At 67.1% G+C, this 53,032-nt stretch carries 34 protein-coding genes; 15 read left to right on the forward strand and 19 right to left on the reverse strand.

Annotated elements, in window-relative coordinates; translation table 11 throughout:
• Window positions 1–28: 28 nt before the first annotated feature.
• Both Pma05_RS39705 and Pma05_RS39710 read right to left on the reverse strand, forming a co-directional pair.
• Window positions 29–1,063, reverse strand: coding sequence for a tyrosine-type recombinase/integrase (locus Pma05_RS39705; RefSeq protein ID WP_239314115.1), 1,035 nt, complete (start codon window positions 1,061–1,063; stop codon window positions 29–31).
• Window positions 1,053–1,355 carry a hypothetical protein gene (locus Pma05_RS39710; RefSeq protein WP_203862701.1) on the reverse strand — a complete coding sequence of 101 codons (303 nt, stop codon included), beginning with the start codon at window positions 1,353–1,355 and terminating at the stop codon, window positions 1,053–1,055. Before Pma05_RS39710 ends, Pma05_RS39705 begins: the two co-directional genes overlap by 11 nt.
• Before the next feature lie 1,041 nt (window positions 1,356–2,396).
• Here Pma05_RS39710 and Pma05_RS39715 point away from each other — a divergent pair.
• Window positions 2,397–3,638 carry a hypothetical protein gene (locus Pma05_RS39715; protein WP_203862702.1) on the forward strand — a complete coding sequence of 414 codons (1,242 nt, stop codon included), beginning with the start codon at window positions 2,397–2,399 and terminating at the stop codon, window positions 3,636–3,638.
• Window positions 3,639–3,661: 23 nt separating this feature from the next.
• Complete coding sequence (locus Pma05_RS43210) at window positions 3,662–4,552, forward strand: hypothetical protein (protein WP_239314109.1); 891 nt, start codon at window positions 3,662–3,664, stop codon at window positions 4,550–4,552.
• 160 nt (window positions 4,553–4,712) lie between these two features.
• Here the strand turns inward: Pma05_RS43210 and Pma05_RS39725 are convergent, their stop codons facing one another.
• The 5 genes from Pma05_RS39725 to Pma05_RS39745 form a co-directional block, all read right to left on the reverse strand.
• Window positions 4,713–5,183, reverse strand: a complete 471-nt coding sequence (locus Pma05_RS39725; protein ID WP_203862703.1) for a hypothetical protein — start codon at window positions 5,181–5,183, stop codon at window positions 4,713–4,715.
• Between the two features lie 209 nt (window positions 5,184–5,392).
• Window positions 5,393–5,635: a hypothetical protein gene (locus tag Pma05_RS39730; protein ID WP_203862704.1), complete on the reverse strand. Its 243-nt coding sequence runs from the start codon at window positions 5,633–5,635 to the stop codon at window positions 5,393–5,395.
• Between the two features lie 388 nt (window positions 5,636–6,023).
• A complete protein-coding gene (locus tag Pma05_RS39735) occupies window positions 6,024–6,347 on the reverse strand; it encodes a hypothetical protein (RefSeq protein ID WP_203862705.1) in 324 nt (107 codons plus the stop codon).
• 314 nt (window positions 6,348–6,661) lie between these two features.
• The gene (locus Pma05_RS39740; protein ID WP_203862706.1) at window positions 6,662–7,876 is read right to left on the reverse strand and encodes an urease accessory protein UreH domain-containing protein; all 1,215 of its coding nucleotides are present in this window, start codon (window positions 7,874–7,876) and stop codon (window positions 6,662–6,664) included.
• 177 nt (window positions 7,877–8,053) lie between these two features.
• Window positions 8,054–9,394 (reverse strand): golvesin C-terminal-like domain-containing protein, encoded by a 1,341-nt coding sequence (locus Pma05_RS39745; RefSeq protein ID WP_203862707.1) that lies wholly within the window; start codon window positions 9,392–9,394, stop codon window positions 8,054–8,056.
• A 693-nt stretch (window positions 9,395–10,087) separates the two neighbouring features.
• Between Pma05_RS39745 and Pma05_RS39750 the strand changes: the two genes are divergently transcribed.
• Window positions 10,088–11,737, forward strand: a complete 1,650-nt coding sequence (locus Pma05_RS39750) for a DUF2399 domain-containing protein (protein ID WP_203862708.1) — start codon at window positions 10,088–10,090, stop codon at window positions 11,735–11,737.
• 469 nt (window positions 11,738–12,206) lie between these two features.
• Complete coding sequence (locus tag Pma05_RS39755; RefSeq protein ID WP_239314110.1) at window positions 12,207–13,493, forward strand: recombinase family protein; 1,287 nt, start codon at window positions 12,207–12,209, stop codon at window positions 13,491–13,493.
• 472 nt (window positions 13,494–13,965) lie between these two features.
• Here Pma05_RS39755 and Pma05_RS39760 read toward each other — a convergent pair whose 3' ends face one another.
• The 4 genes from Pma05_RS39760 to Pma05_RS39775 form a co-directional block, all read right to left on the reverse strand.
• Window positions 13,966–15,237, reverse strand: coding sequence for a hypothetical protein (locus Pma05_RS39760; protein ID WP_203862709.1), 1,272 nt, complete (start codon window positions 15,235–15,237; stop codon window positions 13,966–13,968).
• A 67-nt stretch (window positions 15,238–15,304) separates the two neighbouring features.
• Window positions 15,305–16,237, reverse strand: a complete 933-nt coding sequence (locus tag Pma05_RS39765) for a phosphorothioated DNA-binding restriction endonuclease (RefSeq protein ID WP_344922408.1) — start codon at window positions 16,235–16,237, stop codon at window positions 15,305–15,307.
• Window positions 16,238–16,631: 394 nt separating this feature from the next.
• Complete coding sequence (locus Pma05_RS39770) at window positions 16,632–19,223, reverse strand: tetratricopeptide repeat protein (RefSeq protein WP_203862711.1); 2,592 nt, start codon at window positions 19,221–19,223, stop codon at window positions 16,632–16,634.
• A 113-nt stretch (window positions 19,224–19,336) separates the two neighbouring features.
• A complete protein-coding gene (locus tag Pma05_RS39775) occupies window positions 19,337–19,624 on the reverse strand; it encodes a hypothetical protein (RefSeq protein WP_203862712.1) in 288 nt (95 codons plus the stop codon).
• 105 nt (window positions 19,625–19,729) lie between these two features.
• Between Pma05_RS39775 and Pma05_RS39780 the strand changes: the two genes are divergently transcribed.
• Window positions 19,730–20,338, forward strand: a complete 609-nt coding sequence (locus Pma05_RS39780; protein WP_203862713.1) for a response regulator transcription factor — start codon at window positions 19,730–19,732, stop codon at window positions 20,336–20,338.
• A gap of 664 nt (window positions 20,339–21,002) precedes the next feature.
• Here Pma05_RS39780 and Pma05_RS39785 read toward each other — a convergent pair.
• From Pma05_RS39785 to Pma05_RS39810, 6 genes are all read right to left on the reverse strand, one after another.
• Window positions 21,003–22,484, reverse strand: coding sequence for an SAVED domain-containing protein (locus Pma05_RS39785; protein ID WP_203862714.1), 1,482 nt, complete (start codon window positions 22,482–22,484; stop codon window positions 21,003–21,005).
• On the reverse strand, window positions 22,481–22,993 hold the full coding sequence (locus Pma05_RS39790) for a Mov34/MPN/PAD-1 family protein (RefSeq protein ID WP_203862715.1): 513 nt from the start codon (window positions 22,991–22,993) through the stop codon (window positions 22,481–22,483). Before Pma05_RS39790 ends, Pma05_RS39785 begins: the two co-directional genes overlap by 4 nt.
• Entirely contained in the window at window positions 22,990–24,273 is a 1,284-nt protein-coding gene (locus Pma05_RS39795; RefSeq protein ID WP_203862716.1) for a ThiF family adenylyltransferase, read from the reverse strand. Before Pma05_RS39795 ends, Pma05_RS39790 begins: the two co-directional genes overlap by 4 nt.
• The gene (locus tag Pma05_RS39800; protein ID WP_203862717.1) at window positions 24,270–24,833 is read right to left on the reverse strand and encodes a hypothetical protein; all 564 of its coding nucleotides are present in this window, start codon (window positions 24,831–24,833) and stop codon (window positions 24,270–24,272) included. Before Pma05_RS39800 ends, Pma05_RS39795 begins: the two co-directional genes overlap by 4 nt.
• 3 nt (window positions 24,834–24,836) lie before the next feature.
• Entirely contained in the window at window positions 24,837–25,826 is a 990-nt protein-coding gene (locus tag Pma05_RS39805; RefSeq protein ID WP_203862718.1) for a hypothetical protein, read from the reverse strand.
• A gap of 381 nt (window positions 25,827–26,207) precedes the next feature.
• The gene (locus Pma05_RS39810) at window positions 26,208–27,134 is read right to left on the reverse strand and encodes a Shedu anti-phage system protein SduA domain-containing protein (RefSeq protein ID WP_203862719.1); all 927 of its coding nucleotides are present in this window, start codon (window positions 27,132–27,134) and stop codon (window positions 26,208–26,210) included.
• Window positions 27,135–27,957: 823 nt separating this feature from the next.
• Here Pma05_RS39810 and Pma05_RS39815 point away from each other — a divergent pair.
• The 5 genes from Pma05_RS39815 to Pma05_RS39835 all read left to right on the forward strand — a co-directional run bounded on the left by Pma05_RS39815 (window position 27,958) and on the right by Pma05_RS39835 (window position 34,108).
• Window positions 27,958–29,436, forward strand: a complete 1,479-nt coding sequence (locus Pma05_RS39815) for a recombinase family protein (protein WP_203862720.1) — start codon at window positions 27,958–27,960, stop codon at window positions 29,434–29,436.
• A gap of 69 nt (window positions 29,437–29,505) precedes the next feature.
• Window positions 29,506–29,811 (forward strand): transposase, encoded by a 306-nt coding sequence (locus tag Pma05_RS39820; protein WP_239314111.1) that lies wholly within the window; start codon window positions 29,506–29,508, stop codon window positions 29,809–29,811.
• 42 nt (window positions 29,812–29,853) lie between these two features.
• A complete protein-coding gene (locus tag Pma05_RS39825) occupies window positions 29,854–31,632 on the forward strand; it encodes an ATP-dependent nuclease (RefSeq protein WP_203862722.1) in 1,779 nt (592 codons plus the stop codon).
• Window positions 31,595–33,136: a UvrD-helicase domain-containing protein gene (locus tag Pma05_RS39830; RefSeq protein ID WP_275414822.1), complete on the forward strand. Its 1,542-nt coding sequence runs from the start codon at window positions 31,595–31,597 to the stop codon at window positions 33,134–33,136. The genes Pma05_RS39825 and Pma05_RS39830 overlap by 38 nt, the downstream gene beginning before the upstream one ends.
• A 105-nt stretch (window positions 33,137–33,241) precedes the next feature.
• On the forward strand, window positions 33,242–34,108 hold the full coding sequence (locus tag Pma05_RS39835) for a methionyl-tRNA formyltransferase (RefSeq protein WP_203862724.1): 867 nt from the start codon (window positions 33,242–33,244) through the stop codon (window positions 34,106–34,108).
• Here Pma05_RS39835 and Pma05_RS39840 read toward each other — a convergent pair.
• Window positions 34,095–36,512 (reverse strand): ATP-binding protein, encoded by a 2,418-nt coding sequence (locus Pma05_RS39840; protein WP_203862725.1) that lies wholly within the window; start codon window positions 36,510–36,512, stop codon window positions 34,095–34,097. The two genes, Pma05_RS39835 and Pma05_RS39840, sit on opposite strands and share 14 nt — an antisense overlap.
• 30 nt (window positions 36,513–36,542) lie before the next feature.
• Window positions 36,543–37,154 (reverse strand): DUF6879 family protein, encoded by a 612-nt coding sequence (locus tag Pma05_RS39845; RefSeq protein ID WP_203862726.1) that lies wholly within the window; start codon window positions 37,152–37,154, stop codon window positions 36,543–36,545.
• A 657-nt stretch (window positions 37,155–37,811) separates the two neighbouring features.
• Between Pma05_RS39845 and Pma05_RS39850 the strand changes: the two genes are divergently transcribed.
• The 5 genes from Pma05_RS39850 to Pma05_RS39870 form a co-directional block, all read left to right on the forward strand.
• Complete coding sequence (locus Pma05_RS39850) at window positions 37,812–38,234, forward strand: hypothetical protein (RefSeq protein WP_203862727.1); 423 nt, start codon at window positions 37,812–37,814, stop codon at window positions 38,232–38,234.
• A gap of 373 nt (window positions 38,235–38,607) precedes the next feature.
• Window positions 38,608–43,761, forward strand: a complete 5,154-nt coding sequence (locus Pma05_RS39855; protein WP_239314121.1) for a DEAD/DEAH box helicase family protein — start codon at window positions 38,608–38,610, stop codon at window positions 43,759–43,761.
• Complete coding sequence (locus Pma05_RS39860) at window positions 43,758–46,649, forward strand: DUF8741 domain-containing protein (protein ID WP_203862729.1); 2,892 nt, start codon at window positions 43,758–43,760, stop codon at window positions 46,647–46,649. The genes Pma05_RS39855 and Pma05_RS39860 overlap by 4 nt, the downstream gene beginning before the upstream one ends.
• Window positions 46,646–50,779, forward strand: a complete 4,134-nt coding sequence (locus Pma05_RS39865) for an Eco57I restriction-modification methylase domain-containing protein (RefSeq protein WP_203862730.1) — start codon at window positions 46,646–46,648, stop codon at window positions 50,777–50,779. Before Pma05_RS39860 ends, Pma05_RS39865 begins: the two co-directional genes overlap by 4 nt.
• The coding region (locus tag Pma05_RS39870) for an McrB family protein (RefSeq protein WP_203862731.1) at window positions 50,776–53,032 on the forward strand (2,257 nt) is incomplete at its 3' end. The genes Pma05_RS39865 and Pma05_RS39870, both read left to right, overlap by 4 nt.

The raw sequence follows: 53,032 nt of genomic DNA on the forward strand, positions 1-53,032 counted from the left end.
CCCCCTGCCCCGGTGCAGCCTTGTACGTTTAGCCGTATCTGGTTCTGGGCTCCGAGCCGTGCCCGGACAGTGGGTGTGGTTGGCCGGTCATGGCGGCGAGTGCGGTGGCGACGGCTTGTAGGTCGGCATTGATGTACGTGGTGGTGGCTGGGCCGGTGGAGTCGGTGTGTCCGGCGTAGGCGCGGGCGACGCCGTAGCCGAAGTGGCGCTCGACCCAGGTCAGGGTGGTGTGGCGTAGCCAGTGAGTGGAGATGCCCTGGGCTGCCACCCACGGTAACTGTTCGCCGATGCGTTTCCACAGGTGGTCGTAGCGGCGGCTGGTGATCGGCCGGCCGTTGCGGTAGCGCAGCAGCCGGTCGGTGGGCAGCGCCGCGCCACGGGCGCGGGCGTGTTCGTCGAGGTGGGCGGCCAGGTCGAGGGTGATCGGTTGCCAGCGCAGGGTGGCACCCTTCTCAGTCAGTCGCACCAGCCCGCGGTCGGTGTTCAGGTCGTTCAGCCGTAGCCCGAGCGCGCCGCCGCGGCGGCAGGCGGTCTCGGTGTGCAGACGCAGCACCAGGGCGTCAAGGATGACGTCGTTGCCGCTGGTACGAGCAGCAAGGTTGATCGCCTCCAGTTCATCGGGGGTCAGGGCACGGCGGGTGCTCGGTAGTCGGCGGGGCTTGATCACCCGGTGGGCGGGGCTGGCAGCGGGATCGATGAGCCTGTCGGCGATGGCCCGGTTGTAGATGGCGCGGGCGGCGGCGATCACGTGCTCGCCGGCGTGGCGGCCGTTGCGGCTGTTGCGCCGTGACCGGGCGGTCGCGGCGATCTGTCGCTGCATGGCCTCGATGTCGCTGGCTGCGACAGCGTCCAAGGGACGGTCGCCCCACGCGGCGGCCATCCGCTGCCAGTAGGTGCCATAGGTACGGCGGGCACCCGGCCCGGCCGCGGCGACGACCTGGGGCAGGTACTCGGCCAGTGTCGGCAGGCCCGGACCGGGCTCGGCCTGCAGATCGGCGACGGTGACGCCCAGATGGGCCAGCATTTGCCGCGCAGCAGCGACACGAGCGGGATTAGCCGACATGATGACCACTGATCGCCTGCGCGTGAAGGTCGGCCAGCAGCCGTACGACGGTATTGGCCGGATGGATCACCAGCAGATCGTGGGCGACCAGGGCGGCGAGCAGCAGTGGCTGCCCCGGCACGATCGCGCACATCTGCCGTGCGCTGGCCGGTAACGGCAGTTCCCCTCGGCTGCCCACCACGTGTTGTCCGGCTGGCGCTGACGCGAGCACCAGCATCTCCCGCTGTGGGTGGATGTCGATGCGGTGGCCCGCCGGCCAGCGCAACGCTCCCAGCAGGCTGCGTTCTGTCACCCGACCGGACCGGTCCGGACGCGCCATACCGATCAAGACCTCGTCCAGTGAGGTGGCCCTTGGCGGACGTGGTGCGGGCAACGCCGGCATCGGCGCCGGACCGGGGCGCGGTCTGTCGGGAAGCGGGGCCGGAATGAGCACGCCGATGAGTCGCTCGCGGTCGCGGCGGCGGGTTGGTGTCATGACCGGCCCAACCGCGGAACCGGCGCGACGCGCCGACGGCGACACACAACCCGCCGACGCACAGAATCATGTGTTATTGCAGGTATGCAGGGCAGATGCCGGCACGGAATTGAATCTGGTTCATGTCTGGTGAAGCTCCACCAGGACTGGTGTCCGAGGATCGACACGAACCGATTCCCAACGGGGGCCACGGCTTTCCGGCGCTATCCCGCTCGGCTGATGGCCAGCCTACCTGGGCCATTGTGGTCGCACCGTCCCATGCAGAGGTGACACGAGGTCTGGCGACGCCGCCGGGGCCGGAGCGACCAGGTGTCGCTTGCCACGAGGATGCTCGTGGCAAGCGACTACCAAGCGGGCCATGAGATGTCGCTGCGCTGTGATCGAGGGTCGGGACACCAAGGCGGGGTGACGTGGCTCAAGCGAGACCCTGCGCTCGCCGTACTACTCACCGGGTCTCACGCGGTTGGCCGCCCGGCTCGCCTCGGGACCGGCCGGACCGATCGCTGTCGCGGTGGCGAGCATGCACGGCGACGGGCGGGTGCGGGAACGAGCGGTTAGGGCGACGCTGAAGCGGCCGGCGGGGGAGTTGGTGCCGTTGCTGGTGCTGCGCACTGCCGGCTGGGTGGCCCCGGTACGTGACCGGGCGCGGGCCGGGCTGGCGATGCTGCTGGCGGGTGATCCGGGCGGCTGTCTTCGGGCGCTGCCCACCATTCTGGCGGGGGAGTCGCGGACCCGCGCCGGCTTCGCCGGGTGCCGGCGGGAGGGGTTGGTGAGCGTGCCGTCGCGGCGGCAGCGCGGCCCCGCGTCATGCCGCTTGGCTTGCCCGAGTTGTCGTGCGTGTTCTGCTGTGATGTAGCGGTGAGGGCGAAGGATACGAACGAGCTGACCGTGCTGGTGGACCGGTTGCGACGGGATCGTCGCCGTGACCCGTACGCGGGCCGGGATGCCTACTCCCGGGCCGCGCGTGAGGTCGCGGACCGCTGCCAGAGACTGATCGACGCGGGTGAGGCGGCGGTCGCGGTGCCCGTGCTGCGCAAGGCGGCCGACCGGATGACGAGCGCCCTGATGTACATGGACAGTTCCTCCGGGGTGCTCGGCAACGACCTGGCGAACCTGATGGAGGTGTACGCCCGGGCGTGCCGGGCCGCGCCGCCTCGGCCCGCTGGGCTGGCAGGGTGGCTGGTGAAGCTGGTGTGCGATGGCCCCGGCTGGCCGGCGGTGGTGCTGCGCGAGTGGGCATCGGCGTTGGGGGCGAAGGGCCTGACCGAGATGGCACGGTTGGTTGACGAGCGTGCCGCCGCGGCCGACCCCGATGACTGGCATCAGCAGTGGGCGGTGCGGTACCTGCGGGAGCAGTTGGCCGAGGTCTCCGGCGACGTGGACCGCCACGTGCGGGTACTGGCGGAGCACCTGGTCAGTGCCGACCAGTACGGGCGGATCGTACGGGTACTGGCGCAGGCGTACCGGCTCGCCGAGGCGATCAACTGGGCCCGACGCGGGCTTGTTGAGTATCCGTCCGGCTACCAGTCGGTGAAGCTACGCGACCTGCTGGTGCGGCTGCTGATCGAGACTGGTGGACCTGAGGCGGCGGTGGCCGAACGCCGGGCGGCGTTCGGTGGCCGGCCGGCGATCGACAACTTCCGGTCGCTGCTGGCGACGGTGGCCGAGACCGACCGGGATGCCGCGCACACCGAGTGGGCGTTGGCGGTGGTGCGTGACCGCGCCGCACGGCAGGAGGTTTACCTGCCCGATCTGATCGACGTGCTGGTGCTGGCCGGTCGTGACGACGAGGCGTGGCACACCGGGCTGGCGCGCCTGGACGAGTTGCCCGCCCGGCAACGCGTCGAGCTGCTGGAGTTACGGCGGCGGACCCACCCGGCCGAGGTGCGGGAACCCTATCGGGCGCTCATCGACGCCCAACTGCTGGACTCGTACGACAAACGCCGCTACGACAAGGCGATCACGCTGCTGTGCAGCCTACGCGAGGCGTACACGGCCACCAGCGAGACCGCGCGGTTCGACGCCTACCTGCGAGCGTTACGCGCAGAACACAAGCGTCGGCCGACGTTCCTGGCCAAGCTCGACGCCGCTCGGCTATGACCCGACCGGTAGGGTGTACGCCCGTGGCGGTCCGCATCGATGTTGAGGCGTTTCGTGATTCGATCCCGACGGCCGTGGGTGAGGCTGCGGCACGGCTGTTGACCGACGACAGCGTTGGTGAGTTGGAGCCGGCCGGTGGCGGTTTCCAGGCGGTGATACGCGACCGCAGTGCCGCCTTCCAGCCGTGGGTGGGCATCGTTGACGGGGTGTTTACCGACGATTGCGATTGCGGGATCATCGGGGATGAGCTTTGCGCGCATGCGGTCGCGACAGCGTTGACCGCGTTCACCGCGGGCGTCGCCTTCTCCGGCGCCGCAACCCCACCCGGCGCCGTCCCCGCGGAGCCCGAACGCGCCCAGTACCTTGAGGCGGTGCAGCGCCTCTCGCCCCGCCAGTTGGCGGACCTGGTGGCGGGGTACGCGGTTCGGGACCGCCTGTTCGCCACCCTGTTGCTGGGCGAGGCCGGCATGCTCAACGGCGCCGACGAGTCCGGTCTCGCCGATTTCCGCGCTGCTGTCCGGGACGCGTCGAAGGTGACCACCGGTAGCAGGTGGCAGATTTCTGATGTGGAGGCCGCCGGGCACCGCTTGGCTGCCGAGGTCGAGATCCTGTGCGCCCGCCCCGCGACCCCTACTGCGCTTGAATTGGTCGAGGAGGCCATCCTCGTCTGGGACGAACTATCCGGACACCTCCGCGACGCCTACCACATCACCCGCACCGAACCGGAGGAGATCACTGAGCCGCTCGTGGGCGTACACCGTGACCTGTGCGAACGCCTCGACCTTGACCCGGACGAGATCGCCGAGCGGCTCAACCGGATCGTCGAACGCTGCCACTACGACACCATGGACGTTGGTATGTACGCCGACCTGCTCGGCGAGTACGCGGGCACGGTCACATCCGCCCGCTGGTAGCCCCGCTGCGCCACGAAGACGTACTCCCGTCCAGGACGGTCCGGCGTTTCTCGCGCGTCGAGGGTGGTGAAACCGTTGGCGACTTCCTACCCCTGCCGAGCCGGTTCGCGCCGTTCGCCCTTCCAGCCCCTCCGACACAACCCGCAAGCGATGAACAGACTCAGTCGTCGTAGAACGTCAGGTCGCAGTGCCGGCACTTCCGTCCCCACCAATCCGTGTGCCAGTCGTGGTGCTCGTCGAGCCGGCGGATGTCGCCGCAGACCACGCAGAGAAAGGCGTACTGGCAGTCGGAGATGTCGTAGCCCCGACGGCGGTGCGCCGGCACCTCCCGGAGCGGGACGGTACGCAGGCCCTGCGTCGTGTGCGTGAGCCACCGCTCCTCGATCCCGCACCGACCGCAGACCTTGACGCGCTCAGAGAGCCGGTCTCCGTCGCCGGCCTCGCCGTAGTCGTGCACGGTCCGGGCGGGCAGCAAGGTGCGACCACAGCCGCAGCGCGGCTGCCGGCCGCACGGGTTGGCGGGATCGGTCGCTGTCAGATGCGGCAACTCCGCGTGGGAGTGCAGGGTGAGCAGGCACATCGTCCGGCGGATCCAGCCGAGAGACCGAGCCGGTGGTGCAGATGACGCCATCGGCCGCCTCCCGACCGACCGCCCGCTTCGAGGGGTCCCACCAGGATAGGTCGACTGACCGCGCCCGTACAGATTCGTACGGTGACGGTCGGGCTTGTCGAATCTGAGCAGCGATGTTGTTGACAGATCGCGCGGCCGGGGTGCGTTGTCGGAAGAGCGGGTGGCAACGTCGGCTCCGGCTGATTCGACCGTTCGGCCGGGTACCTCCGTCAGCCCGGGTACTTGCCGTCCGGCGAGCGGACGCAGGGGGACATCACGATCAGGGCGATCCAGACCCGGTCACCCGAGGTCGTCCAGGAGAACTGGAAGCCGTCGACGGGGTTGACCAGATCCAACTCGGCACCGGCGCCCCCGGGCAGGACCCGGAAGTTCTTGAGCTCATACCCCTTCGCGGTCCACTCGTCGCGGAGCCGTTCCAGCACCACGGTGTGGCGCTCGACGGGGAGCGTCACGTGGCTGAACCGTGTCGATCTTCCAGGGCACAGGCTGACGTTGCGTAGGGCTTTGAAGGTCATTGACGAGTACGTCAGGCACTACAACGAGCATCGGTCGCACCAGGGCTGCGTTCAACGCCCTCCGGCCGTTGACTCGTCCCTGCCACCGGTGGCCGACCTGACCGAGATCAGGGTACGCCGCTGGAAAATCCTGCACAGCATGATCAGCGAATACTCGCAGGCAGCGCAGCCAGAGCCGGGTTTACGAACGGCACAAGCTGACGGTGCCGGCCACCTGGCCGCGCCGCCAGCTCGTGCACTCGTCAGTCTCCCGCGCGGGTAGCGTACGGCCCGCCACCGTCTGACGTCGCCGCATTCACTTGACCTGCCAGAGTACGAGTTCTTCTCAGGAGCAGGCAGCAACGACGGCTTTCTCGGCGCTTCGCATCGCGGGCAACTCGATCACGGCTTTAAGCTTCGCCTGATCACTGTCGGATCCTTCGACGGCGACGATCGCCTGCTCCACCGCCAGTTGGTACGCGGAGATCTTCGCCTTGAGCTGCGGGTCGCCGGTGAGTTCGGCGGCTGCGGCCACGTTAACATGCATGGCGGTGTAGGGCGCATTCAGGTCATTCGTGGCCTTGGCAAGGTCTTCCTTCGAAAGTCCGCTCTGGGAAAGAACCGCGGCCACCGGAGCAAGCGCCTCGAGGGCGGTCTTGCGAGCCTTCATCACGGCATCGCATGCGGGGGCGGTCTTCGGGTCGCGCGTTCCATCGGGCGAGGCTGGACCTGCGGACGTGCCCGCTTCAGCGGACACGGTGGGGCCCGTCGATGCGGTCGGGTCGGCCGGTATGCTCGGGCCGGTGGATGCGGTCGACCGTGACGACGCGGTCGGAGTCGCTTCGCCGCATGCGGATGCACTCGCTAGCGTGAGAGCTACGAGAGCGGTGCCGAGCAGCCGTCCTGTTTCGAGTCGCATGGAAACTCCATTCTGTCCGTTCAATGCGTCGGGCGGGGCGGGGTTCAAGTTGAAACGGATTGGGCTCAGAGAGCGAACACGGCTCGGGCGGCCAGGCCGAATCCCAACACGATGATGACCGAGCCGGTTGCTTCCGCCGGCACGGTAAGTCGGCCAAGCCATGCCCAGCGGTCGCGTACCCGCAGCAGCAACAGTCCCGCGGCGGTCAGCGCGCCAGCCATCCCTAAGCCATAGACGATTATCAGAATGATGCCGAGCCAGAGACGACCGAGCGCTGCCGCGCCGAGCAAGACGACCAAAGCGGTGGGGCTGGGTACGAGGCCACCGGCGATACCAAGGGCCGCGAGGCTGTTGGGGCGGCTGTCGTGGTGATGGTGATGGTCATGGTGGTGGTGATGCGGCCCGTGGTGGTGATGGGTATGCCGGTGGCGCAGACCGCTGATGAGGATGCCTGCTCCTATGGCGGTGATCAGGATACCGCTGGCCACGCCGAGCCATTTGAGCACGGATTCGGCGGCCAGGCCGGCGAACGCGGTGGTGGCGATGCCGAGTATCAGCACGCTGGCGGTGTGGGTGAGGGTGACGGTCCCGCCGACGATGACCGCGTCGCGCCGTCGTCCTTGCCGGCCGGCCAGATACAGGGCCATCACGGTCTTGCCGTGCCCGGGAAGTGCTGCGTGCGCAGCGCCCAGAAGCGCCGCCATGAGCACGGCGAGCAGCAGGACGTGCGGGGACGGGTCTCCGATGGCGCCGGCCAGCCAAGCCTCGCCGCGCTGCAGCCAGCCGCGTTGCGGCGTGGGAGCGGCGGCGGACGCGGTTGCGTCAGCTCCGGACTGCAAGGTCAGCTGCGCCGACCGCTCGTACGGCGGCAGGTCTGTCGGTAGGGAGACACCGGCGCCTGCCACCACGATTTGGTTGGCGCCGACACGATCTGTCAGGTACCGGTTCACCACTGAGACGGTTGCCGGTGTGCCGAGTGTGGCCGGGGCCGACAGCCTGCATGTGAGCCGGCTGGTTTCGACGCCGGTGGCGCCTTGCCGCTTCAGCTCCCGTGATTGGACGGTCCATTGCAGAGGCGCGGCTCCGACGCGCGCCTCGAGTTTGGAGGCAAAGGTAGCGCAGTCCGGCGTAAGCTGCTTTGTCGCCACTTCGCCAACATCGAGCACGGCGACGACATCGATGCGATCCTTGTGCAGCGTCAGCTCGACCAGCTGGTCGACCGAGAACGGGGTCAGCGGGTGGGCGGCGATAGCCGCGCTGAGCAGGATCGTGGGGATCACGAGACACACTCCGTGGCGGTTGTTGGCTCACATGGTCGAGGGGAGGGGCGAGCCCGTCGTCGCGGATTCCGGTGAATGCAGCGGCGATGTTGGTGAAGGTGCGGCGGACCGCCGCACCTTCACAAAAGGGGCAGTGCGCTTCCAGGTTCGGACCATTTGTTGCAGGGACGCTGCTCTTCAGCTGATGCGGGTAATCTTCACTGCGTCGGCGATGACATATCCGGTGCCGGCGGTCCAGCGACTGACGCCCACCTTGTTGTCGTCACCGGCGGCCAACGTGAAGTTGCCGAGTGAAACCCACTTGCCGCCGTTAACGCGCTGGTTGACGTTTACGACTTGATTGCCGCTCGGCGTCACAATGACGTATGGGGTCGAGTCGTTGTAGCCGGCGTTGGCCGAATACCAGACCGCTACTTGATACGTTCCCGTCTCCGGGATGTTCACCTTGTACCAGGCGGAATCGCTGGCCAGGACCGGATCGGCGAAGCGATAGTCCGCGCCGTACCGCTGGCTCGAATACGAAGACAACCCCCAGTTCGCGCTCGCGGTGAACCGGTCCGCGGTGGTGTTGTCGACGATGGTGCTCCACGCCGGAGGGACGGGTTTGATGTTGAGGGCGAACTGGTTCGCTGCGTCGGTCTTGTAGCTGTCGAGGAAGGGCGAGTAGGTCTTGATGTCCAAGCTGTTGGTGCTCGGATTGAACGTCATGACTCGCATGAAGCTGTTGGGGTCGCGTTGGGAAGCGTTCTGGTAGTCGGCCTGGATCTGGTGAACGGTGTTGCCGTTCACCCCCTGCTGGGTGATCACACCGGCGTTGACGTAGTGGCCGGAGAACGTGAGCCTGAAGTTGGCATGCTTGCTGACCAGCTTGGTCCACAGGTTGTTGCCATTGGTGTCCTTTGTAATGCCGTTCTGATAGGCGTGGGTGACCAAGATGGCGTTATGTTGGGGATGTGCCGACACCACCGAGTTCGCCCAGGCGATCTCTGCGTCGCTGGGCGCGTACTTCATCGCCACGACCAGCCAGTCCATTCCACCCGCGTTGAAGGTGTGGTAGGCGTTGTCGTTCTGGGTGGCGGGATATGTCGCACCGAACGACGGCAGCGCGGTGAAGGTGGATCGTGGATAGTGGGTGTTGTACCTTGTCGTCGCGCGGGTGGAAACCGAGTCCAAGTCGTGGTTGCCAGGGCCGATGATGTAGGGCACGTCATCGGTGGGCAGGCCCATCGCACTCTTGCTGTTGTTCCACTGGGCCAGCTGGTCGGAGTTGTCGATTACGTCACCGACGTGCAGCACGTACTTGATGTTCCTGGCGGTTTGCTGGTCGTCCACCCACTGCATCTGCGCCCTGTACACCTCGGGCCAGTACTCGGAGGCGTACTGGGTGTCCGGCAGCATCACGATGGTGAAGCTCTCCGCGGCTTCAGCCTGTGCCGCCGCCGCGGGGCCGCATAAGGCCGTCGCCAGGAGCATGGCGAACGTGGCACCGAGAACGCGGGTGGTCTTGGTGATCCTCATTCCTACCTTCCTTTGTCGAATGGTGGAGCTGAACCGTGGCACGGCGAGGCTTATGGATCTGGGGCGGCGTGACCAGTCTTGCTCCTGGTGGTCGGAACCGTTGCGTCGTGTCGTCCCGGCAGATTTCCGTTGGCGTGCGACGCGGACGGTGCGGGTGGCGCAGCCGATGGTGTAGCCGCGGACCACGATCGCCGGGTTGGCGCCGTTAGTGGTGAACCGGTAGCGCACCTCCGACCCGGGGGGCCGGCGTAGTCACGCAGGCTCCGTCCCTGCAGCAGCGAGTGAAGTTATTTAACCAAACACAGGGCTCGATGGAAAGATAGCTCCATAGATTGCCATCTAAGGTATGTTTGCCGAGCAGCAAGGCGGCGTCCCCCGACGGACCACAGGATCGACCGGCCGGTGCGTCGTAGCAACGTGGCCAGGTGGCTGGCTTTTGGGATGACTTGCCTGTCATGTCAACGCAGCGTCGCCGTGAAGGACCGCCCGAAGCCCTGGGTGTCAGGGTTGGGTGAGACGAGCGGTTCAGAGCAAGTAGCCCTCCCGGGGCGAGGATGGATCTTCTCTCGATGACGATTTCCAGCGCGCAACTGTCCGTCGGGCACGATGGGCACACGCGCTCTTGGCCGAGATCTCCGAGAGCGCAGACACCGACACCAAGCCGACCGGGCTCTGACCGATGCCTACACGGCGTTGCTGGCCGCGCAGACGTCGACCCGTACAGCGGCCCGGCTGACCGGGATCGCCCGCAGCACCGCCCACCGACGCTTCCGTACTCCGCAGGCATGCGCACCGACGTCTCGGCCGGCGCCGGCGAACCGGCTGTCCGACGCCGAACGCGCCCACGTGCTGGCCGTGCTCGACAGCGACCGGTTCGTTGACACCACCCCGACAGAGGCGTTCGCGACGCTGCTCGACGAAGGCGTCTACCTGGCCTCGATCTCCACCCTCAGTCGTCGCGTTCCCCATGCTCGTCCGCGGGCTCCACCCGCTGCCCGGCGACACCGCGCGGGAGGCGGGGTGACAGCACTCGACGGGACCTGTCCATGGTGCGGGGCGAACTGCGACGGGATCGACTTCCGGACGGTGCGCGGTCCACACATCGACTGGATCTGGCAGCAGCTCGCGGACATCGGCGACCGACGCGGCTACCGAGATCTCGCGAGCGGCACCGCGACCGTCACCGCCCCCAGCAGCCGGGCGGAACGCGCCGCCGCCCTCGGGCTGCTCGGCGGTCGAAGCCCTCGCAGCGGTCAGAAGATCAGAGTCAACCTCGCCGACCTCACCGCACGGCTGACGGCACACCACCCCCGGCTCACACCGGGTATGGTCGCAGCCCACGTCATCGAACAAAGCCTTGGCGAGCGTGTTCGCGACAAGGCCAGACGCCACGACGCGCTTGCTCAGCTACGACAACAGGCGGTCGAGGCGTTCGACCGGATACCCGGCCCGGCACCGGTCCACCCCGACATGGCGATTGTGTGGCCGGCCCTGCAGCGCACGGGGTGGATCAGCCGGCTGATCGGCATGGACGACGGCCGGCTCCTCATCGACCAGGCCGCAGCCGTCATCGCAGCGCTTCCGGCCGGCGGTGAACGGGTCGACCGGCGTCGGCTCGCTGATGGGGTCACCCGCTTCCCGCACGCGCTCGACACCGGGCCATTGCCCGGGCTGGTGTTGGCCATTCTCACCGCAGCCGGCGCGGTGCAAGCCGGTCTGCCGCCCCGCGCAGCCTGGGCAGCCGTCGGTGTCGACTGCGACGACCTGACCGGTGGGCTCCTCGCGCTCGGGATCTACCCGGCCGGCTGGTCGATCCCTGCGGATGCCGTTGTCACCCTGCCACCCCGCGAACTTGCCCGCTGCGCCTGGCCGGCACCGTCCGGACCCGGAGGGTGCGTGTTCGTCACGGAGAACCCGTCCGTCGTCACCGCAGCCGCCGACCGCGTTGCGGCGGCGGCCGAGACGGCAGATGCTGTCCGGTTGCTGTGCACCGTCGGGACACCGTCCGCGCTCGAAATCGCCGCTATCGGCAGGCTCGCGGACGCCGGTTGGCTGATCGCCGCGCGCGCGGACTTCGACCAGGCAGGCCTCCAGCATGTCGCCGCCCTCCTGAAGGGTGTACCGGCCGCTCGGCCGTGGCGCATGGGAGCCGCCGACTACGAGGCGAGTCTCGCCACCACGCCCGTCGATGACCGGACCCGGCTACGACCCGGTGCGTTGCCGGCCACATCGTGGGACCCCGCACTTCGGCACGCCATGGAGTACTGCGGGCTGGCTGCCTACGAGGAGAGCCTCATCGAGACCCTCCTCGTGGACCTTACGAACGGAAGCACGCCGGAGTAGCCGTGATGTAGCCAGATTTCGATGTGTTCAAAGTCGGGTAGGGCGGTGGGGGTCTCGTAGACGCCGAGGCCGCCGAGTTGCCGAAGCCCGTCGTTGATCGCGGTGGCGCAGCGGTGGATGGTGCCCCGGTTTCGCGCCGAGTCAGTCAACCCCATTTATGGTCAACTCTACGTCACCGGTTGACAACTTGATGTGCCTCCCGGTTCGGCTGGTCCGGCCACGTCATCGCTACCTTCCTGGTTCGTTGGACAGGCTGAGGTATTGCAGCGAGGTGATCTCCATGGGCAGTGCGGCAGGCGTCAATCAGCCCGATCTCCTGGCCGGGTGGCTGCACTCCTCACAAGCCGAGCCCAGAGTTCGAGGGCACCGACCACCACCTGCTGTCGGTCTCCTGCGATTCGCGTTCTATGGACGGATCTCCACCGCCGAGTATCAGGACGCTGTCTCGTCGCGGGCCTGGCAACTCGACTTGGCGAACCGGACCGTGGCCGAGCAGGGTGAGATCGTCAGCGAGTACTTCGACATCGGCTGCTCGCGTCGTCTGCCGTGGCATGCCCGCCCGCAAGCCGCCGCACTGCTGGCCGCCGCCACCCAGCAGTGCCGGGTGTTCGACGCGGTGATCGTCGGCGAGTACGAGCGAGCTTTCCACGGTGACCAGTTCATCCCCGTCGCCGCAGTATTGGCCGTTCACGGGGTTCGCCTGTGGCTTCCCGAGACCTGCGGGCCCGTCGACCTGAACGATCCCACCCATCAGGCCCTGGTCATGCTGCTTGGGCACCAGTCGAAACGGGAAGTCCTCCGTGCCCGGTTCCGCACCACGATGGCCATGCGCGCGCAGGTCCGCGATCAGGGCCGGCACCTGGGCGGGCGACCACCCTACGGCTACCGCCTCGTCGACGCCGGACCCCACCCGAACACCGCCGACGCCCGCTGGGGACGCCGACTGCATCGACTCGCCCCCGACCCGGTCACCGCACGACACGTGCAGTGGATCTTCGCGCAGCGGATTGCCGGAACCAGTGCCGGCGGCATCGCCCGTACCCTGAACCACCTGGGCGTGCCGTCACCATCGGAGTACGACCGCAGCCGCAACTGGCACCGGACAGCGGAAGGGTGGACGGTGCGGACGGTCGCGGAGATCCTCGCCAACCCCCGCTACACGGGGCGGCAGGTGTGGAACCGGCAGTACACCGACCATCAGGAAACCGAGCCGGGGGACCGGCGCACCAGTCGAGGATCGGTACGGCGGTGGAATCCACGGGACCAGTGGGTGCTGTCCGCCCGGTCGGTGCACCGGCCGCTGGTGAGCGAGGCGGATTTCGTCAAGGCCCAAACGGTGAACGCAATCGCCACGCCGGAGGACGGCCAGCCGCGCCGGTACCTGCTCACCGGACTGGTCATCTGCCGTACCTGCGGCCGACGAGCCGACGCGCACTGGTGCACGGACGGCCCGGATATCGGTGCCGACATGGCCACACCAGCGCCAGCCCGCCGCTACCCGGCCGACCGAAACCGCTGTACCTACGCGAAGACCTGCTCCTCGCCCGCGTCGCACGGCAACTCGACCAGCGAACGACGGAAGTCCGCGACGACGCGCGAGCTACCGCCGCGTACCTGCGGGCGAACCAGATCACCATCACCTGCGACGCCGACACAATCACCCTCGACCGGCAGCCGTCGACGGCACGAATTCCAGGCCAGAAGCAACGACCCCCACCCGAACCGCTCGAACATGAACGGCTTTGGTGGGGGTTAACGTGTCCGAGACACAAACCGATACCCAACATGGGTCACGGCTTTCCGGTGTCATCCCGCTTGGCTAAATGTCAGGCTATCAGGACAAATGCGGTGAGGCCCGTCGTTGGTTGTGGGGCGACGTCGGGTCGTCGACAGACGACCCGACGGCACTGAGCATAGTCGGCCGTGGTTCGAGCGGCGAGCCATCACCGCGTCCTGATCCTGGCCATCGACTTCGGCTACCGCTATGGATCCCATGGTCCGGGGGCGGCGGTTGGCTGCCTGCCGGGCGTTCGGCGACTCGCTGGTTGATGTCCGTCGGGCAGTCGGCTGCAGCGAGGATTTCCGCGAGGCCCTGACCTTCTGGCCGGCGGTGTACACGCCCGGCATGCCCTTCGTGACGTCGGCGGCATCCGCACTCGCTACGGACCCTCGCCAAGGGTTACCTCCTCACCGATCTGGGAACTCGGCGGTTGCAGTTCGGAGTATGGTCACTCCACCGAGGCCGAGAGCATGCACCCGTCGGGTGATGTCAGCACCATCAGTTCTCGACCATCGGCGGTCTGGGCAGGGACGAGCCGATACCCGTGTCCGTTACGCCCACGGCGGTAGTACTCACGGCGCGCGGTCAGATCGCGCTCGGGGAACTTCTCGGGCGATACCAGCAGTTCGTCGGCGACGCCCGTCCGCAGTCGGAGAGTTTGCTGGCCCAGCGCGATCCGGGTGCTTTCGCACCTGAACGTCGCGCCCTGTGCGTACACCGGTTCGAGCGACCTCGTTCTCGCCCTGACCGACTGCGAATCGGCACGGAGGGTGTGTCTCGTTACCGGTTGCCCGGCGAAGTTGTGGAGCCGTACTTGGTCCTCGATTAGGGCTTCCCGGGCGGCGTCGCCAGCATCGACCGCAGCGGAGTAGGCCGCGTCGTCCTCGTCGAACTGGCGGTGCCTTCGCGCGGACACCGAGCTCTCCCTCTCTCGGATGACAGCCACGACATCCTGCTGTGTGCTGACGGTCGGGGCGCCTACCTCCACCGCGTAGGCGCAGATGCGGCGCCCCTTGAAGCCCGCGCCGACTACGATCCTGCGCATCGGCACCCCGGGGATCTGACTCGGGACGAGCACCTGCTCCACCCCGCGGGCCAGTTGCCCGATCGTTTTGCGGGGACCGGACGTCGTACCTTTCGCCTCGACCACAACGACCTGTGATAGCCGGTTGTCTTCATGGCAGTACCAGAAGTAGTCGGGCTTGTGCGACCTCAGCCCACTCATCGAAATCCCCAAAACTGGATCATACGAGACAGCATCGGCGTCGACGACCGACGCCGGCTTGTCGAGGATCAGCTGTTCGACCACGTCGGTTGCGATAGCGATGCCGAACTGCTCGGAGAGGATGGTTCGCTGGTGGAACCGCACCTGGTCGGTCAACGCGGACAAGCAGAGGTCCGGCCGATGGTCGGAGAACGCCCAGAGGTATCGCGTGATTGCCCAGCGGCTCGCGGTCCGTAGAGCAGTCAGCCCAGCCATGCCCGCAGCCCCGGCGGTACCGAGACCGGGCAGGGCGCTGGTGGTCTTGCCGAGGGCGAGCAGGATCTCAAGAGGCCGGACATCCTTGCGCAACGTCAAGGACATCAGCTCGGGCACCGGTCGGACGTCGACCTCGGCTCGCAAGGAACTGTTCGACAGCTCCTTGCGGACCGAGTCCACAAGGTCCCACGTCGACAAGATTTCGTACGCACCCGGCTCGGCCAGCGTTTCTGGCAGCAACTGCGCGATCCCCCTTCAGTGGTGATGACCTACTCCGATACCGTGAGGAGAAGCGGCGGTATCGGGGCTATCCGGTCAGTGGTAGTCCTTTGAACACCCAGCGGCGGTGCCATTCCAGATGCTCGTTCGCCGGCATGGCAGTTCCGGGCCTCGGCTTGAGGGACCTGCCGTGTAGGTCGTGAATCGCACGGCCGGCGTCGGTGCGGGAACTGTAGATCGCGGAGACGTGGATGCATAGGTTCAGGTCGACGCCGAGGGCTCCATGATCAAAGAGCTTGTGGTGCAGCGCGCAGAGCGCCAGCCCGTTGTCCGGATCGTCAGGACCCTCCAGAGCGAACCAGCGCACGTGGGCAGCGTCGATGCCCACGGTGGCACCGTGTAGCTGCCCGTCGAACCCGCAGAAAGCGCACTGCCGGTCCCATGCCTGGATGATCAGCTCCCGCCAACTCGGGTCACGTCGCCGCTTGGATGCACCCATTGGGTCGGGCACGGTGTCAGCGGCGTGGAGCACCGTGGCCGGCTCAAGGCCGACCGCGCTGAGTAGGTCCGGGGCGATCGTGTCCGGGAAATAGCTTTCGACCAGCGCACGAGCAACCGAGGCAACCAATCCAGGGTCACCGGCCAGCGCCTCCTCCACGCCAGGAGCAAACCGTCCGGTGATTGACCCAGCAGCCAGCGTGCCAACGGTGTCCATCGGGACATCACGGTCAAGAACCCAGATGCCGTCCGACCGGAGCCGGGTGAACGGGTATGCCACACTCTGGGCCCGACTCGTCTTCGACGCCGGACCGAACTCCGCGATCAAACCTCCCAGCTGGGTCTGTGCATCTCGCCATGGCAACGCACTGGAGCCGGTGGTCGCCAACCGCCCCAACGCCAGCAAGACCAGCAGCGGCTTGTGGGGAGCCCGACGTCCATCACGTTGGTGGAGCCGAAGCGTGGCAATCCGAGCCAGCAGTCCGACGCGACTCTCCGCCACCAGCCCATCGTTGTTCGTCATCGCCGCCGATTCTCGCATCCGGGTATGTCGAGGCAAGCTCGCGCCGGGTCCACTCGCGATCCGCGCCGTATAGGCATCGACCTTGGCCGAGGTGGCGTGCCGACGGCGGCTCATCGCCGCCAGCGAGGCGCCCGGCGCGCTCATCGTTGACGTCCTCGACGAGACCGCCAGTTCGCCCTGGCTCGACCTGCGGGTTTGCCTTACCAGCAGTTAATCGGTGCGTCGGCCGACCACCGGAAGTCCGGCGCTAGCGCGGACGCCGCCGGACCGGCGATACACCGCCTGCATCTGCGCCGGTAACGCATGCGGCAACAACCTGTTCAAGAGCAGCACCTTCAGGCGCTGCGCAACGTACCCTCTACGTCGAGCACCAGCGAACAAATGAGAGCAGACACTACACAACGTCACCTTCGCGTTGTCTCGAATGGCTTAGTGAGCTGCGGAGATTGTCGACCGCCGGGGTCAGGCGTGCGCGCTCGTCATCGTCGGCGGCGATGGTCTCGAGCAGAAAGGTCATCAGCCGGGTGAGTGCGGGTGCCGGTTCGGCGTGCGGGTGCCGGGCGCGGGTGAATTTGTCGAGCGCGGGCTTCGTCGATCCGGTCGGAGTGTCGAGGGCTTGGGCGCACCGGGCGATCCCCATCAGGGTCCAGGCGGCGAAGTCCCGGTCGTTAAGCCCGGTGCGGAGGTCAGCTTGGTCGACGAGGTCGGCGAACAGATCTCGGGCCGCGCTCGGTCCCTTGGCACGCCGGACGGCGACACCCTGGAGGGCCAGGACGATTAGCGCGTCGGTGCCGCTGTACCGCCGGGCCATCGTGGCCTCGCGGGCAGCGTGGTCGAACCGGCCCTCGTGCATCCGAACCACGCTGAGGGTCGAGCGGGCCTGGAGGGCTACGACTGAGTCGTGGGCGGGAAGGGCCAGCGAAACCGCCTCGCGTGCGAGTCGTTTCGCCTGGTCGTAGTGCCCCTGAGCCAGTCGCAGGTCTGCCTGTACGTCCAGATAGGCTGCCCGCAGAGACCCAACTTCCTCGGTTTCGTCGCGGACGGCATCGAGCAGCGCCTCGGCTTCCCGGAACTGCTCGGTCTCGACGTGCAGGCGTGCCAGCCGCAACTCGAGCGGGATCCGGCGACCGGGATGCGGCCCTGCGGCGCGCAGCGCCTGGGCCAGGTACTGCCGCGCGAGGGTGTACTGGCCGTCGCGTCGGTGGCACCGGGCCATCCCAGCGAGCGATCCAGCACGCACCACCGGATCCTCCGGCGCCATCTTGAGTGCCTTCTCAAAGTCGGTGAACGCGTCCCCCACGTTCCCCTGTGCCCACTTCAGGCCGGCGAGATTTACCAGGATCCTGGCTCGCCAGACCGGATTGTCGTCACCGGCGCGTGTCAAAGCGGTCTGGAAAAATTCCGTCGCGCGCCCGAAGTGGCCGCTGGCGTGGTGCAGGTAGCCGAGCACGTTGTAGTTGGCCGATTGTTCGGTATCCCCAATCTGATCTGCGACGACCCGCCGTGGCCTCCGAAACAGCATAAGGGGATTACCGTCTGCGGACGTGGCTTCGATATCCTCGATCGACCGGAAGGCCCCGTCTGCCCGTTCGGCACGCAGCCAGGCGTCGACCTCGGCCAGGTACGACTGCGGATTGGCCCAGTCACAATGGCGGTCGGCCTGGCGTCGCGCCCGCAACAGCCAGGCGGCGTCGATCAGCAGCCGCCGATCAGCCGCGATGCCCTCCCGATCGATCTTTTCTCGCCAGATCAGCACCTGGCCTGCCTCGGCCGGTCCGAGAAAGAAGGTCTGCTGGTAGCGGTCGGCGTGGATAGCGTGTCGACTCAGCCCGACCAACTCGTCGCGGACGACGTCCAACCTGAGCTCGTAGCCGCGTGGGCGGAACTTGTTGACCAATGCCCGGACCATCGCGGCGTCGACCGGCGTAGCGAACGAGGCGACGGCTCGGTAAATGTCCCGACGGTCGGAGTCGAACGCTGCAGTCATCCGACTCCGCAGACGGTCACCGACACCGTCCACGCCGGTCCGGGCAGCCCAGCGGTGCACTTCGCCGGCCAGGGCGAGCGGCGTCGTGTCCCGGTCCGATTCCAGGACCGAGTCGAACAGCTGGGCGAGGCGCGGTCTGCCGCCGAGATCCCTACGGACCTCATCAAGCCGGCGGTCGTCGAGCGATGACAGCAGCCCGCTGCGGCCACCCGCGCTCCGCTCGACGAACTTGCGGAAGAAATCAAGCGGTAGGCCGTCCACCGCGATCCTGCAGGCCGAGTCGGCCCAGGTCCCGCCGGCCCCCGCCACTGGCAATACTTCGGAGATCACCACGACCTTGATACCGTGCCGCGGACCAGTGGCAATCAAGTCGAGGGCCTCGTCGAGGGCGAGGTCGGTCAGCTTGTGGTCGTCATCGAGTAATCGTTCGACCGAGTCAAGCACGATGACGTGCCGCTTCTTCGTCCGGCCACGCAGAATGGCCTCCAGTTGCCCGAGTGGCGAACTGTCCAGTGGTAGATCCCTCCCGACGTCCACCCCACCCAAGTTCAGGGCGTGCACCAGGGTGTCCACGGTCGGAGAGAACGCCGGTGTCACCAGATACCAATCGTGGTCGATCTTTGCGTCGGCGAGGACACGCCCAACAAGCTCGGTCTTGCCGACTCCGGCCGGGCCATGCACCACGATCAACCGCGACCGCAGGTCACCCAAAGCCCACCGGAACCGGAACCGCTCGCCGCGACGATCCACGAAAAACCCGAACACCTGCCGCGCCTGCTCAGCCACCGTCGAGGTAGACCCGGTCACCCGACCGTCCTGGCGGCGCTGTGAGAACGCCACCCGCAGGGCAGCGATCCCGACCAGCAACGACAAGACGCTGGCGAACTTGTCACTGCGGTCGAGCGCCCGCAGTAGCCAGTTGTCCTGCTCGTCGCTAATCAGACTCCACCATCGGGGCACGTCACCGACCATCAGTACCATGCCCGAGGCGAGCGCCATCGCCCCTACCCAGAGTGATCGGGATCTGACTAGACGCACCATAGTGTCATCATGAGGGTCTGGATCGCCACCGGAACTCCTCCTATGCGCCGGAAATCCGCTGGACGCCGTCGCTACGAGAGGTGACCGGCGCGCAGGGCGGCCATGACCACCCGGACGTCTAGGAGCGACGGCGCGGCCCGGGGATACCTCAGGACCGCGACCTCGTCGAAAACCCGCTGGTCAAAGTCCGCGTCCGACAGGTGCTGCCAGTCTGTGTGCTGCTGGGCGACGGCCAGGATGTCGTCCCGTTCCTGCGGGGCGACCCGGATATGGAGCATCTTGGCCTGCCTGACGATCTCCCGGTCCTCCTCGGTGATCGGGAGAAACGACCCGAGCCCGAGTTCATTGTCGACGACCATACTTCGACGCTAGGACTGACTGGCCGGGCAGTTCCATGACATGAATCCGGCGGGCTCCCGCCGCGTTCGCGCCGGTATCGCGCCTTGCTCCTTACCCTCGTCGCCATGGATCTCGCGGTGATCGACCCTCTGCCGATGTACCGGCACGGGGTCATCGCCGTGCTCTCTGCAGCCGGATACCAGGTCGGCATTCCGGCGGATCCTCTGAAGTGGGCGCGTCAGAGTGATGGCGGCCTGATGCTGCTGACACTGGCCACCGCGACGGACTGGAACCTGCTCGATCGACTACGGCAGGAAGCTCCGCAGCAGCGCGTTATCGCAGTGCTGAGCGAGGAGGCGGCAGGCCTGGGCGCGCGGGCGGTACGTGCCGGAGCACGGTCGGTACTACCCCGCGAGGTCACCGCGGCTGCCCTCCGACGTACCGTGGAGGCGACGATTGATGGGCAAACGGTCCTGCCCGCTGCAGTGGCCGCCGCTCTCACGGGTACGGAGACTGAGCCCATAGTCACGGCGGATCAGCTGGCCTGGCTACGCCACCTCGCGGCCGGAATGACGGTCGCCGAACTGGCCCGATTGGCCGGCTATTCCGAGCGCGCGATGTTCCGCCTATTGCAAAGCCTGTACCGACGGCTCGGCGCCCGCACACGGATCGAGGCGATCGTCCGCGCCCAGGAACGAGGGTGGTTGCTCCCCAGTGGGCCTGACCCGGTTTGACGGACATCCGAGATCAGGGGGCTGTGGGCCCTCGGGAGGATGTTCATCATGGAAGGCATGGGGAAGAAGCCGCGCCGCCGCGTCGGGCGTTTACGCCGGGGTTCAAGGCGGAAATCGTTGAGGTGTGCCGGCGGGGTGACTGCACGATTGGTCAGTTAGCGGTATTGGCGCTTGGCCGGTTGCCTCGCCGCGCACTGTCGCGGGCAGGCGTGGTGCCAGTGGGGTGATCGATCGAGCCCGCTGCTCTTCGTCTGGCTCCAATCGGGCGAACTGCACCAGCCGGCGCAACGCCCTCTGGTCCTCGGCGGGCGGCCGCCTCGGCGGCGCGCCGGCGTTGGCTCCTTCCCGGCGTAAGTGGTAGGCAGCTCAGCTGCCGGCGCCGGCGGTCGTGGTCCGGGTCGGCCGGATCGAGCTCCCCGGAGCTGGCCTCGGGATGACCTCCACGATGGCCGGGCCTGGTGGTAGCCGTTGCTCGCTCGGGACGTACGCGGCACCCTCGGCAAGAAGCGACTCGACGGCGCGCGACGTCATATCGGTATGATTGTGCCAGGACACCCGCCTGCAGCGCGTTGCGCTGGTCCGGTCCGAACAGCGCGCTCACCAACAGCGCGTCGGTCTGTCCTGGTGGCGCTGGACCGAGACCACCCCATTCGTTGGCCCTGAGTTATGCGTCGACCTCGAATGCCGGGACATACCCGTGCCCGGCGCCGAGGTCTTCATAGATCTTTGTCGGGGCGACTCTGTTCCAGCGGTGTCCGAGGAGCAGTGCGAGGCCGCCCGGTCCGGCGAGGAAGAGGTGGACGCGACTGGCGGGTTTGCGTTCTAGGTCTTGGCGGATGGCGTTACGTAGTGCCTGGGCGTAGGCGACGGCCTCGCCAGGGCCGGCGACGGACTGGTCGTGGGCGCCGTCGGCGGGTAGGAGGGTGAGGATTCTGTCGATCGGGAGGTCCGCGTCGGTGACGTATCGGGTGACTGCGGTCGTGGGGTCGAGACTCATGCCGATGGCCACGGCCAGTTCTTTGCCGGCGCCGACGATGGTGCTGGCGTTGTTGGGGGCGGGGACCGGTAGGTGTTTCGCATTCGATGCCCAGGCGACGCCGTTCTGCAGGTAGGTGATGGTGTTGCCGGTGACCTGGGCGAGGCGGGCGCCGACGGTGAAGAAGGTGGCCTGGCGCATGAAGCCGCGCAGGACGATATTGGTGTGGCCCTGGGCAGTGAGGGTGTCGACGGCTTGGTCGATGTCGTCGCTCATGGTGGCCCAATCCGCCGGGTCGCGGGGTTGGCGTCGCAGCGGTGGCGTGTCGCCGTCATACAGGTCGACCCAGTCGAGGACGACGGCGGCGTCGTCCGGGTGCGGTTCGCGCTTGATCGCCTGGACGAGAAGTACGGCGCGAGGATCGTCGGCGTGCAGGTCCACTCGCTCCACTTCCTTGCGGATGTCCTCGGGGGTGAGGATCCGCCTGCCTTCGCGTACCCATTTGTCGATGAGGGCAACACCGCAGTCGAGGGCCTCCTTGTCGGCTAGCAGCCCGTTGGCGAGCATGAGGGCCTGTGCTCGGTCCTGTTCGCTGCTGACGGTCAGGCCGACCTTGAAGAGGAGGCCGTCGAGCATGGCGAGCACGTCATCGCGGTTGCATTGCAGGTGTGTCGCCCATTCATCGACGCGGAGTCCCGCCGGGGTGGTGAGACCTGCGAGGCGTGCCGCCGGGTTGAGGCAGTCGGAGCGTCCGTCAACGAGGCTCAGCAGCGGGTCGGCGGGGTCGAGCGCCCGGTTGGTGGTCAGTTCCAGGCTCGGTGGGACGTCGTCACGGTGGCGCAGCAGTTTCCAGCTCCCGTGGAACTTTTGCAGCAGCGACTTGCCCTTCTTCGGCACGTCGGTGAGGTAGGCGTCGTTGATGAGGTCGGCGGTCTTGGCCGCCCACTTCACCTGCGCATGTCGGTGTCGACCGGCGCTGGCGCGCAGGATGACGTCGTCCACGTTGCCGGCGCCGTTGACTTCGATCTCCAGTTGGTTGTACCCGCTCCCGGCTTGGAGGACGCGCAGAGCGGCTGACCAGGCGATGAGGTCCTGGTAGTAGAACCCGGATCGCAAGGCTCCCACCCGGGACAGCGAGCCGGCGGCAGGTTCGGGTTCGGGCGAGGTCATCGGCGGTCCTCCGTTGAGGTCGGGCATTGGTCGTCGGTGGTCAGGATCAGAGGTACGGCGACCGCCTGGTTACCGAAGCAGGTCCAGGCGTACGCCGCCGGGCGGTCCCACTCCGGGTTCGCGACGGCGATGATCGCGACGATGGTCTCGAAGCCGAGGTCGGGGTCCGCGAGCAGCCGCGCATACGTGGCAAGATCGCGTTCGCTCGGGACCGGGGCTGCGGCGAGGTGGGTGTGCCATTCGCCGACCCAGATGCTGCCGTCGTGGGTGAAAGCGTCGTGAGCGAGCTGCTGGGCGTGCCCGAGGTCGCGAAGGAAGAAGGCGGGCTGCCGCACGGCCGCTGGCCCAGGGCGGCCGGCGACCCGGACTTCCGCCACGCCGTCGTGAAGGTGGCCGAGCAGGATGCCTCCCGTCTCGTTGCCGTCCTGGGAGCGACCGCACTCCCGGCCGATGACGGCGTGGGCGGCGGCCGTGAGGTGGACTCGCTGGATCGGCGGGTCGGCCGTCACGGTTCCTCGCAGGTGGGACATCCGGGTACGGGCGGGCGGGCATCCAGCCAGCGCAGTTCTCCTACGCGTGTCAGGTCGAACGGCGGCGGCCAGCCCAGTTGCGGGCGTAGCGCAAGCAGTCCGTGATCGCCGGGCAGCCGCTGGTCCGGGTGGCCGGCGCGTTCCAGCAGCGTGGCGACGGCGGCCTTGGCCGCGAGTTGACCGACCAGGTGGAGGTCTGACCCGACCGCAGTCATGGGCCGGTGGCGGGTGCCGTTGCCGTAGCCGGCGTCCAGGGCAGGTTCGGGATCGATCGCTCCGGCATCGGTGAGTGCCTGTCGTTGGCAGACCAGGCATCCCCGGTCCGGCCACGGCCGTAGCCGCAGGATCTCACCGATACCGCCGTCTTCCAGCACGCAGGCGAGCACGGCGTCCAGCCCGGCGCGACGGGCCAGGTGGCTGATGACCCGGCGCGGCGCGACGCCGTCGGCGGTGCACACGACGAGGTCGCTGCGAGCCAGCAGCGGCCGCACCTTGTCGGCGTCACGGATGACATCGAGGGCGTACGGCTCGATGCTCGTGCCGGGGCGCAGTTGTTCAAGATCGTCCCGCAGGGCGAAAGCCTTCATCTTGCCGACCTGCGCCGGGCCGCTAACGTGGCGCACGAGGTTGTGCCACAGCAGGCGGTCCGGGTCGACGAGCAACAACCGGCCCACCCCGTAGTCCGCGAGGGCGTGCACCGTGGCGCCGCCGATGCTGCCGGCCCCGACTACGGTCACCGTTGCTGCGGCCAGGGCCTCGACCGGCCAATGCGGGGCGAGTTGCACGTTGCCGACGACCTGCGGCTCGCACGCCACGTCCAGAGGGTTGACGCCGCCGGCGGTCACCTGCCAGGCCGCGAACTCGGCGATCCCGACCCCTGGATGGCCGGTTTCTGCGTCGGGCGCGTAGGTCAGCGCGATGTAGCCGCCGCCGCCCGGGTGTTTGAATCCGGACGGCACCAGTTCGGCGAACGCGGACACCGGCAGCGCGCCGTTACGACACCGCGCGTATTCCCAGGCAACGTGCAGGTCGGTGGCCACCCGGTACCAGTAGCCGACCGGGCGGGCGTCTCCGAAGTTGAGGAAGTGCGTGGGAGGTGTCATCCGCACCGGCGAGATCGATCCCTCCTTCACCGAGATGGCGCACAGGAAGCCTGCGTTCTGAGGGCCGGAGACCTTGAAGGTCGCGCTACCGTGGCTGCCCGCACTCCTCAGCAATTCGGCGCCCTCGCGCGGGACGATGACCAGGAGCCGACTCACGGGACGCCGTCCGGGTTCGCTTGTTGCTCAGGGGAACCGCCGGTGCTTTCCGCGGCCACGGCGACCAGGTGATCAGACTGCTCGTCGTCGACGATGCCGCGCAGAGTCATCGCCTCGATCACGCCCGCCCTCATCAGTGCGTACTCGAGCCGCCAGCCGGCCGCTTTCAGCAGCAGGTCAGTCACGGAGCCGCGGCCGTTCCAGGTCGCATCGTCCTGCAACAGGCACAGGCTGCCGTCGCCGTTGACGTGCCACTTGTGATCCGTCCGCTCGGCGATACCGGGTTCCGGATCCTGCGGGTAGATCAACGGAGCGACCATCGGGTAGGCGTGCCCGTACACGAGGGCAACCTCCAGACCCTCCTCGCCGACCAGCGTCCGTAGGCCGGCTGGCTCCGGCCGGTCGAACGGCCACCGAGGCAGCCGCCCAATCCATCCGCCCGCGCCTTGACCAACCCACTGCAATCCGGGAAACCGTTCGCCGACCTCGGCCTGGTCACGGGCGAGCCGGCGCGGCTCGCACTGCCACCAGGTCACCGCGTCGCCGTCGTCAGATGTCATCGCTCAGCCTTGCGGAGCGTCCTTGATCGGCCGGGGCAGGATGAGCGCCGGTCCGGTCACCGCCGGGCTGACCTTCTTCTTCACCGGTGCCGGGAAGTCCTCGCCGAAGACTTCCTGCCAGGCCCGCAGCGCCTCGTCCGTGTCGCCGTCCGCAGCGTGGGCGCACGCCCGCGTAGCGATCTCCGACGCCTCTTCCAGCGCGGTCCGTAATCCGACCTTGTCCAGATCCGGCTGGATCAGGCCGCAGTGGCCTGCCGGGTCCTCGATCGGTGTGTTGACCCGAACGGCCGCAGCCGTGAAGAACGCCCGCAGCGCCTCCGCCCGGCTCCCGGAGCGGGGCATGCATTCGAGCGCCAAGACCTCGATCAGCAGCGACTTGATCTTGCCCTCGACCTTCACGGAGCGCCGCCAGTCCTTGAGAACGCGCACGATAGGCCGGAAGTACGACCAGTCCGCCTGGTGGTCGGCCACGCGCCGGATCAGGTCTTCCGGGTCCGCGGTCACCCACCTGTGCGACAGCGCCTCCGGGATCAGCAGCGTGCCGTCCGCCTGCCGAAGCGCCGGCATCGTGTCGACCGTGAACGCCTCCGGGTCGTCCGGGTCGTCGATGAAGCACTTCACAGCGTGGTTGCGCCAGCGCGCGAGCCGGACCAGCCTATCGACGGTGCCGTTGGTCGCCCCCAGCAACGCGTTGACCCGTCCTCGGGTGTAGTCCAAGGCCTCCTCGGCAGAATCGCCGGGCAGTCCCCAATCCGAGTGGTCGTCCTCCGCGTACACGACCACTAGGTCCACGTCGTGGATCGGCTTGAGTTGCGTGCTGCGTCGCAGCGAACCCGAACCGAAGACCCCCACCACGTCACTCTCGGCTCCGAGCGCCTTCTTGAAGATGTCGCGTCGAGCGCGGGCGAGCAACACCTGTGCCGGGTCGGCGTCCACCGCCTTCTGAAGGGCATCGAAAGCTTCGTTAACTCCCATTTGTCCTCTTCTGATCAAACTGGCATGGAGCGTAAGTAAGTGGTACTGCCGGTACAGGTACGTCGGCCGAGGGGGTAACCCGCCGTAACCAACCGCCTCGCCGAGCCGCCAATTCCCGGAGGCGCCGAACTTACCGCTGGGGTGTGACACTTCGGCCATCGAGACGGATGCACGCGGGAAGCCCGCAGGCCGGCTCTCGGACCCGGTCGGGCTGCCATGGTTGACGGCGGATCGAGGCCCAGTGCGCCCTCTCATTGATCTTGACAGGTTCCGGAGTAGCGTCACGTTCCGCGCAGCGCAGGTCAGCGATCGCCACTCTGTAAGCTGCGCAAGGCCGGTCGATTGAATCGCGGCCCATTGCTCCGCCGGCTTACTCCGGCTCGGTGTGCAGCGGATACCTCACAGCCAGCGCGCCCTGAGCGTCCGAAACCCTCCGCTATGGATCTCGTAGTAGGCGTCGGGCTCCTCCACCAGCAGGGCGAGCTGTTCCTTCAGGTACTCGCGCCGGCTGACCGCCATGTCGGCGCAGGTGTCAAGCGCCTCATGCCATCCAGCCGCAGGCTGGTACCCATCGCCGAAGTTGAAGATCGTCAGACTCGGCGGCACGGCGATGACTCGATAGCCGTCCGCCTCCCGTCGGACGCAGGAGTAGAGCACGCTGTTCTTGCAGGGCGTCAGTCGATCAAAGGACATGATGCGCTCGTGGTTCCGCGCCAGCTGAGCCTGCTTCTGCCGCCGCAATTTGCTACTGGTGTAGTTCTCACTTCGACCGTGGATCAGCACGAACCGCGGACTGAGCTTCCTGTCCTCGATGAAGCTCCGGAGCCCGTACTGATCAATGAACAGGTCGCGGTTGTATCCCGCGTCGAACCAGGCCCGCCATTCGGCGAGCTGCCCTTGGGCGTGCGCCAGGTCGCTGTGGATCTCGGCTCGATCACCGTAGAGCCACTGCTTGTGCGGTGTCTCGATCTCGATCAAGATCGGGAATACCTCGGTACTGTGCACAGCGATCCACATGAAGTCCGGATGGCGGTCGCTCAGTCCGGGAAGCTTCGGCTGCGAGATGACGGCCATCGGGTACGGCGAGTGTCCGGAGTCGCCATCAACCGTATGGCTGCCTGGCAGCAGGCACGGGTGCCGCTCCAGAAACGCTTGAACAAGGCGCTCGTCTCGTGACTCCTCGCTGTCGATGAACTGCCGCCATCGCTCCAACAGCAGCCTGCTGTAGACCTCCTCGACCGGGCGCCCAGGCGCCGTGCGCTCATTCTCCGCAGGGTATCCGGGCAAGTGGCCAACAAACGGGGTCCGGAAGTCCGTCTCGGTCACGCGGGCAGCGTACGCTGGCGCGCCCATATGCGGTCGAGGATGGGCGGCTCAACGCGGTCAGCTCGGTCTCGTGGGAGCCATCCCCAACGGGCCAGTCGACATGGCCCAGTCAGGACTCGGCCCACACGGGAACGAGTGGTTTCGGCTCCCCGAACTCGATCCGGTCGACATGGTTCCAGGAGACCTGTGCCCAGAACACCGCCTTGAAGACGACATGCCCGATGGCAGCCGTCCAGTTGAACGCCGCGACCTCAAGGCCGGTCAGCGAGTCCTGACACCGCCGCTGACTGGTGTGGCGACCTTGCCGACACCGACGTAGCCCAGCGCCCTGCAGAGGTCCGCGAGGCGTTGACTCGGGCGGGGCCTGTGAGGATAGCCACCTTGACGCCGACATCTCCCGCAGAGCGCCGCAGCAGCCCGGCGGGCAGGCTTCAACTCTTCATACAGACCGGACTTCTTGCGCTACGGCGACCGGCTCGATCTGCCCGACGACCGGACGGCACTGGCGGCATGGATCCTTGAGGGGATCATGGTTGCGGATTCCGAGTGGCACGGCCTGTCGCAGGACGCCGCGGGGGCGTCAACCCAGCCTGCGACGCCGTCTGCGGCCTACGCAGAGCCCTGATGGCGTAGTGGCGGCTGGTGCCGCGCCGGAGATACCTCGCGCCCTTCCTTCATCACTCTCGATGCACAACCCCCTCTGATCGGGGGAGGTCAGGTCGACAAATGTGCAAGTGGCCGAGTCTTGCGGAGGGCCGCATCGTTGTCCATCCATATTGACGGCTACGACTGTTAACGAAGCCTCGACATGGGGAGGGTCCTGATGCAGTATGCGCCGGAGTTGAACGGTCCTGACCTGCTCGGCTGGTGGCTCCAGCAGCCGGACCGGCGAGGCCGCCTGCGGGCGCGGCGCCCGACACCACCAGATCCCGTGGGCATACGGTTCGCCTTCTATGGGCGGATGTCGACCCGGGAGTTCCAGGATCGGCTGTCGTCGGCGCGGTGGCAGCGCGACTTCGCCGAGGAGGTGATCGACGGGCGGGGCGTGATCGTGGCCGAGTTCTTCGACGTCGGCTATTCCCGGCAGGTGCCCTGGCCACGTCGCCCGCAAGCCGCGCGGTTGCTGGCAGCCCTGGCCGATCCCGGCCGCAGGTTCGATGCGGTGGTCGTGGGCGAGTTCGAGCGGGCCTTCTACGGCAACCAGTTCCGCGACCTCGCGCCGCTGTTCAAGCTGTACGGCGTGCAGCTGTGGCTGCCCGAGCTCAACGGCCCGGTCGACACCGGCAACGAGCATCACCTGTCACTACTGGCCCTGCTCGGCGTGCACTCGAAACGGGAGGTCCAGCGCTCCCGGTTTCGGGCGAAGGCGGCCATGTGCGCCCAGGTGATCGAGCAAGGCCGTCATCTCGGCGGCCGGCCGCCGTACGGATACCGCCTCGTTGCGGTGGGACCGCACCCGAACCCGGCCCACGCCAAGTGGGGACGCGTGGCCCACCGACTGGAACCCGACCCATCCACCGCGCCGCACGTGCAGTGGATGTTCGCCCAACGCCTCAGCGGGCGCAGCGTCGCCGGGATCACCCGCGACCTCAACCACCGGCGCGTCCCATGCCCGTCCAGCGTTGACCCCGGCCGCAACCCGCACCGCAGCGGCGCGGGATGGACCCTGCGCACGGTGGCGTCGATCCTGGCCAACCCTCGCTACACCGGCCGGCAAGTCTGGAACCGGCAGCACACCGACCGCGGCCCGCTCGACGCCGCCGATGATCTTCTTGGTCAATCGGAGGTACGCCGCTGGAACCTGATGCAACAGTGGGTCATCTCCCGGGACATCGCGCATCCGCCGCTGGTCAGCGAACACGACTTCGTCGCCGCCCAACAGGCAAACGCCCGGCCTGCACCGGCCGACAACGAAAGCGGACGCTACCTGCTCACCGGACTGATCCGCTGCCAGGAATGCGACCGGATCCTCGACGCCCACTGGGTCAACAAGCACGCCGCCTACCGCTGCCGCCACGGCCATCGCAGCTCAACGGCAGATGGGATGGCCCGCCCGCGCAACGTCTACATCCACGAAGCCAAAGCGATCAAGCAAGTTGCCCAATGGCTCGGCATCCCGGCCGCCGACCCCAACGCCGTTGTAGCCGCGCTACTCGAACACGATGTCCACGTCACCTGCGCCATTGGCGGAACGCTGACCATCACCAAGGTCCCCACCTGGTCGGCGATACACGATCACCCGCGATCCCGCACCAGCGCCGAGTCACCCTTAGCAACCGTGAAGACCACCCGTGGGGGTTAACGTGTCCGAGCCTCGATGAATTTCGGCCTTTCTCATCGACTCTGCACACAAAGTACCCTTCCACCGTTCATGGTGTCCATTTTGTCACCCTACCGGGTAGCCGCAATCCACACCAGCGCGGCGATGCGCCAGCTCATCGCCGCCCGCCACCGCTGGATGACCGTGGTCCAACTACCCGCGTATGCACCCGACCTCACTCCCGTCGAGGGCCTGTGGTCAACGATGAAGTCCAGGCTGGGAAACCTCGCCGTCGACGGGGTGGACCACCTCGCCGCGATCATCCGCAACCGCCTCAAACGCATCCAATACCGACCCGATCTGGTCCCCGGATTCCTCGTCCAGGCCGGACTCAGCCGGGAACCAGAACCACCATGACCGAAACAGACATCAGACTTTTAACCGCTGTAGACTGCTCCGGTGCAGATCCGGCGGGTGACCGCGCGAAACTTTCGGGGTATCCGCCAAACCGAGTGGCGGCTGCCCTGCCAGCGCTTTCTCTGTCTGGTGGGAGCCGGGGACAGCACCAAGACCACGCTGCTAGACGCGATTGCATTGGTGCTGACTTCTCGTCCGAACGTCACCTTCAGCGACGCCGACTTCTACAACTGCGATGTGAGTCAGCCGATCGTGCTGCGCGTGCTCATCGGTGACCTCACAACCGCATTGCTCGACGCTGAGGCGGGCTTCGGCATGTGGTTGACCGGGCTGACCCCAAGCGGCGAGCTCGAACATGACCCCGCACCTGCCTCCGAGGAGTGCGTCATGCTCCAGCTCACCGTCGACGCCGACCTCGAGCCGTCGTGGACGGTGGTTCGGCACGGCGCGTATGACGACGGGATGCCGTTGACCAGCGGGCGGCGACGCGCGCTCGGCCTGTTCCGAGTTGACGAGCGGGTCGACACCCACCTTCGGTGGGGGCGCGGCTCAGCACTGGCGAGGCTCACGGATGGCGGCGCAGACGCTGCCGTTACTGCCGTACGTCGCACATCACGTGAAACCGTATTCAACAACGTAGGTGCGGATCTGCAGGCCACCGCCAGCCAGGTCGCGACTGCTGCCGGGACCATTGGCGGTGGGAAGTTTACGGACTTGAGGCCGGGTTGGGATCCGGTCGCCTCCGCGTCGCCGTCGGCTCTCCTACTCCACGAGGGCACGGTTCCACTGACCCACGCCGGGCTGGGTAGCAGGCGGCTGATCAGCATCGCCGCCCAGGAACTGGCGACCCAAGACGGCAACATCTTGCTGGTAGATGAGATCGAACACGGGCTTGAACCTCACCGGCTGCTCCATGTGCTACATGAGCTGCGCAAACGCTCAGACCAGCGGTGCGGCCAGGTCATCGTCACCACGCATTCGCCGATCGCCGTGCAGGCCATGGTAGCGACGGATATCAGCGTCGTACGCAACGACAGGGACAGCGGCGTCACCGAGGTTACGCCGGTACCGGAAGAGATCAATGAGGCGCAGGGCGCCTTACGGGCGGGCCCGTCGGCAATCCTCGCCCGCAAGGTCGTCGTCGGGGAAGGCGCCACCGAGGCCGGAATCCTCCGAGCCTTGATCCGCCGCTGGGACGACGAGCGCATCATGGGCAACGTGCCCACTCACGCGGCGCTAGGCGTGGCGTTCCTTAACGGAGGCGGCGCCAACGCTGCCATCCGAGCCAAGGTCTACCACGAACTCGGCGTAACGGCGGCGCTGCTAGTCGACAACGACGATCGCGGCGTCGACAAGAACATCGACGCCGCCGAAGGCGCCGGCGTATCCATCGCCCGCTGGCAACACGGCAACTCGACCGAGGCAGAGATCATCTCCGTCTTGGCCGAGGTTGCAGAGCTGCGCGAGATCGTAGAGTTGGCCGCCAACCACAAGAGCAGCGAGGCAGTGTGCAGTCACCTATGCACTGAACTGCCAAAGCTCTCAGCGCAGGAAGATCCTTGCAGTCCCGATGCGTGGACGGCCGCGGGCTGCACACTTGACGAGGTTCGAGCAGCGATCATCGCCGCTGCTGGCGGTGGCTCCAAGAGGAAGAACAGCGACAAGGCTTGGTTCAAGCGCGAGGACGCTGGCGAAACCCTCGGCGAGTTCATCTACCGGCACTGGAACCACTACCGAAGCACCCATCTCGGGGCCGAGCTGATCAAAGTCCGGCAGTTCATCTATGGCGACAAGGAGCCCACCGATACCCCCAAGCCCTAGCGCCCACGCCGATGCGCTGCTCGTCCGCAAGGCGATGCCCTGCTCCGTGACAATGCCCGCCGGCACGGGCAAGACCGAGATCATCGCAGCAATGACGCATCTCGCCGCCGACGCGCACGAGCGAGCGTTGATCCTTACTCACACCCATGCGGGCATGGACGCCCTTCGTCGACGGATCAAAGCGATGGGTGTTCAATCCCGCACAGTCCGCATCGACACGATTGCGAGCTGGTCGCATCGGCTGGTTCGCCAATATCCATACCTGGCGGGTGTCACGGTTCCAGCCGAGCCGGACTGGGCGGCGTCGGCCCTCTACTACGAGGGCGCTACCCACGTAGTCCAAGCCCCCAGCTTGCAAAAGGTTCTCGCCGCGACGTACGCGTTCGCGATCGTCGACGAGTACCAGGACTGCACAATGCGACAGCATGCCCTCACCACGGCGGTCGCCGCTGCAGTGCCCGTGGCGGTGTTTGGCGATCCTCTTCAGGCGATCTTCGGTTGGGACCATGACGACCCACTTCCGTCATGGCGCGACGAGATTCAATCTCTCTGGCCTGACTTGCGGATCGAGGCTTATCCCTGGCGCTGGCAGGGCCACAACCGACAGCTCGGGCAGTGGCTTCTCACCGTCCGCGATGACTTCAGCCAGCAGCGTCCGCTCCGCATCGGCGACGAGACGCCGGTACGGTGGGTCCAGTCGGAGCAGTACCGCGCGATGGTCCGGGCCTGCCGCGACTTGCGTGCCCAATTCCCGAACGACTCGATCGTCGCAATCGGAATTCGCGACCACGACTGCCACGGCGTTGCTCGCACTCTCAACGGCTCCTACAGCGTTATGGAGACCATCGAGGGACAAGACATGGTCAACTTTGCTCGAATCGTGGATGAGGGTGATGCACCCCGTATCGCCGCCGCGACGGCCAAGTGGGGCAAGACCTGCACCAGCGGCATCTCGAAACTGATCAACAGCGACGACGTTCGGAAGCTAGAAAGTGGTAGGCCGATCACGGGGCTGCGCCGACCTGGAGCAGAGCGTGCCCAGAAGCACCTATCCGCACTTCTTACCGACCCCTCACCGGCTGCCGTCCGCGAGGCGCTAGATACCATCGGCCGGCTCCCCGGCGGTGCCACTTACCGGCACGATGCCTGGTACACAGTGCTGAGTGCCTTGCGCACAGCAGAGGTCAATGGCCAGTCCGTCGCCGACGCTGCGATCCAGCATCGCAACCGCACTCGCGCGACGGGCCGAAGGGCCAGCCACCACACGATCTCCCGACCCACGCTGATCAAGGGGCTGGAGTACGACCACGCGATCATCCTCGATGCCGACCAGCATGACCCCACGAGCCTCTACGTGGCACTAACTCGCGCACGCAAGACACTCACAGTCATCAGTGCACAGCCCGAGCTGCGTACCCGCCCACGTCAACCGGTCGGCGGCGGCTCCGGTCGAACTCCCGGGCGCCGTCGAGGTTCCGCTGTGCAGCAACCCATGCTGCTTTGATGGCAATGTGGACGACTAGCAGCGGAGCTGAACTTGAACGCCGCTACCCGTCGTGTCCTTCGCCCGAGGCAGGCTGACGCCAATCGGGACGGTATTGTCACGGACGTGGCAGACCCGATGCGCGTTGCGCTCGTGACTTTTGGCGCCGATGAGTTTTCCGCCCTGCATTACACGTGCGTTGCGGCGGGCCATGAACCTGTTGCCTATGTGTATTGTCGCTCGATGAAGCCGAAGAGTCGGACGGACGCTCACGCGGCTGCGGTTGCTGGTCGTCTACTTGAGGCGTTGCCGCCGGGCATGGATCTGCTGCTGCCCGGTACTGCGGAGGGGCTGGCCGAAGCCCTTGCTGGTTACCGTTTGGATCTCTTGGTGGTCTACGGCTTCAACTGGAAGCTGCCGGCGTCCGTACTGGGCACTCCTCAGTTTGGTGTGGTCAACGTGCACTCGTCGCTGTTGCCCAGGTATCGAGGTCCGGCGCCGGTGCTGTGGGCGATCCGCAACGGTGACGCGGAGATCGGGTTGACGGTCCACCGGATGGATGAGCACTTCGACACCGGTGCGATCCTCGCCCAGCGGGGTGGGGTCCCGCTCGACGAGGATGTCACCCCGCAAGGGTTGTGGAAGCGGATCCGCCCCGTCCTCGGTGACGTGCTGATGGCCGCCCTCGACAAGGTGGCGAGGGGTGCGCCGGGAGTGCCGCAAGGCGAGGCGGGCGCCTCGTATGCGGGGTTCATGGAGCCGGAGTTTTCCGTGGTGGACTGGTCGCGGACCTCGGCTGAGGTGCACAACCAGGTGCGGATGTTCCGGTTCATGGGTCCTGGCCACGCTCCCGTCGCGCGGGTCGGTGACCGCTGGCTGAAGGTGTTGCGGACACGTATGCAGCCGGCAGAGGGGATCCGGGTGGAGTGTGCTGATGGCCCGATCTGGATTGTTGAATCGGCGCTGGCGCAGCCGCCTGCTACCCGTTCGTGAGTGCCTCGGTGATCCGCTGGCGTAGCGTGTTGGCCTCGGGGTCGTCGAAGTCGGCGAGCAATGGCAGCGCCTGCTCCCAGTACGACCTGGCCTGCGCCGGGTAGTCCTGCTGGTCGAGGGCGCTCGCGAGGTGGTGCAGGCTCTGCGCCAGGCCCCATCGGTCGTTGAGTTCGCGGTGGGTGTCGGCAGCTGCGCGGTAGAAGTCCGTGGCTTCAGCGACGCGGCCCAGCTGCTCATATGCCTGGCCGGCGCCCTCGATCGCGAAGGCTTCGCGGCTGCGGTCGCCGAGCTGTCGCTGGATCGAGGCTGCCCGCTGGTAGGAGATCAGCGCGTCGGCGGGTTGCCCGGCGGCGCGCTGGGCTTTACCCAGTTCGACCAGCCAGTGCGCCTGCCATACCTGGTTCTCGTCATCGTCGGCGATGGTGAGGGCCTGATCGATGGCGGCACGTGCGCGGGTGAGGTCGCCGAGCCTCCGCTGTGCCCAGCTGAGCAGGAACAACGCGTTGCCCTCGCCAAAGCGGTCACCGAGTTCGCGGAACACCGCCAGCGCCGCGTTAAGGATCTCAGCCGCGGCCTGGGGCTGTTGTAGCTCGCAGAGCGTTTCGGCGAGGTTGCTCTGCATGAGTGCTTCCCAGCGGCGTTCGCCGAGGTCATGGAAGATTGCCCGGCTCTGGCCGAAGGACGCCCGGGCGTCGGCGAGCCGGCGGCGGCGCAGGCCGATCAGGCCCAGCGCGTTGATGGATTTGGCTTCCCCGAACCGGTCGCCGAGGCTCCGGCGGATGGCCAACGCGGCGCGGTGACTGGTCTCCGCCTCGTCGAGCCGGCGGGACTGGAAGCATGCCTTGCCGGCGCTTTCCAGCGCTTCGGCCTGCCCGGCGCGGTTACCGGTGCGGGCTGCGGAGTCGACGCCGATGCGGCTGGTAGCCAGCCAGTCGTCGAAGGCGTTCTGGTGGATGTAGATGGCGCGCAGCACGGCGGCGAGTTGCCAGGCGAACGTGTGCAGGTCCGCCTCGGCGGCGGCCCGGGTCGCGCCGACGAGGTTGGTGGCCTCAGTCTGGTACCACCGCAGGGCGCTCTCGTAGCTGTCGAAGGTGAGGGGGCGTACGTCTGTCGGGACCGGTTCGGTCAGACGGTAGCGGTCGAAGGGGGCGATGCGGGACTGGGCGGCGTCAGCGGTGTGCAGGTACCAGCCAAGGACTCGATGCAGCGCCTCGGCCTGGGCGTCCGGGGGTTCGAGGAGGCGGATCTGATCGAGTGCGTAAGCGCGCAGCAGGTCGTGGAACTGGTAGCGGCCTGGTGCGGGTTGTTCGAGCAGGTGTGCGCCGACCAGGACGTCCAGTTGCTGGCGCACCCGTTTGGTGTCGGTGTCGGCGAGTGCCGCCGCTGCGGGGAGGCCGAAGTCGTTGCCAGGGTGCAGGCCGAGGAGGCGAAACAGCCGCGCGGCGGGTTCTGGCAGGGCCCGGTAGGACCAGGCGAACACGGTGCGGACGGCGTCGCTGTCGTCGTCCTCGGCGGTCAACGCGTCCCAGAGTCCTGACTCGTCGCGCAGGTCGGCGATGAGTTCGTCGAGGCGCATCATGGGCCGGCTGGCGGCGCGTTCGGCGGCGATCCGCAACGCCAGCGGCAGCCGGGCGCAAAGCCGGGCCAACTCCACCAGTTCGTGGCGTTGGTCGTGGACTCTGTACCGGGTGGTCACGTTCCCCAGTAAAGCAACGGCGTCGTCCTCTTGCAGGATTTCCACGCCGACCCGAAGGGCGCCGTGACGGGCGATGAGGCCGGAGAGTCGGCTGCGGCTGGTAACCACGGCCAGGGAACTGGCGGTTCCTGGTAGGAGTGGCCGGACCTGGCCGGCGGTCGCGGCGTTGTCAAGGATCACCAGCATCCGGCGATCGGCCAGCAGCGAGCGGTACAGCGACGCGCGGTCGTCCAGGTGGGCCGGAATGGCCGTCGCCGGGACGCCGAGGTCGCGCAGGAACCGGTCCAGGACCTGCTCGGGTGTGGCGGGCATGCCCGGGTCGTAGCCGCGCAGGTTCACGTACAACTGGCCATCCGGGAACTGGTGGCGGACGCCGTGTGCCCAGTGCAGTGCCAGGGAGGTCTTGCCAACCCCGGCCGTGCCGGTGATGACCGTGACGGCGGCGGCCAGCGGTTCCTCGGGGTCGCCGGTCAGGGCGCTGGTGAGGTCCGCCAACTCGGTGTGCCGGTTGACGAATCCCCGGACGTCGCCGGGAAGCTGCGACGGCGTTACCGCGAATGTGACGTCGGTCCTGGGTTCTGACCGGTGGAAGTGCACGCCGCCGTGCACATCGCGGGCCTGGACGACATCGCCCGTGGTGCCGGATGCCGCCATGCGATTGCCGTGCCACACCGTGTCGTCCCGGTCGGCGGGCTCATCGGTGGGCATCGCCGCTTTTCCGATCAGCTGGAACGACGACTACGGCTGGCGTGGCGGTGGGAGTACCGCGACGTGCTCGGCGAAGAACGGCTCCAACGGCTGGCCGATCTCGTACAGGTTCTGGATGAACCGTTGGCAGCGCGCCACGAGGTCACGGTCGACGAACCGGCGAGCGGACTCCAGCACCCCGTCGTCGTCATAGACGGCCTGGTACATGACTGTCGTGCCGAGGGTGTAGATCTCCGGTAGCGGGGCGTCGTGCTCAAAGTCCGCGACCTGCTCCCCGTCGACGATCCGCACGCTCCCGCCGTACTGGTCTCGCATCCGCAAGATCTGCAATTCCCACTGAAGGTAGGGGATGATGGGCTGCTCCACGACGCGGACCCGTCGGGTGACGAATCCGCGTTCCTCGACTTTTCGGTAATAGTCGATCATGGCGGGTCGGCCGGCTTCGATGATGCGCAACGACTCTTGCCAATCGCCTTTCGCGAAGGCTTGCCAGCTCTCGAGGTCCGGTTCTTTGAAAAACTGCTGCCGTTCCAGTTTCCAGAAGCCTGGCTCAGTAGTCGCCCAGAATTTCTCTTCGAAGTCGGCGTAGTAGGCTTTCAATTCCATCCGCTCGCCCACTGCGCCGTCAAGAAGATCACGCATCTGGAATGTCCGCCTTGGCTGCGAGGATCGTCCCTCGGGGGATCACGACGAGACGCTCGCCGGGGTCGATGCTGACGCCGTCTGGCAGCCTGGCCTCGTACGACGCGGTCAGGTCTGCCCCGATGACTGCGACATCGCCGTTGTCGAGTTCCCAGATATCTGGGCAGCTGCCGTCTCCGGAGGTTTGCCCAAGCTCGTGGGACGACCTCCCCAGCCGTCGCAAGAATGACGCCGAGGAGTCGGGCTCCCACTTTTGAGTCATGCTTTCCCTCACCATTCGAGAGGCAATGTCACTCTGAGTAATCCTAACATGACCGATGATTGGGGGTCAAACACATTGGCGGCGACGTGGTCGTGACAGGTTTTCCATTGCCAGCCAAACCGATCCGCACACCCAGAGTATCTACCGCAGGCCCATTGACCACCCTGGGCTGCCACGATGGCAATGGGGCTCCGGCCTCGACGGTTACTCCGCGTGCAAGGCCAACTGGCCGGCGGCCGGAGCCTGGGCACGGGAAGCCGAGCAGCGCGGCTCCGAGGTCGGGATGTTGACCGGAGCACCCCATCGCGATGGGTGGACATCTATGCTCACGTATGTCGTTGGGCCTCGCAGGGCAGGCGCGTCGACTCGACTGGCGTGAGGGAAAACGGGAAGCCATGGTCGCGGACGAGGATATTTTGACCGCAGTTGCGCTCACCTTGGCGGCCAAGGCCGTCGAAGGGCTGACCGAGGGCGGCAAGGCGGCGTTCGCCGCGCTCGCACGGCTGGTCAAGCGCCGATTCCAGGGACACGGATCGTCGCAGGCGGCGCTCGCCGAAGCCGAGGCTGACCCGGCGGACGACACCCGCATCCAGTCCCTTCGGGAAGAACTCGCACAGGCAACGGCCGAAGACCCGACGTTCGGTCATGAGCTCCAACGTCTCTGGCGAGACCTCGTCCCTCACCTGGTAGCTGGCACCGACGGTATCGTCAACCACTTCTCCGGCTCGGTCGGAGGCAATGTAGTGCAGGCTCGCGACGTACATGGCGGCATCTCGTTCGGCGATGCCAGCCCACGCAACCCCGAGGCGAGGCACTGACCGTCACCGGCTGGTAGGACACGAGCAGGTCAACGACACCCGGGAGGGGCGTCCCGGAGCTCACTACGTAGCCTCGGTCGGGTCGCCCGCCGACATCACCGGCGCCGTGTTGGCTTGATCGACGTATGGGATTCGGGTCCTCTTGAGCGGGCCGCTCTGAGTGAGTAGCGCGCCGTTTGTGACGTTATGTAATGATCGCATTTTTACTGAACTGAGGTTGCTACTGCTAGGTTGCAGCCGTTCCGGCCGAGACCTGGGCGGCACACTCCTTGCTCATCACTCGCTACCCTTTGCCACTGGGTTGTGCGCCGTTTGATCCAATGGGCCTCTCGGCATCGGTGCGGATGGAAGGTGAGCGTTGGACGCGTTCGAGGTGCATCGGCGGCTGATCGACGACTATCGCACCTTCACCGAGGGTTTCGTGGATGTCCACGACGAGCGGATCCGCGCCCGGGTTGAGGCGGAGAGCGCTCGGGGCGCGCAGTGGCCAGCGCCGTGGTCGTCGTTGAACCCGTCGTTCGAGCCTGGTGGCCGGGTCGATGACCTGGTTCGTGAGGGCTTGCTACAACAGGAGTGCGCGCGGATCTTCCGGGTGAAGAAGGCTCCGGATGATGCCGGCACGACGCCGATCACCCTGCACCGGCACCAGAGCGAGGCGGTGCGGGTTGCCCGTACCGGAGCGTCGTACGTGCTGACCACGGGAACGGGCTCCGGTAAGTCGCTGGCCTACATGGTGCCGATCGTGGACCGGGTGCTGCGGGAGGGGCCCGGACAGGGCGTCCGGGCGATCGTCGTGTACCCGATGAACGCGTTGGCGAACAGCCAGCAGGAGGAGATGCGTAAGTTCCTGGAGTTCGGCTACAACGGTCAACCTCCGGTGACGTTCGCCCGGTACACGGGTCAGGAGAGCGAGGAGGAGCGGCGGGCGATCCTGAAGCATCCGCCGGACATCCTGCTGACGAACTACGTGATGCTGGAGCTGGTGCTGACCCGCCCGGATGAGCGGCGTCCGTTGGTGGAGGCGGCGCACGGGCTGCGGTTCCTGGTGCTGGACGAACTGCACACCTACCGGGGCAGGCAGGGCGCGGATGTGGCGATGCTGGTGCGCCGGGTCCGGGACGCGTGCGGCGCCGGGGAGACGTTGCAGTGCGTCGGGACGTCGGCGACGATGGCCAACGCGGGCACCGTGGCCCAGCAGCAGGTCGAGGTCGCCGATGTCGCATCGCGGATCTTCGGCGTGGACGTGACGCCGGAGCACGTCATCACCGAGACCCTGGTGCGCGCGACGACTGCTCGGAACGTCGAGCCGGCACGGTTGGCGGCGGTTGTCGCCGCGCGCGGTGACGCCGAAGCGGACGACCCGGCGCTGCGTGCGGGCTACGCGCAGCTCAGCGCGGATCCGCTGGCGTCGTGGATCGAGGACACGTTCGGGGTTGTGGCGGAGCCTGATAGTGGCCGGCTGGTACGGCAGCAGCCGACGAAGGTCAATGACGCGGCGGTGACACTGGCCGCAGTGACGGGGCGCTCGGCGGACGAATGCGCGACGGCTATCCGGGCGACTCTGTTGGCGGGTTCCCGTGCCCGTGACGAGGAGACCGGGCGGCCGTTGTTCGCGTTTCGGCTGCATCAGTTCTTGTCCAAGGGCGGCACGGTCTACAGCACCTTGGAGCCCGTGGCGTCTCGGGCAATCGAGACGACGTTCCAGGTGGTGCTGCCTGGTCAGCCGGAGCGGCGGCTGTACCCGTTGGCGTTCTGCCGGGAGTGCGGCCAGGAGTATCTGATCGCCCGTCGGGAAAATCATGTGCAGACGGCGGTCTTCCGGGCGCGTCACGGGCTGCGGATCACCGACAGCGATGACGGTTACCTGTTCGTCTCGGCGGACCGGGAGTGGCCGGCTGATCCGGTTGCCGAGGGCCGCCTGCCCGGCTCGTGGTTGTCGGCCGATGGCGCGGGTTCCCAGGTGGTGCCGGCGAGACGCCGCGATGTCCCGATCCGCTATCGCGCGGAGCCGGACGGCACCGCCACCATGGTAGGCACGGCGGGTGAGCCGGTCGAGGGTGGCGTGGTCGCGGCGTGGATGCCGGGGACGTTCCGGTTCTGCCTGCGATGTGGTGTGTCCTATGAGCAGGTCCGCAGCAACGAGTTCAGCAAGCTGGTCACCCTTGATCGGGAGGGCCGAAGCAGCGCCATGACCGTGGTGGCGTCCAGCATTGTGCGGGCGTTGCGGAGCCAGCCGGAGGTGGCGCTGGGCGCGGATGCCCGCAAGCTGCTGACGTTCGTCGACAACCGGCAGGATGCCAGCTTGCAGGCGGGGCACTTCAACGACTTCGCGTTGGTGGTGCAGCTGCGGGCAGCGCTGTACCGGGCCACCGTGGACGCGCAGGCGGACGGCGACGACGGGTTGGATCCCCTCGACATCGGCCAGGCGGTAAGCCGCCGGCTCGGTCTGCAGCCCCGCGACTTCGCGCAGGCGCCGAAGGCACTGGACCTGCGAGCGGCGGAGCGTGCGCTGCGCGGTGTGGTCGAGTTCCGGGTGCTACGGGACCTGCAACGCGGCTGGCGAGTCACGCTGCCCAACCTCGAACAGTCCGGGCTGATGGTGGTCGACTACCCACTTCTGGTGACGCTGTCCCAGCGCGATGAGGAGTGGAACGGTACCCACAAGCTGCTGGTCGATGCTGAGCCGGGCCAGCGGTATGAGATCACTCGCGTGCTGCTGGACGAGATGCGGCGCGTCCTGGCGGTCGACGCGGAGGCGTTGACCCCGGAGTTCGTGGACCGGCTGCGCAGGCTGAGCCGGGAGCACCTGACCGGGCTGTGGACTGTTCCGGAGACCGAGCCGGATCCGGTGATCGGGTTGGCCATCGCGGGTCGTGGTGGCCAGTACCGGCCTCGGCACGCGCTCTATCTGTCCGGGCTGGGCAGCTACGGGCGGTGGCTGCGGCACCGGGACCGGTTTGGGCGGCCGTTGTCGCCGGCCGAGGCGGACGACGTCATCGGCGCCCTGGTGAAACTGCTGGAAACCCACGGTGTACTGGCGAAGGTGGTGGAGAAAGGCGAAACGGGCTACCGGGTGAAGTCGTCGGCGATGTCGCTACGGGCTGGCGACGGTACGGCGGGCGCACCGGATCCGGTACGTCGCCGGTTCGAAGCCGATCAGCGTCCACGGGTGGTGCCGTTCTTCCGCGACCTGTACTTGGACGTCGGGTCGCAGCTGGCGGGGCTACGGGCCGCCGAGCACACCGCACAGGTGCGCGCGGAGGAGCGGGAGGAGCGCGAGCAGGCGTTCCGGGAGGGAACCCAGCTGCCGCTGCTGTTCTGCTCGCCCACCATGGAGTTGGGAGTGGATATCTCCTCGCTGAACGCGGTGGGGATGCGTAACGTGCCGCCGACCCCGGCGAACTACGCGCAACGCAGCGGACGTGCGGGCCGCTCGGGGCAGCCGGCGTTGGTCGTGACCTACTGCGCCAGCGGCAACAGCCATGACTCGTACTACTTCGAGCGGTCGCAGCTGATGGTGTCCGGCCAGGTGCAGGCGCCCCGGCTCGACCTGGCCAACGAGGACCTGGTTCGCTCGCACATCCATGCGGTATGGCTGGCGGAGACGGGTGTCCGGTTGGAGCGCTCGATGGCCGACGTGCTGGCGTTGAACCTGCCCGGCCAGCCGGTGCAGCCAGAGCTGGCCGAAAAGCTTCGGCGGCCCGAGGCAGCCGCCGCGGCGACCCAGGCGGCGCAGGCCCTACTTCGGCCACTGCATCCGGTGCTGGAAGGCTCGGCCTGGTGGACGCCGCAATGGGTGACCGGCGTGGTGGACGCGGCATTCGAGACCTTTGACCTAGCCTGTGGCCGCTGGCGGGACCTCTACACCACCGCCGACGCAGAACGGCAGGCGGCGGCGGACCTGGCGGCCGACGCGACGGTCGGGCGGCAGAATCGTGAGGACGCCGACCAGCGGTACCGTGAGGCGAGGCAGCGCATTGAGTTGCTGCTCAACCAGTCCGACGACGCCGGACAGAGCGACTTCTACACCTACCGATACTTGGCATCGGAGGGCTTCCTGCCGGGCTACTCCTTCCCCCGGCTGCCGCTGGCCGCGTACGTGCCGGGCAGCAGGGGGAGGGGTAACACCTGGTTGCAACGGCCGCGGTTCCTGGCGATCTCCGAGTTCGGACCGGGTGCGCTCATCTATCACGAGGGCGCCCGATACCAGGTGAGCCGAATCAGTCTGCCGCGCGGCAGCGACGAGCAGGTCAGCGGTGAGGTGGTCCGCACCTCGGCGCGGGTGTGTGAGGCGTGCGGGTACCACCATCCCCGCCAGGTTGGTGTCGATGTCTGTGAGAACTGTGGGCAGCGGCTCGACACCACCTGGAAGAACCTGTTGCAGATGCAGACGGTGATCACCAGGCGGCGGGAGCGGATCAGCGCCGACGAGGAGGAGCGCAACCGGATCGGTTTCGAGTTGCGCACCACGTACCGGTTCGTGTTTCGCGGTGGGCGGCCGGGCCGGTTCGTCGCCGAGGTGCTCGCCGCCGATGGGGTGCCGCTGGCCGGGATGGCGTACGGCGACGCCGCCGAGATCCGCGTAACGAACCTCGGCCGCCGTACACGCAAGAACAAGGACACGCACGGCTTCTGGCTCGACCTGGTGAAGGGCCGCTGGCTGTCGGAGAAAGAAGGCAAGGAAGGCGCCGGCACCGACGATGGGGCAGACGAGGATCTTGAGGCCAAGTTCGAGGACGTGAACCGCAAGGACCTGGTCACACCGTATGTGGAGGACCGCCGCAATATCCTGGTCCTACGCTGGCCCGAGCCAGTCAGCGTCGAGGAGGCGACCACGCTCCAGTACGCCATTGAGCGGGGCATCGAGGCCGTGTTCCAGCTGGAGGACTCCGAACTGTCCAGCGAGCTGCTTCCTGACGGCGACGACCGCGGCCGGGTGCTGCTGGTGGAGGCGGCCGAGGGCGGGGCGGGTGTGCTGCGCCGGTTGCAGTCTGAGCATGACGCGCTGGCGAGGGTCGCCGCCGAGGCGCTACGGATCATCCACATCGATCCGGACAGCGGCGAGGAGGATGACACCGCCTGCGTGCGCGGCTGCTACCGATGCCTGCTGTCTTACGGCAACCAGCTCGTGCACGAGCTGATCGACCGTCGGCTGGTCGCGCCGACCCTTCAGGAACTCGCCACGGCAACAACCCACCCCGTGAACGACCCGGCACCGCAGGTCGCCCACGACGAACACCCTCTCGAAGCGTCCGGCCCCACCGCCACCCTGCTGCGGCTGCTACGCGAGCACGGCCACCGGCTGCCCAGCCGAATCGGCGTTGAGGTCGAGGGCATCCGCATCGACTTGGTCTACGACAATGCCGATGTGCCCACCGTCGTCCTCATCGACGACGACGGCGGCCATAAGCAGGACACCACACCACTCATCTTCGGAGGCTGGAACGTGATTCAGATCGGCGCCACCGAGGACATACTCACCGCAGTAGCCGCACACCCCGGCGTCTTCGGCGAGGCGACCCGATGACCGCCCCGACACAGCAGACCCGACCGGCCTTCCCGGTCGGGTCCCTTGTCACCGCCCGAGGCCGGGATTGGGTCGTCCTACCCGGCAGCGACACCGACTTCCTGGTGCTGCGACCGCTGGCTGGCGGCGATGACGACGTGGCCGGGGTGTTCATCGACGAAGGCGTCACCCACGCCACATTCACTACACCCAACCCGGACGACCTCGGCGACGACCGCAGCGCCCGCCTGCTGCGCGACGCGCTCCGGATCGGCTTCCGGGCCAGCGGCGGCCCGTTCCGCAGCCTCGCCGGCCTCGCCGTCGACCCACGCCCCTACCAGCTCGTGCCACTGCTGCTCGCGCTGCGCCAGGAGACCACCCGGCTGCTGATCGCCGACGACGTGGGCATCGGCAAGACCGTCGAGGCCAGCCTGGTCGCCGCCGAACTACTCGCACAAGGCAGCGCCCGGCGGCTGACCGTGCTGTGCCCGCCCAGCCTCGCCGAACAGTGGCAAACGGAGCTGCAGGCGAAGTTCGGCATCCAAGCCGAACCGGTACTGCCCGGCACCGTCCGCCGCCTGGAACGTGGCCTGGAGTACGGCCAGTCGATCTTCGAACGGTACCCGTTCACGATCGTGTCGACCGACTACATCAAGTCCGACATGCGCCGCGACGACTTCCTGCGGGCCGCACCAGAGCTGGTCATCGTCGACGAGGCGCACGCGTGCGTCAGCGACGAGACCGGTGCCGGCGGGCGAGGCCGCACCCAGCGTTACCGGCTACTCAAAGACCTCGCCACCGACGCCGAGCGGCATCTGATCCTCGTGACCGCGACGCCGCACAGCGGAAAGGAAGAAACGTTCCGCAACCTGATCGGTCTGCTCGACCCGAGCCTGCGGGACACGAACCTCGCCGCCGAAGCCGGCCGCCGACGGTTGGCCGCCCACCTGGTGCAGCGCCGGCGCGCCGACATCCGCGACTACCTCGGCGCCGACACGAAGTTCCCGTCCGACCGGGCCACCGACGAACGGACCTACCAGCTGTCCCCGGCCTACCGGGGCCTGCTCGATGACGTCCTGGCCTACGTCCAGGGCCAGATCACCGACCGCAGCGGCAGCCGAGTCCAGCAACGCGTCCGGTGGTGGTCGGCGCTGTCGCTGCTGCGTTCCCTCGCCTCCTCTCCCGCCGCCGCCGCGGCGACCCTCGCCACCCGAGCCGCCTCGGCGGGTGCTGCGTCGGAGCAGGCCGCCGACACCGCCGGCGCCGCCGGAGTCCTCGACCTCGTTGACGACGACGCCTTGGACACCGCGGACGCCGTGCCCGGAGCGCTGTTCGACGACGAATCCGCAATGAGCGACAGCGACGCCGCGAGACTGCACGAACTCCGCCGCCGCGCCCTGGCCATCGCCGAGGAACCGGACGCCAAACAGCGCACCGCACACGACACCAAACTGGCCCTGGTCGCCACCACCGTCCAGCGGCTATTGAAGGACGGCTTCCACCCGATCGTGTTTTGCCGCTTCATCCCGACCGCCCACTACCTCGCCAACCACCTCGCCTCCGCCTTCCCCAAAGCGGTCGTGGAAGTGGTCACCGGCGAACTACCGCCGGAAGACCGCGCCGCCCGAGTCCGTGACCTCGCCAACCGCGCCGGCGCCACCAACAAGATCCTGGTCGCCACCGACTGCCTCTCCGAAGGCGTCAACCTCCAACACGACTTCCAGGCAGTAGTCCATTACGACCTGGCCTGGAACCCGACTCGACACGAACAGCGCGAAGGCCGCGTCGACCGCTTCGGCCAGCCCCGCGACGTCGTCCGCGCCGTCACCCTCTACGGCTCGGACAACGTCATCGACCGCATTGTCATGGACGTCCTAATCCGCAAGCACGAGGCGATCCGCCGCGACCTCGGCATCAGTGTCCCGGTGCCGGACACCAGCGACCAGGTCCTCACCGCCCTCATGGACGGGGTCATGAAACGGGGCAGCACCTACGTGCAAGAGACCCTCGACATCGGCCTCCCCGCGGAGGCCCAGCAACTGGAATTCGACTGGCAGAGCACTGCCGAAGCCGAACGACGCAGCCGAAGCCGCTACGCCCACCACACCATTCGCCCCGAAGAGGTACGCCGCGAGGTTGAAGCCATGCGGTCCGCGCTCGGCAGCCCCGACAACGTCGCCGGGTTCGTCGCCACCGCCCTGCAGGAGTGCGGCGGCATCCTGACCAACGAACCGTACGGCTTCACCGTCGAAGCCGTCGGCCTGCCCGTCGGACTCCGCGACGCCCTCGGCAACCCGACCAAACCGCTCGCGTTCCACCGAGACCTGCCCGCGCCACGCGGCGCGGCGGTACTGGCCCGCACCGACACCGCCTCAGCCTCGGTCGCCCGCTACGTCCTGGACGCCGCACTCGACTCAGCCCTGCCCACCGCCGCCCGGCCAGCCCGGCGATGCGGGGTCATCGTCACCAACGCCGTCACCACAGCGACAGTGCTGCTGCTGACCAGAGTCCGCGCCAACCTCACCCTCCCCGGACGGTACGGCCCCCACGCCCAGGTCGCTGAAGAAGCCCGACCTCTCGCATTCACCGGCACCCCGGCGAACCCGCACTGGCTGGAAGCCGACGAGGTCGAAGCACTCCTGGCGGCACAACCCGACCGCAACCTCAGCGCGGACATCGCCCGCAACATCATGAAGGGAGTCCTCGGCGCGATGCCCGCCATCACCAGCCACCTCGACCGCTTCGCCCACGAACTCGCCGAGTCACTACGCGACGCCCACGTCCGCGTCCGCACCGCTGCGCGAGGCGACCGCGCAGGCGCACTCGGCATCCGCGGGCTGACCGTCGAACCACAGTTACCTGTCGACGTACTCGGCGTCTACCTCTACCGACCGGCGGCCCACCCATGAGCGGCCCCGGACTCCAAGGCATCCACGCCGTCGGCGGTGTCGTACCACCCGGCCTGCTTGCCCGCATCCAGGCCGGCGAACTCAAGGACCCCACCGGCCTCGCACCCGCCTCCTATCACCTTGTCGGCCGCGAAACCGTCCGCGACGCCGCCAGCCGAGCCTGGTCCTACCTGCGCAGCGCGTGGACCGCCTGGCGCGAGCACACCGCCACCCAACCACCCGGCACCCATGGCATCGCCGCAGCCCGGGAACGGTGGCTGCTGGTCCTGCTCCGCGAACTCGGCTACGGACAGGTCCCCGCACTACCCGCCGGCTACACCATCGACGACCGGCGCTACCCCGTCTCCCACGCCTGGCAACACGTACCGATCCACCTCCTCGGCCCCGGCGTCGACCTCAACCACCGCAACCCCGACGTCCCCGGCGCCGCCCGCGCCCCCCAGGCCATGCTGCAAGAGCTACTCAACCGCAGTGACGCCCACCTGTGGGGCATCCTGTCCAACGGGCTACGCCTACGGCTGCTCCGCGACTCCACCGCCCTCGCCGGCTCCGCTTACCTCGAATTCGACCTCGAAACGATCTTCGACGGCGAGCTCTACCCCGAGTTCCTCCTCATGTGGCAGCTCTGCCACGTCTCCCGGCTGGAACAACGACCCGGCGCCGGCGACCTCGATGTTGCCACCCCTACCGGCTGCTGGCTGGAGACCTGGCGCGGCGAAGCCGCCGAAGCCGGAACCCGAATGCTCGACCGGCTCCGCGACGGTGTCGCCGACGCCATCGCCGCGCTCGGCACCGGATTCATCCGGCACCCCACGAACCGGCCCCTCGTCGAGGCCTTACGTGACGGCACCCTCAGCACCACCCAATACCACCGCGCACTGCTGCGGCTGGTCTACCGACTGCTGTTCTGCTTCGTCGCCGAAGACCGCGACGCGCTGCTCCACCCAAGCGCCACCACCCAGGCACGGGACCGATACAGCCGATACTTCTCCACCGCACGCCTGCGCAGGCTGTCCCGCAGCCGCGCCGGCAGCCCACACCCAGACCTCTGGCAAGCACAGACGATCGTCCTACGCGCCCTCGGCGGCCACGGACATCCCGGCCTCGGACTACCACCACTGGCCGGACTCTTCGACCCCGACCCGCACCTACCGACCATCGACCGGCTCCCCGCAGACCCGCTACTCGGCTGCGAACTGACCAACGAAGACCTACTCACCGCCATCCGCAAACTCGCCTGGGTAGCTCTGCCAGGGCAACGAGTGCAGCCCGTCGACTACCGCAACCTCGGCGCCGAAGAACTCGGCAGCGTCTACGAGTCGCTCCTCGAGCTCGTACCCCGCGTCGACTTGGACGATCGCACCTTCCGGCTCGTCACCGTCTCCGGCAACGACCGCAAAACCACCGGTTCCTACTACACCCCACCCAGCCTGGTCTCTGCGCTCCTCGATACCGCGCTCGATCCGCTGCTCGACGAAGCCATCGCCGGCGCGTCCAGCCCCGCTGACGCCGAAACCCGCCTGCTTGCCCTGACCGTCTGTGACCCCGCCTGCGGCTCGGGCCACTTCCTCGTCGCCGCCGCCCGCCGCATCGCACGCCGGCTGGCGCAAGTCCGCTCCGGCGACGACGAACCCACCCCCACGCAGATCCAACACGCCCTGCGCGACGTCGTCGGACACTGCATCTACGGCGTAGACCTCAACGACCTCGCCGCCGAACTGGCCAAAGTGTCGCTCTGGATGGAAGCCCTGGAACCGGGCAAGCCCCTCGGCTTCCTCGACGCCCGCATCCGCATCGGCAACTCCCTACTCGGAGTAACCCCCACCCTGCTGCACGGCGACCTGCCCGACGCCGCTTTCAAAGAACTCGAAGGCGACGACAAAAAGAGCGCCGCCACCGCCCGCAGGAACAACAAGGCACAGGCCACGGTCGAGGTTGCGATCCAATCCGCCACCAAGCGCGGATACGCCCAGGATGCGCTCATTTTCGCCACCGGCCCGAACGTCTCGAACGCCGCGCTCGCCGCCCAGCGCACGGCGCTGCTCAGCCTCCCCGACGACGTCGACGCGATCCGCGCTCAAGCAGACCGATGGGAAAAGCACGAGCAGTCGCCCGAATACCGCGCGCAACGCCTCCGAGCCGATACCTGGTGCGCTGCGTTCGTATGGCCCATGCCTCCAGCAGGAACGAATTCGGCACCCGAGCCACCAACTAACGCAATCATGCGAGCCATCACTGACAGCCCACTGAGCATGACACACGCTCACCTGACCGAGTACGCGGAGAAAATCGCAGCCCAATACAGATTCTTCCACTGGCACCTGGAGTTCCCCGAGATCTTCCATGTCGATGAGGCGACGGTCGACGCGACGCCGCAGGGCTGGAGCGGCGGTTTCTCATGCATCCTCGGAAACCCGCCATGGGAGCGAGTCAAGCTTCAGGAGAAAGAGTTCTTCGCCGCACGCCATCCCGAGATCACGAAAGCCGCTACGGCGGCTGCGAGGAAGAAGCTCATAGCGGCTCTCAAGAACTCCGAAAGCACCGCCGACCGCGCCCTGCACAGAGAGTGGACAGCAGCCTTACGGATGTCCGACGGCGTCAGCGCGCTGATTCGGGAGTCGGGCCGCTATCCACTGACCGCCACCGGCGACATCAACACCTATGCGATCTTCGCGGAGGCCGCTCGCTCTATCATGAGCCCAACCGGACGGCTCGGCATCATCGTCCCGACCGGCATCGCCACCGACTCGACCACGCAGCGGTTCTTCCGCGATCTAGTCGAACGGCAGCACCTGGTCACACTCCACGATTTCGAGAATGAAGACAAAGTCTTCCCGAGTGTTCACCATTCGTACAGGTTTGCATTGCTCGCGCTATCCGGGCGGCCATCTAAGCAGGTTTTATTGGCGTTCCGCGTGCGCCAAGCCGCACAGATCACCGAGCGAGCCTACGCAATCACGCCAGACGAGATCTTGCTATTGAACCCCAATACCGGTACGTGCCCCGTGTTCGTTTCCCGGCGCGATGCTGAGACCACCATCGGTATCTACCGCCGAATTCCGGTGCTATGGCGAGACGGTGGGGCAGAAGGAAATCCGTGGGAATTGTCATTCATGGCGATGCTCCACATGGCCAATGACTCAGGACACTTCATAACCGCAGACAAGGCGGATGCAGACGGCTGGTCTCGGCAAGGGAACCGCTACCACCGCAGTCAAGAGCAACTGCTGCCGCTGTACGAGGCAAAAATGGCACATCACTACGACCACCGCTTCTCCACATACGAAGGGGCCACGCAGGCGCAGCTCAACGTCGGCACGCTGCCTCGGCTCGATGACGTAGCGCATGGCGATCCGGCGCTCGGCGCACTACCACGTTACTGGGTGTCCGAGAGTCTCGTCGACGACAAGTTGGCAGGCGACCCAGATCGAGGCAAGCCAGACTGGCCATATAGCTGGCTTCTTGGTTGGAGAGACATCGCGCGCAGTGTTGATGAGCGGACGCTGATTTCTTCCATCATCCCTCGGGCCGCTGTGGGGCACACAAATCCACTGGCTCTCCCAGCACAAGCCCCATCTCTCGTTGCTTGCCTGGCGGCCAATCTATCTGCCTTTTGCATCGACTACGTCACTCGGCAGAATTTGTCCGGCGCCCACGTTACGTACACCGTGATGAAGCAGCTTCCGGTTCTGCCACCCGAGGTCTACGGCCGGGAGGTGCCCTGGGATGCAACCGGTCGCAACCTGGATGAGTGGGTCATGGTACGGGTGCTGGAACTGAGCTACACGGCGTACGACCTGGAGGGATTCGCCCGCGACCTGGAAGATCAAGGCCCCCCGTTCGTTTGGGATAGTGGCCGACGAGCGTTGTTGCGCGCCGAACTAGACTCCGCGTATTTCCACCTCTATGGCGTGGCCCGTGTGGACGTGGACTACATCATGGACACTTTCAAGGTAGTCCGTGAGCGTGACGAGAAAACCTATGGCGAGTACCGCACCAAGCGGATGATCCTGGAGATCTACGACGCGATGCAGCACGCGATCGACAGCGGCAAGCCGTACACCACAATCGTGGATCCGCCACCCGGTCAGGGTGCGCGTCACCCGGCACGGGATGAGGTGCTTGCATGAGTGACAGCCAGGTACTCATCCCGTCGCGTAATGACGAGTTGGTCCGGCAGGTCGGTCGGGAGCTCATCGAGCAGGGCCTTCAACATGGTCGGTCGCTGTTCACGCCTGAGCGGTCGGTGTGGAACCCTGACACGGCAGGCGAGCTGCACCGCCGCTACAACGAGCAGCCGGACCTTGGCGGGGACCCGTTCCTGGTCAAGCTACGTCGTCAGCTTGGCTCCGCCTCCGATGATGCCATCCAGCTCGCGGCGGAGTTGTTGACGCTGCAAGGGCTTCCTCTGATCAACCTGACGACCGCAACGCTTCATACTCGTGTCACCACTGTGTTGAGCTGGATGCGCGAGCCGGTTACCGTTCCCGACCGTGTCCTCGCTGCGTTTACTCAGGGAACGTGGAACGGCGGGACCGGCGCGCACACGATGTTGTGGAAATGGCTGGTGGACGCGGTCGAGTTTGTCTGCGGCTGGTGGTCGCTGCCGCAGGATCAGCGGGAGCAGGCGTTCACCGGCCCGTGGGCGTGGCAGGACGCCGTCTACCAGTACAAGCTCATGCCGTCGCTGCGCGAAGAGCTGCTGTACCTGGGATTCCCTTCATACTTCCTGCCGATCCTCAACATGGCGCACAAGAAGGCGATCCGCGACGCGTTCGCCGATCCATCCATGGAGTCGACCGGTGATCTCAACCGGGATCTCTTCGCCACCACGGTCAGGATTCAGGGGCAGGTCGGGCAGCCGGTCGACTTCTACCAGCAGCCGTTCGTGGCGCAGTGGCGTAAGCAGGCCGAGAGGCCGCCAGGCGAGCGTCGGGCCTGGCTGATCCGACCCCGGCAAGGCGGCCATGACTTGGTGGCGCGCTGGAGGGCGGAGTCGTTTGTCTCGCTCGCTGCTTCCCACCTGGGCGAGGTCTCCCCAGGCGCGTCCAGGGCTGAGGTCCGCGCCGCCGTCGAGGCAGGCTACCAGCATCTGGACTACGCCCAGCGGGTGAGCCTGGCCAACGAGTACCACGCGTTCCTGTCACAGATGGACAGCGACGACATCGTCGTGACGCTGGTCGACGACCAGTTGTATGTCGGTGTTCTCGATGGCGATCCGGAGTACAGTCCGACCGATGGCGGCGCGCGCCTGCGTCGGGCCGCTGGGTGGCTGACGAGCGCCCCGATCGCGGTGGACGTGCTGCCGGCGCCGTTGCCGGCCGAGCTGGATCAGCAGGGCACGGTGGTCGACCTGACCGGCGCGTTGGACGTGTTGGCCGCCCTCGTCGAGGTGGACACGGAGACCCCGGAGGCGCCGAGCCCGCCGGACCGAGTCCAGGCGACCGTGCGCGTTGTCCCGAAGCTGCCGGCGGTGACGGATGCCCTGGCCACGCGGCTGTACATCAACCGACAATGGTTGCAGGACCTCCTGGAGTTATGGCAGGAACGTTTACAGATCGTCCTCTACGGGCCACCGGGCACCGGCAAGACCTACCTCGCGCGGGCGCTCGCGGCGCACGTCGCCGAGCGCGACGCGGTCCGCTTGGTGCAGTTCCACCCGTCGTACGCCTACGAGGACTTCTTCGAGGGGTTCCGCCCCATCGAAGGCGCCGACGGCGGACCGGTGAGCTTCGCCAAGGCACCCGGTCCACTGCGGGAGATCGCCGCCGAGGCCAGGAACAATCCTGAGAAGCCGTACGTCCTAATCGTTGACGAGATCAACCGGGCGAACCTGGCGAAGGTCTTCGGCGAGCTGTACTTCCTGCTGGAGTACCGCGAGGCCACCATTCGCCTGCAATACTCGCCGTCCGAGGCGTTCAACCTGCCGCCCAACGTCTTCATCATCGGCACGATGAACACCGCCGACCGCTCGATCGCGTTGGTGGACGCTGCGATCCGGCGCCGGTTCGCGTTCATCGAGCTGCATCCCGACGATCCGCCTGTGCGTGATGTGCTCGGCAACTGGTTGACGGCGAACGACAAGGACGGTGACGAGCGGGCCGCGTTGCTCGCTGCGCTCAACGAGTCGATCGGTGAGGAGGACCACGACTTCAAGATCGGCCCGTCATACCTCATGAAGCCGAACCTCGACAGCGAGGCCGCACTCGACCGGGTATGGCGGTACGACCTGATGCCGTTGCTGGAGGAGCACTACTACGGCCGGCTCACCCGGACCCAGATCCGCAACCGATTCGGACTCGCGGCCATCCGCGCCCGGATTACCCAGGCGGCTAGGGCCTGTGTCGAAGTCGGTTATAGCCACTCGTTGATGGCGGCGAGGT

Source organism: Plantactinospora mayteni (genome assembly GCF_016862935.1).
Lineage (GTDB): Bacteria > Actinomycetota > Actinomycetes > Mycobacteriales > Micromonosporaceae > Plantactinospora > Plantactinospora mayteni.

Coding starts and splice junctions, on each gene's coding strand:
- Pma05_RS39705 (WP_239314115.1), bottom strand. CDS start 1,063: ATGTCGGCTAATCCCGCTCGTGTCGCTGCTGCGCGGCAAATGCTGGCC.
- Pma05_RS39735 (WP_203862705.1), bottom strand. CDS start 6,347: ATGAAGGCTCGCAAGACCGCCCTCGAGGCGCTTGCTCCGGTGGCCGCG.
- Pma05_RS39845 (WP_203862726.1), bottom strand. CDS start 37,154: ATGCGTGATCTTCTTGACGGCGCAGTGGGCGAGCGGATGGAATTGAAA.
- Pma05_RS39780 (WP_203862713.1), top strand. CDS start 19,730: ATGGATCTCGCGGTGATCGACCCTCTGCCGATGTACCGGCACGGGGTC.
- Pma05_RS39800 (WP_203862717.1), bottom strand. CDS start 24,833: ATGACATCTGACGACGGCGACGCGGTGACCTGGTGGCAGTGCGAGCCG.
- Pma05_RS39765 (WP_344922408.1), bottom strand. CDS start 16,237: ATGACGAACAACGATGGGCTGGTGGCGGAGAGTCGCGTCGGACTGCTG.
- Pma05_RS39725 (WP_203862703.1), bottom strand. CDS start 5,183: ATGGCGTCATCTGCACCACCGGCTCGGTCTCTCGGCTGGATCCGCCGG.
- Pma05_RS39820 (WP_239314111.1), top strand. CDS start 29,506: ATGGTGTCCATTTTGTCACCCTACCGGGTAGCCGCAATCCACACCAGC.
- Pma05_RS39860 (WP_203862729.1), top strand. CDS start 43,758: ATGACCGCCCCGACACAGCAGACCCGACCGGCCTTCCCGGTCGGGTCC.
- Pma05_RS39785 (WP_203862714.1), bottom strand. CDS start 22,484: ATGACCTCGCCCGAACCCGAACCTGCCGCCGGCTCGCTGTCCCGGGTG.
- Pma05_RS39840 (WP_203862725.1), bottom strand. CDS start 36,512: ATGCCCACCGATGAGCCCGCCGACCGGGACGACACGGTGTGGCACGGC.
- Pma05_RS39830 (WP_275414822.1), top strand. CDS start 31,595: ATGGCGACAAGGAGCCCACCGATACCCCCAAGCCCTAGCGCCCACGCC.
- Pma05_RS39865 (WP_203862730.1), top strand. CDS start 46,646: ATGAGCGGCCCCGGACTCCAAGGCATCCACGCCGTCGGCGGTGTCGTA.
- Pma05_RS39745 (WP_203862707.1), bottom strand. CDS start 9,394: ATGAGGATCACCAAGACCACCCGCGTTCTCGGTGCCACGTTCGCCATG.
- Pma05_RS39815 (WP_203862720.1), top strand. CDS start 27,958: ATGCAGTATGCGCCGGAGTTGAACGGTCCTGACCTGCTCGGCTGGTGG.
- Pma05_RS39770 (WP_203862711.1), bottom strand. CDS start 19,223: ATGGCGCTCGCCTCGGGCATGGTACTGATGGTCGGTGACGTGCCCCGA.
- Pma05_RS39775 (WP_203862712.1), bottom strand. CDS start 19,624: ATGGTCGTCGACAATGAACTCGGGCTCGGGTCGTTTCTCCCGATCACC.
- Pma05_RS39850 (WP_203862727.1), top strand. CDS start 37,812: ATGGTCGCGGACGAGGATATTTTGACCGCAGTTGCGCTCACCTTGGCG.